The organism is Methylococcales bacterium, assembly GCA_030949405.1.
In the GTDB taxonomy this organism is placed as follows: Bacteria; Pseudomonadota; Gammaproteobacteria; order Methylococcales; family Methylomonadaceae; genus WTBX01.
In genome coordinates this window covers 2,016,391-2,074,061 of the sequence record JAUZSN010000002.1, presented here as the reverse complement: position 1 = coordinate 2,074,061, position 57,671 = coordinate 2,016,391, and the positions used below count along the sequence as shown (strand labels likewise).

The 57,671-nt window shown below is 37.9% G+C and carries 50 protein-coding genes and 1 other RNA gene (2 of these 51 only partly in view); 22 read left to right on the top strand and 29 right to left on the bottom strand.

Translation table 11 applies throughout. The annotated features are described in order from the left end of the window. Together Q9M50_10690 and Q9M50_10685 are read left to right on the top strand one after the other, a co-directional pair. Positions 1-257, top strand: partial view of a PilC/PilY family type IV pilus protein gene (locus tag Q9M50_10690; protein ID MDQ7091092.1) — the 3' end only. 3,517 nt of this gene lie to the left of the window's left edge; 257 of the gene's 3,774 nt are visible here — the last part of the coding sequence; its start codon lies beyond the left edge, outside the window; its stop codon occupies positions 255-257. 79 nt (positions 258-336) lie between these two features. After that, positions 337-807: a type IV pilin protein gene (locus Q9M50_10685; GenBank protein ID MDQ7091091.1), complete on the top strand. Its 471-nt coding sequence runs from the start codon at positions 337-339 to the stop codon at positions 805-807. A gap of 45 nt (positions 808-852) precedes the next feature. Here Q9M50_10685 and Q9M50_10680 read toward each other — a convergent pair whose 3' ends face one another. The 4 genes from Q9M50_10680 to Q9M50_10665 form a co-directional block, all read right to left on the bottom strand. Then, positions 853-1,632, bottom strand: a complete 780-nt coding sequence (locus Q9M50_10680; protein ID MDQ7091090.1) for a hypothetical protein — start codon at positions 1,630-1,632, stop codon at positions 853-855. A gap of 2 nt (positions 1,633-1,634) precedes the next feature. Next, positions 1,635-2,060: a M67 family metallopeptidase gene (locus tag Q9M50_10675; protein MDQ7091089.1), complete on the bottom strand. Its 426-nt coding sequence runs from the start codon at positions 2,058-2,060 to the stop codon at positions 1,635-1,637. Positions 2,061-2,189: 129 nt separating this feature from the next. Then, positions 2,190-3,239, bottom strand: a complete 1,050-nt coding sequence (locus tag Q9M50_10670; protein MDQ7091088.1) for an FAD-binding oxidoreductase — start codon at positions 3,237-3,239, stop codon at positions 2,190-2,192. Between the two features lie 10 nt (positions 3,240-3,249). Beyond that, a complete protein-coding gene (locus tag Q9M50_10665; GenBank protein MDQ7091087.1) occupies positions 3,250-3,744 on the bottom strand; it encodes a TlpA disulfide reductase family protein in 495 nt (164 codons plus the stop codon). Positions 3,745-3,839: 95 nt separating this feature from the next. Here Q9M50_10665 and waaC point away from each other — a divergent pair, with 95 nt between their 5' ends. The 4 genes from waaC (at position 3,840) to Q9M50_10645 (ending at position 10,696) form a co-directional block, all read left to right on the top strand. Then, on the top strand, positions 3,840-4,850 hold the full coding sequence (gene waaC / locus Q9M50_10660; GenBank protein MDQ7091086.1) for a lipopolysaccharide heptosyltransferase I: 1,011 nt from the start codon (positions 3,840-3,842) through the stop codon (positions 4,848-4,850). 59 nt (positions 4,851-4,909) lie between these two features. Beyond that, on the top strand, positions 4,910-6,517 hold the full coding sequence (locus Q9M50_10655) for an AAA-like domain-containing protein (GenBank protein ID MDQ7091085.1): 1,608 nt from the start codon (positions 4,910-4,912) through the stop codon (positions 6,515-6,517). Beyond that, complete coding sequence (locus Q9M50_10650; GenBank protein MDQ7091084.1) at positions 6,514-10,146, top strand: AAA-like domain-containing protein; 3,633 nt, start codon at positions 6,514-6,516, stop codon at positions 10,144-10,146. Before Q9M50_10655 ends, Q9M50_10650 begins: the two co-directional genes overlap by 4 nt. Positions 10,147-10,291: 145 nt before the next feature. Next, entirely contained in the window at positions 10,292-10,696 is a 405-nt protein-coding gene (locus Q9M50_10645) for a hypothetical protein (GenBank protein ID MDQ7091083.1), read from the top strand. A gap of 52 nt (positions 10,697-10,748) precedes the next feature. Here the strand turns inward: Q9M50_10645 and Q9M50_10640 are convergent, their stop codons facing one another. After that, the gene (locus Q9M50_10640; protein MDQ7091082.1) at positions 10,749-12,140 is read right to left on the bottom strand and encodes a DUF6513 domain-containing protein; all 1,392 of its coding nucleotides are present in this window, start codon (positions 12,138-12,140) and stop codon (positions 10,749-10,751) included. Further along, positions 12,137-12,673 (bottom strand): flavoprotein, encoded by a 537-nt coding sequence (locus Q9M50_10635; GenBank protein ID MDQ7091081.1) that lies wholly within the window; start codon positions 12,671-12,673, stop codon positions 12,137-12,139. Before Q9M50_10635 ends, Q9M50_10640 begins: the two co-directional genes overlap by 4 nt. An 83-nt stretch (positions 12,674-12,756) precedes the next feature. On the opposite strand from Q9M50_10635, the gene folP reads away from it, so the two are divergent. Both folP and Q9M50_10625 read left to right on the top strand, forming a co-directional pair. After that, complete coding sequence (gene folP / locus Q9M50_10630) at positions 12,757-13,620, top strand: dihydropteroate synthase (protein ID MDQ7091080.1); 864 nt, start codon at positions 12,757-12,759, stop codon at positions 13,618-13,620. A gap of 31 nt (positions 13,621-13,651) precedes the next feature. Next, the gene (locus tag Q9M50_10625; GenBank protein ID MDQ7091079.1) at positions 13,652-14,884 is read left to right on the top strand and encodes an asparaginase domain-containing protein; all 1,233 of its coding nucleotides are present in this window, start codon (positions 13,652-13,654) and stop codon (positions 14,882-14,884) included. A gap of 161 nt (positions 14,885-15,045) precedes the next feature. Here Q9M50_10625 and Q9M50_10620 read toward each other — a convergent pair whose 3' ends face one another. The 7 genes from Q9M50_10620 to Q9M50_10590 form a co-directional block, all read right to left on the bottom strand. Then, positions 15,046-16,203, bottom strand: coding sequence for an MFS transporter (locus Q9M50_10620; protein ID MDQ7091078.1), 1,158 nt, complete (start codon positions 16,201-16,203; stop codon positions 15,046-15,048). A gap of 113 nt (positions 16,204-16,316) precedes the next feature. Beyond that, a complete protein-coding gene (gene narI / locus Q9M50_10615; GenBank protein ID MDQ7091077.1) occupies positions 16,317-17,006 on the bottom strand; it encodes a respiratory nitrate reductase subunit gamma in 690 nt (229 codons plus the stop codon). A gap of 8 nt (positions 17,007-17,014) precedes the next feature. Further along, the gene (gene narJ / locus Q9M50_10610; protein MDQ7091076.1) at positions 17,015-17,539 is read right to left on the bottom strand and encodes a nitrate reductase molybdenum cofactor assembly chaperone; all 525 of its coding nucleotides are present in this window, start codon (positions 17,537-17,539) and stop codon (positions 17,015-17,017) included. After that, the gene (gene narH, locus Q9M50_10605; protein ID MDQ7091075.1) at positions 17,539-19,110 is read right to left on the bottom strand and encodes a nitrate reductase subunit beta; all 1,572 of its coding nucleotides are present in this window, start codon (positions 19,108-19,110) and stop codon (positions 17,539-17,541) included. The genes narJ and narH overlap by 1 nt, the downstream gene beginning before the upstream one ends. A gap of 228 nt (positions 19,111-19,338) precedes the next feature. Beyond that, on the bottom strand, positions 19,339-20,715 hold the full coding sequence (locus Q9M50_10600) for a TolC family protein (GenBank protein MDQ7091074.1): 1,377 nt from the start codon (positions 20,713-20,715) through the stop codon (positions 19,339-19,341). Between the two features lie 75 nt (positions 20,716-20,790). Then, positions 20,791-21,149, bottom strand: an RNA gene (gene rnpB / locus Q9M50_10595) — RNase P RNA component class A. Between the two features lie 53 nt (positions 21,150-21,202). Next, positions 21,203-21,589, bottom strand: a complete 387-nt coding sequence (locus Q9M50_10590) for a cyclic nucleotide-binding domain-containing protein (protein MDQ7091073.1) — start codon at positions 21,587-21,589, stop codon at positions 21,203-21,205. A gap of 226 nt (positions 21,590-21,815) precedes the next feature. Here Q9M50_10590 and Q9M50_10585 point away from each other — a divergent pair, with 226 nt between their 5' ends. The 4 genes from Q9M50_10585 to Q9M50_10570 are packed head-to-tail and all read left to right on the top strand — an operon-like array spanning position 21,816 to position 23,315. Continuing rightward, entirely contained in the window at positions 21,816-22,094 is a 279-nt protein-coding gene (locus tag Q9M50_10585) for a hypothetical protein (protein ID MDQ7091072.1), read from the top strand. Next, on the top strand, positions 22,091-22,255 hold the full coding sequence (locus Q9M50_10580) for a hypothetical protein (protein MDQ7091071.1): 165 nt from the start codon (positions 22,091-22,093) through the stop codon (positions 22,253-22,255). Before Q9M50_10585 ends, Q9M50_10580 begins: the two co-directional genes overlap by 4 nt. A 59-nt stretch (positions 22,256-22,314) precedes the next feature. Then, positions 22,315-22,656 carry a hypothetical protein gene (locus Q9M50_10575; GenBank protein MDQ7091070.1) on the top strand — a complete coding sequence of 114 codons (342 nt, stop codon included), beginning with the start codon at positions 22,315-22,317 and terminating at the stop codon, positions 22,654-22,656. Then, entirely contained in the window at positions 22,650-23,315 is a 666-nt protein-coding gene (locus Q9M50_10570; GenBank protein MDQ7091069.1) for a DUF6399 domain-containing protein, read from the top strand. Before Q9M50_10575 ends, Q9M50_10570 begins: the two co-directional genes overlap by 7 nt. A 77-nt stretch (positions 23,316-23,392) precedes the next feature. On the opposite strand, the gene Q9M50_10565 is transcribed toward Q9M50_10570, so the two are convergent. From Q9M50_10565 to Q9M50_10555, 3 genes are all read right to left on the bottom strand, one after another. Next, positions 23,393-23,833 carry a transposase family protein gene (locus Q9M50_10565; protein ID MDQ7091068.1) on the bottom strand — a complete coding sequence of 147 codons (441 nt, stop codon included), beginning with the start codon at positions 23,831-23,833 and terminating at the stop codon, positions 23,393-23,395. Further along, positions 23,805-24,299 (bottom strand): transposase family protein, encoded by a 495-nt coding sequence (locus tag Q9M50_10560; GenBank protein ID MDQ7091067.1) that lies wholly within the window; start codon positions 24,297-24,299, stop codon positions 23,805-23,807. Before Q9M50_10560 ends, Q9M50_10565 begins: the two co-directional genes overlap by 29 nt. A gap of 166 nt (positions 24,300-24,465) precedes the next feature. After that, entirely contained in the window at positions 24,466-24,915 is a 450-nt protein-coding gene (locus tag Q9M50_10555; protein ID MDQ7091066.1) for a hypothetical protein, read from the bottom strand. A 438-nt stretch (positions 24,916-25,353) separates the two neighbouring features. On the opposite strand from Q9M50_10555, the gene Q9M50_10550 reads away from it, so the two are divergent. Beyond that, the gene (locus Q9M50_10550; GenBank protein MDQ7091065.1) at positions 25,354-25,848 is read left to right on the top strand and encodes a transposase family protein; all 495 of its coding nucleotides are present in this window, start codon (positions 25,354-25,356) and stop codon (positions 25,846-25,848) included. Between the two features lie 78 nt (positions 25,849-25,926). Continuing rightward, positions 25,927-26,271, top strand: a complete 345-nt coding sequence (locus Q9M50_10545; protein ID MDQ7091064.1) for a transposase family protein — start codon at positions 25,927-25,929, stop codon at positions 26,269-26,271. Positions 26,272-26,278: 7 nt separating this feature from the next. On the opposite strand, the gene Q9M50_10540 is transcribed toward Q9M50_10545, so the two are convergent. Further along, the gene (locus tag Q9M50_10540) at positions 26,279-27,583 is read right to left on the bottom strand and encodes a cation:proton antiporter (GenBank protein ID MDQ7091063.1); all 1,305 of its coding nucleotides are present in this window, start codon (positions 27,581-27,583) and stop codon (positions 26,279-26,281) included. 256 nt (positions 27,584-27,839) lie between these two features. Here Q9M50_10540 and Q9M50_10535 point away from each other — a divergent pair, with 256 nt between their 5' ends. The 3 genes from Q9M50_10535 (at position 27,840) to Q9M50_10525 (ending at position 33,971) form a co-directional block, all read left to right on the top strand. Further along, complete coding sequence (locus Q9M50_10535; GenBank protein ID MDQ7091062.1) at positions 27,840-29,696, top strand: methanol/ethanol family PQQ-dependent dehydrogenase; 1,857 nt, start codon at positions 27,840-27,842, stop codon at positions 29,694-29,696. A gap of 282 nt (positions 29,697-29,978) precedes the next feature. Beyond that, positions 29,979-31,556, top strand: a complete 1,578-nt coding sequence (locus tag Q9M50_10530; protein ID MDQ7091061.1) for a hypothetical protein — start codon at positions 29,979-29,981, stop codon at positions 31,554-31,556. Between the two features lie 3 nt (positions 31,557-31,559). Further along, complete coding sequence (locus tag Q9M50_10525; protein ID MDQ7091060.1) at positions 31,560-33,971, top strand: PEP/pyruvate-binding domain-containing protein; 2,412 nt, start codon at positions 31,560-31,562, stop codon at positions 33,969-33,971. A gap of 532 nt (positions 33,972-34,503) precedes the next feature. Here Q9M50_10525 and Q9M50_10520 read toward each other — a convergent pair. After that, positions 34,504-34,785, bottom strand: coding sequence for a hypothetical protein (locus tag Q9M50_10520; protein MDQ7091059.1), 282 nt, complete (start codon positions 34,783-34,785; stop codon positions 34,504-34,506). A 214-nt stretch (positions 34,786-34,999) separates the two neighbouring features. Between Q9M50_10520 and Q9M50_10515 the strand changes: the two genes are divergently transcribed. Together Q9M50_10515 and Q9M50_10510 are read left to right on the top strand one after the other, a co-directional pair. Continuing rightward, positions 35,000-35,653 (top strand): CDP-alcohol phosphatidyltransferase family protein, encoded by a 654-nt coding sequence (locus tag Q9M50_10515; GenBank protein MDQ7091058.1) that lies wholly within the window; start codon positions 35,000-35,002, stop codon positions 35,651-35,653. A 65-nt stretch (positions 35,654-35,718) separates the two neighbouring features. After that, positions 35,719-36,138, top strand: coding sequence for an adenylyltransferase/cytidyltransferase family protein (locus tag Q9M50_10510; GenBank protein ID MDQ7091057.1), 420 nt, complete (start codon positions 35,719-35,721; stop codon positions 36,136-36,138). Between the two features lie 579 nt (positions 36,139-36,717). Here Q9M50_10510 and Q9M50_10505 read toward each other — a convergent pair. The 11 genes from Q9M50_10505 to norR all read right to left on the bottom strand — a co-directional run bounded on the left by Q9M50_10505 (position 36,718) and on the right by norR (position 53,495). Beyond that, on the bottom strand, positions 36,718-38,430 hold the full coding sequence (locus Q9M50_10505; protein MDQ7091056.1) for a proline--tRNA ligase: 1,713 nt from the start codon (positions 38,428-38,430) through the stop codon (positions 36,718-36,720). A gap of 226 nt (positions 38,431-38,656) precedes the next feature. Beyond that, on the bottom strand, positions 38,657-39,568 hold the full coding sequence (locus tag Q9M50_10500) for a DMT family transporter (GenBank protein MDQ7091055.1): 912 nt from the start codon (positions 39,566-39,568) through the stop codon (positions 38,657-38,659). A gap of 221 nt (positions 39,569-39,789) precedes the next feature. Beyond that, positions 39,790-40,809 (bottom strand): Gfo/Idh/MocA family oxidoreductase, encoded by a 1,020-nt coding sequence (locus Q9M50_10495; GenBank protein ID MDQ7091054.1) that lies wholly within the window; start codon positions 40,807-40,809, stop codon positions 39,790-39,792. 34 nt (positions 40,810-40,843) lie between these two features. After that, on the bottom strand, positions 40,844-41,185 hold the full coding sequence (locus tag Q9M50_10490) for a hypothetical protein (GenBank protein ID MDQ7091053.1): 342 nt from the start codon (positions 41,183-41,185) through the stop codon (positions 40,844-40,846). 297 nt (positions 41,186-41,482) lie between these two features. Further along, positions 41,483-42,199 carry a V4R domain-containing protein gene (locus tag Q9M50_10485; GenBank protein ID MDQ7091052.1) on the bottom strand — a complete coding sequence of 239 codons (717 nt, stop codon included), beginning with the start codon at positions 42,197-42,199 and terminating at the stop codon, positions 41,483-41,485. After that, positions 42,196-43,956 carry a DUF3616 domain-containing protein gene (locus Q9M50_10480; GenBank protein ID MDQ7091051.1) on the bottom strand — a complete coding sequence of 587 codons (1,761 nt, stop codon included), beginning with the start codon at positions 43,954-43,956 and terminating at the stop codon, positions 42,196-42,198. The genes Q9M50_10485 and Q9M50_10480 overlap by 4 nt, the downstream gene beginning before the upstream one ends. 330 nt (positions 43,957-44,286) lie before the next feature. Continuing rightward, positions 44,287-45,378, bottom strand: a complete 1,092-nt coding sequence (locus tag Q9M50_10475) for an AI-2E family transporter (GenBank protein ID MDQ7091050.1) — start codon at positions 45,376-45,378, stop codon at positions 44,287-44,289. Between the two features lie 167 nt (positions 45,379-45,545). Then, positions 45,546-46,520, bottom strand: a complete 975-nt coding sequence (locus Q9M50_10470) for a pseudouridine synthase (GenBank protein MDQ7091049.1) — start codon at positions 46,518-46,520, stop codon at positions 45,546-45,548. 434 nt (positions 46,521-46,954) lie between these two features. Then, a complete protein-coding gene (locus Q9M50_10465) occupies positions 46,955-47,578 on the bottom strand; it encodes a hypothetical protein (GenBank protein ID MDQ7091048.1) in 624 nt (207 codons plus the stop codon). Between the two features lie 117 nt (positions 47,579-47,695). Beyond that, positions 47,696-51,841 carry a hypothetical protein gene (locus Q9M50_10460; GenBank protein ID MDQ7091047.1) on the bottom strand — a complete coding sequence of 1,382 codons (4,146 nt, stop codon included), beginning with the start codon at positions 51,839-51,841 and terminating at the stop codon, positions 47,696-47,698. Positions 51,842-51,950: 109 nt separating this feature from the next. Then, positions 51,951-53,495: a nitric oxide reductase transcriptional regulator NorR gene (gene norR, locus Q9M50_10455; protein ID MDQ7091046.1), complete on the bottom strand. Its 1,545-nt coding sequence runs from the start codon at positions 53,493-53,495 to the stop codon at positions 51,951-51,953. A 201-nt stretch (positions 53,496-53,696) separates the two neighbouring features. Here norR and hcp point away from each other — a divergent pair, with 201 nt between their 5' ends. From hcp to Q9M50_10440, 3 genes are all read left to right on the top strand, one after another. Continuing rightward, positions 53,697-55,361: a hydroxylamine reductase gene (hcp, locus tag Q9M50_10450; protein MDQ7091045.1), complete on the top strand. Its 1,665-nt coding sequence runs from the start codon at positions 53,697-53,699 to the stop codon at positions 55,359-55,361. 69 nt (positions 55,362-55,430) lie between these two features. Continuing rightward, complete coding sequence (locus Q9M50_10445; protein MDQ7091044.1) at positions 55,431-56,456, top strand: 2Fe-2S iron-sulfur cluster binding domain-containing protein; 1,026 nt, start codon at positions 55,431-55,433, stop codon at positions 56,454-56,456. Between the two features lie 130 nt (positions 56,457-56,586). Further along, positions 56,587-57,671: the 5' portion of a Na/Pi symporter gene (locus Q9M50_10440; protein MDQ7091043.1), read on the top strand. The gene runs 727 nt beyond the window's last position; 1,085 of the gene's 1,812 nt are visible here — the first part of the coding sequence; its start codon is at positions 56,587-56,589; the stop codon falls past the right edge of the window.

The following is a 57,671-nucleotide window of genomic DNA, read 5'->3' as shown; positions in this document are numbered from 1 at the left end:
AGCTACTGAATGGTGGAAATCCAGAAGGGGTCTTATTTGATGTTAATAATGACGGGAAGGTTGATAGTGTTGATAAAATTGGGGTTTCAGGGGGCGATGCGTCCTTTGCCAGTGGAATAGTTTATTCTGTAGGTTTCCCTGCTTCCTCGGTTTATTTTAATAAAAAACGCTATATTGATATTGACAACCCGACAGCGGTTACCAACTTCAGTAAGGGTTATACAGGACGCTTATCATGGCAAGAATTACGGCGCTAACGCTTTAATTTAATAGTCAATAAGTTTATTAACTTATTGACTAAACTCTATTTGCAAACACTGACTAAAACAACTAACCATGCAAAATACAATTATAAATTTAAGAAAAAAAAAGGGCTTTACCCTAATTGAATTATTAATAGCCGTCGCTATTGTCGGCATTCTTGCCTCTATTGCTTATCCAAATTATTCAGATTATATTATCCGTTCACGCAGAGAAGATGCTAAAGGGGCGTTAATGGGCTTATCTAATGCGATGGAGCGGCATTTTACCGAAACAAATAGCTATATGAAGGCCGCCGCAAATAATGCTGATACAGGAAGACCCGGTATCTTTGCTCAAACAAGCCCAGTCGATGGTGGAAAAGCGTATTATAATTTGAATATCACAGCGGCCACTCAAACAAGTTATACCCTAAGAGCCACCCCCATTACAGGAAGCGGACAAGATACCAATGGATTTTTAGAAATTCAAAACACGGATGCTAAAGGTCGATGGGATCAGAACAATAATAATCGGCTAGATACCAGCGAAACAAGTTGGGATTAAAAAAATTCAAGCAAACACCTAAGACGCTATTAGAAAAATAGTGTCTTAATTTCGTAGCCAATTAATCTCTTTAGCCGTTTCAGAATTAATCACACACTGGTTTAAATTCCTTGCCATGACCGCCTTTGTCATTGATAAAGGAATCCGTGCCGTCATAATTTCAGCTTTCTTTTGTGGATAAAGCGGACGCTTATCAGGATTAGCATAACCGTGTGGAAATAAGGGTTGATTACGCGCCCCATATTTATCCGTTGCTCCCACAGTATGCAATAGTTCATGAGCAATAATAATATTATTTTGAGCTTGCTGTCTTTTATCCGCAAAGGCATGAACAATCGCTAAAAGCCCCTTATCTAGCCCCAAAGAATGCGCTAAGACTTGTTCATCATCAATTCGATGATAATACACAAAAATGCGGACTCGATGATGATTTGAAACCGAATCAGGAGTGTGTAACCAAGCCCAATAACGAAACGATAATCCCCACCAAATAACCGTTAACGGATTAGAAAAAGACATCGGGGTTTCAGGTGGAAATTCGGTTAAAACCGAGCCTAGCGTTATAGTAATTGGTTGTGCCACCGTCAACGAATATTTTTTACTTTCACGCTTAAAAAACAATTCAATTTCGGTAAAATCCTTATCACTTAAATGCTGGATATAGTCCCGACTCGTAAGACTGTGATCAATATTCATAGGATAGATAATAACGGGTAACGGTTCCACCCATGATTGGGATTTTAATTTTTGGGACTTACTGTAAAAAGCGACAAAGGCTAAAATAAATAATAAAATTAAAACTCTAATTGCTTTAAAAAGTTTCATAATTACGAATAAGGCGTTAAAGAAACTTCTTCTATCTGCGTATTCTTAAGATTAAATCCACGCAATTCTAAAACACCCTTAGTATTTAAAGAAATTATAAGATAGAGCGCGTCAGGATAATTACTTAAGGCCAAATCCGTTTTGGAAGGATACGCGGGTGAATGAGGATGAGAATGGTAAATCGCAAATAATTTCTCCCCATGTTCCCGCAGTTCTTTAAACGTGGCAATTTGTTCAATCGTATTTAAGGTAAACTTATTTCTAGGTTGAGAGTGAACGTTAGTAATCGGATAACAACGGGTTACAACCCCTTCAATCGCTCCAATCACCCCACAGACCTCCGTTTCTTTTGAGGAGAGTGCGTGAGATAATAATTGCTGAATTATTTTTAGAGGAAGATTAAATTCTTTCTGATTTATCGAAGTCATAGAGAGTAGTGAAAAAAACAAAGATTAAAATAAAACATAAAGCCCTGATAGTTTAGCTAGATAATGCCATCGGCTACCCACTTAAGATGGGGCAAATTGAGGTTAAGCCTCGCTCTACAGTGTCCCGTCTTAAATTGGTAACCACGCCATCGAATAACGCTTAATATCAATAGTTTCAGATAACGGAACTTTTTTTAATAAATTAGTTGCAAACTGCTGACAATAATAAGGAATTTGCAAGCTCCCTTTGGCTCCAAAACCATTAAAAATAGCCAATTGTGGGTACTTAGGATGGAATCCTATGAAGGGCTGTTTATCGAGCGTACACGGGCGAATATTAGCTTGTTGTTTCGTTACTGTTGCCATTTTTGTTTCAGGTAAGACCGTATGCAAACACGTTAATAAATCATGCCGACCCTTTGAGGTGAGTTGAGTATTAATACGCTCACGATCAAAGGTCGCCCCCGTACGAAAACTAGAGCCATCCAAAGGAATCATCCATTGCCCATAATTCAATAAATAATCGGCTAAAGGCTGTGGACTCTTTAAGGTTAAAATTTCCCCTTTAGCGAGTTGAAAGGGTAACTTAGAAAACCACGGATTTTTATAGGCTAAATAGCCTTCACAAAAGATTATTTTTTGAGCGGTTATTGAATCATAGCTCACCGTTTCTCTGAACTCAATGGCCTCGTAATCAAAGGTACTTTGTTGATAGCTGTCGTGTTCAATAAAAAACTGTTTTAGCGTGTTAAGCAAAATTTGAGTTTGTAAGTACCCTGTTTGTTTTTGTTCTAAAATGGGGACATTAAAACGTGTTGTTTCAATAATATCACCTAAATAATCAGCGTAATCCGAATTTTTTAAGCGTTTAATCGCGTGTTGATGTGCTTTTGATGAGGTTAACAGCCGTAACATAGGTTTTTCAATATAAAATTTTTGCTGAAAAAAATACGCTAAATAATTATAATACTGTTGAGCAGCGGGCAATAAAAAATCGACCTCAGCTGATTTAACAAAACGCATCCCTGTGACGGGATTAATTAACCCTGCGGCAATTTGTGAGGCATTTTCAACGCCCTTATCAAGGATAACCACCTTAAATCCCCGTTGAATTAATTCAAAGCCCAATAAGCTACCCGCCAAACCTTGACCTATTATTAAAAAATCAACTTTTTTCACCCTTAGCCCCTTAGTGTTGAATCAGCGTTTCAATCCGTTTTTTCATTGCGTTCACATCAAACACCCCTGTTTTTTTAAAGCTAATCTGACCTTGCGGATTAATTAAAAAAGTCGTTGGCGTTAATTGAACCTGCCCAAAGGCGTTGGCATGAGCTGAACGTAAATCTAAAGCAACATCATAAGGAATTTTTTTCGCCTTTGTCATCGCAACCACATGGCTGGGTATATCATAATATAGAGTAACCGCAACCATCTCTAACCCTTGGGAATGATACTTATTATACAACGCAATTAAATCGGGGACTTCTTCAATACAACTTTTGCAATCAGTCGCCCAAAAATTAACCAGTACCGCTTTCCCACGCCAGTCTTTTAAAGTAATTTTTTTTCCTGTAATCGTGGTAAAGGTGATGTCAGGCGAGTTCTCTAAGATTGAGTGATACCCAACCCAGATCCCCGAGATAACAAGGATTAAAAAACAAATAATAAAAAAGCGGTATTTCATTGATTTTTTTACTTAGAAAGGGGGTGAATGAGCCATGATACAATGGATCGTCTTAATTTCAATATTTAATCCATTTTAAAAAGAGCGTATTAATCATGAAAATAGCCATTGTTAAATTATCCGCCTTAGGTGATATTGTTCATGCAATGGTCGCGTTACAATTTATTAAACACCATGATCCTACGATTAAAATTGATTGGATTGTTGAAGAACGTTTTGCCCCTATTTTGCAGGATAACCCCGATATTAATCAAATTTTAACGGTTAATTTAAAAGCATTAAAGCATCACAAAGGGGCTATTTGGCAAGAAATTAAAAAAGTTAAACGTTACGCTCGTCATCATTACGACCTTGTGATTGATGCGCAGGGGTTATTAAAATCCGCTATTACAGCAATGTTTTTAGGAAAAAAATTAGCAGGCTTTGATCAAAATTCTATTCGAGAAACCTTAGCCAGTTATTGTTATCACATCAAAGTTCATAGCCCTTATGAGACGAATACCATTGATCGCAATGCTCATATACTCTCCGAGCCTCTTGGTTTTTCAATTACGTCCCAACAAATTCATCAAAAAAAAGCATTTTTATATTTTAAAGAACCTAAAGACATATTTGCTCATTATCTGAAAAAACAAGGTAAAAATATACTCTTCGTGATTGGTTCAACGTGGGAAAGTCGTAATTACCCGAAAGAAAAATTTCTACAAGTAGCAAATCAATTACAACATAATGTCTTGATTACATGGGGAAATGAACTTGAAAAAGAAAAAGCCGAATGGATTGCCGCCCGTTCTGATTATGCACAGGTTTTACCTCGATTAAATCTTAATGATTTAAAAGCCTTAATCGCTCAGATGGATTTAACCTTGGGCAATGATACAGGACCTGCCCATTTAGCCTGGGCTTTAAATAAGCCCTCCATTATATTATTCGGTTGTACGCCCGTCAGTCGGGTTTATCAAACGGAGATTAATAAAGTGATTAAATCCGACTCCATTGTTAATCCGTATAAACTTAATAAGCACGATTATTCTATTCAAACGATTAACGTGAATGACATTGTAACCCTCTGTCATCGCCTTATAAAAATAAAACTTTCCTCCTAAAAGTAGACTAAACTTTAAACAAAATTTCACCCCCTATAAAATTCAAATCACAACAACTTATGATAGATAACAAAACGCGTATTGTTTTTTTTGCGGCCAATCCTAATGATACCAGTCGATTAGCCATTGATACCGAGTTTAATGAAATCAAACAGTTGCACTTGAAGGCATTACAACGTGAAAATTTTATACTTAATTACAGTCCTGCGACCGGTGATGATGATTTACAACAGCAATTGCTGAGTTTTACCCCTGATATTGTCCATTTTAGTGGGCATGGTGAATTAAATGGGTTGTATTTTCAAAATAATAATAATGAATCTCTTTTTATTCATCAAGATTCGTTAGCGGATTTTTTTAAACTTTTTGAAGGACGTATTCGTTGTTTGTTATTAAATGCCTGTGATAGCGAGCCGCAAGCGGAGGCTATTGGTCAGTATATTGATTTTGTGATTGGTATGAATGCGCCGATTGGGGATAAAGCGGCCATTGCCTTTGCAAAAGGATTTTATCGGGCTTTATTCAGTGGTGAAGACATTGAAAATGCCTATTTGTTTGGCTGCAGTGCCATTGATTTAGCAGGAATTGATGAATATCAAACCCCTATTTTAATCCAAAAATCAAATCATGTCGAGGACGCTAACCTCACCGCCATTGATATGACTCAGATTGAAGAACCCGAAGGACAAGTTCCTCTTTGCTCTTCTTTTTATATTAACCGTCCGCCTATCGAAAAAGATTGCTATAGTGCCGTTGAAAAACCTTACGCCTTAATTCGTATTAAAGCCCCACGGCAGATGGGGAAAACCTCCTTATTATCACGGGTTTTAAATCATGCTGAAAAAGCAGGGCAACGGACGGCCATTTTGTCATTTCAAGAAGCCGACAGTGAAATTTTTTCAAGTCTTGAGTCCTTATTACAATGGTTTTGTGCGGCAACAGCCGAACAATTAGGCTTAGATGAGAATCTTGAAACCTACTGGAAAGGGGTTTTAGGGGCAAAAAGTAAAACAGGTAATTATTTTCAAAAATATTTATTAAAAGAGGGCTTATTAACCCTTGGACTGGATGAAGTTGATGAAGTTTTTAAACACCCCGATATTGCAGGGGATTTTTTAGGATTATTGCGTGCGTGGCATGAAAAAAGTAAAAATAATGCCATTTGGAAAAACTTACGCTTAGTCATTACCCATTCTAAAGAAGTTTATATTCCCTTACACCTCAATCAATCGCCTTTTAACGTCGGCTTGCCCATTGAATTATCTGAATTTACGCGGGAACAAACGGTTAAATTAATGCAAGGGCATGGCTTAGAATGGTCCACCTCGCAACTCGACCAATTTATAAAAATGGTGGATGGTCACCCTTATTTAGTCCGTCAAGGGCTTTATCAAATTGCCAAAAAAAGTTTAACCTTAGCGACTTTTTTACAACTAGCTCCCACCGAAGAAGGGTTATATCGCAATCATTTGCGTCGACACCTATTAAATATTCAACAAGCGGAGTTAGAAGCCGTCACCTCAGAAGTTATGAATGCCGATTCCCCCGTGTTAATTGATAGTAGCGATGCGTTTAAATTAAAAAGTTTAGGCGTTGTTCGTCATCGTGGTAATGACGTTGAACCTTTGTGTGATTTATACCGATTTTATTTTCAAGATCGTCTATGAGTAACTACCATGTGGGCGGGACTTTACCGCCTGACTCGCCTTCCTATGTCTATCGACCTGCCGATGATGAACTCTATCAAGGATTAAAATCAGGCGAATTTTGTTATATTTTAAATTCTCGGCAAATGGGAAAATCCAGTCTCCGTATTAAAACCATGCAACGAATGCAAGCGGAAGGAATTATTTGTTTAGGGGTTGATATTACTGAAATTGGCAGTGTTAATATTACCGATGAAGAATGGTATGCAGGCTTAGTAGATACTCTGGTTAATGGATTGGAAGCGACTAATCTATTTTTACAACACGGTAATTTTGATTTAAATGACTGGTGGGAAACCCATCACTTATTATCCCCGCTTCAACGTTTTGGAAAATTCATTGAAACCTTGTTATTACCGCTCAACCAACCGCTTATTATTTTTATTGACGAAATTGATAGCATCCTCCCCTTACCATTCAAAGAAGATTTTTTTGCACTCATTCGGGCCTGTTTTAATAATCGCCAAGAGAAAGCCGCTTATAAACGGATTACATTTGCTATTTTTGGCGTAGCAACCCCCTCTGATTTAATTGGCGATAAAGGACGAACGCCGTTTAATATCGGTAAAGCGGTTGAATTAACAGGCTTTGAATTACCTGCTGCGTTTGCACTCGGTAAAGATTTTGATGCCAATGACGTGATTACCCACGCGTTATTAACGGAAATATTAATTTGGACAGGCGGCCAACCTTTTTTAACCCAAAAAGTCTGTAAATTAGTGGCTGATTCAAAACTCACGACCGGTCATGATCTTCAAAAACTCATTCAAAAAAATATTATTGAGAATTGGGAGTCTCAAGATATACCGCAACATTTTAAAACCATTAGTGACCGTATAAAAGCGAATGAGCGTGTTTCAGCCGAGTTACTCGGTATTTATCAGCAAATTGTAATGCAAGGCCAGATAAAAGCCGATGATAGTTATCCACAAATGATTTTGCGTTTAACAGGCATTGTGGTTAAACAACAAGCCCAGTTAAAAATTTACAATCGTTTATACGCAGATATTTTTAATCTTGAATGGGTTGAAACGGAATTAGCCGCCTTACGTCCTTATTCACAAGCCTTAATGATTTGGGAGTCCACGGATCGTAACGATAATTCACGCCTCTTAGTGGGTCAAGCCTTAGATGATGCGCTCGCCTGGGCGCAAAATAAAAATCTGACTCCGTCTGATTATCAATTTTTAGATACATGTCGAGAAGCGGTGATTCAGGAACAAAAAAAACAGACACAACGCTTTAAAGTTTTTTCAACCATTAGTTCATTACTTTTTATTACCGCGTTATTAAGTACAGGCTTTGGCTTCATGCAATGGCAACAAGCTAAAAAAAGTACGCAAAAAGGCTTAAGAACACAATCTTTATTTTTAGCGGATTTAGCGGTTCAACAAATTCAAAAAGGCGATGAAGTAACTGCCATGTTATTAGCATTAGAAGCATTACCCAAAAATAAAGATAATAATGAACGTCCTTATGTTCATCAAGCCTATAGCGCACTTTATAATGCCATGGTTCGTAAAAAAGAACGCTTGCATTGGCACTATGATGAAATAATCACCGCCGCCGCGTATGCGCCTAATAGCCCTATTTTAGCGATTGCACTCGCGAATGGCTGGATTTATTTGGTTGATAAAGAATCAGGCAACTTGCTGAATCGGTTTGAAGCGCATAAAAATTCAATTAGTAGTCTACGCTTTAACCCGACAGGGGATAGGATTCTCACTTCATCCGATGATAATAGTGCAAAAATGTGGGATTTAGCGGGTCAGAAACTAAGTATTTTTGAAGGCCATCAAGCGGTTGTTATCAGCGCAATTTTTAATCCTATGGGCGATAAAGTATTAACCGCCTCGGATGATAATACCGCTAAACTTTGGGATTTAACGGGTCAAGAAATTGCTAATTTTAAAGGCCATTACGGCTGGGTCAAAAGTGCGGTTTTTAACCCCGCAGGCGATCGTGTTTTAACCGCATCAAGCGATGGTACGGCAAAATCATGGGATTTGACAGGCCAATTATTAGTGACTTTTTCAGGACACCAAGGAACGGTTTCAAACGCCTTATTTAATCACGCAGGCGATCGCATATTAACGGCCTCTTGGGATAAAACCGCTATTTTATGGAACTTGAACGGAGAACAATTAACCCATTTTAAAGGCCATAAAAATAAAGTTAGAAAAGCAATATTTAGTCCCTTTGATGACAAAATATTAACGGCCTCAGATGATAAAACAGCAAAATTATGGACCCCTAAAGGGCAAGAGCTAGCCAGTTTTATAGGACATCATGGACGAATTATAGACATTACGTTCAATCCTCAGGGAACTAAAGTTTTAACGGCCTCCAATGATAGCATCGCTAAATTATGGGATTTAACGGGACATGAATTAAACAGTTTTAAAAGTCATCAAGATGTCATTTCAAGTGCTATGTTTAATCCACAAGGCAATAAAATTTTTACGACCTCGATTGATAATACCGCAAAATTATGGGATTTAAGTAATCCGCAATTAATTAGTTTTAACGATCATAATCATACCGTTTTTGATGCGGTATTTAGCCCGTTAAGTGATAAAATCTTAACGGCATCCGCCGATTATTCGGCCAAATTATGGAATTTATCAGGTCAACAATTAGTCAGTTTTGAAGGCCATCAATACGATGTCGTTAGTGCTGTCTTTAATAAGGCAGGTGACCGAGTGTTAACCGCCTCTAAAGATAAAACGGCTAAATTATGGGATTTAAACGGTCATGAATTAACCCAGTTTAAAGGTCATCAGGGCTGGTTAAGAAAAGCAATTTTTAATACGATAGGGGATAGAGTTTTAACAATCTCAGATGATAACACAGCAAAATTATGGACGATAGAAGGTGACAACATGGTGACGTTTAAAGGCCATCAAGGGGCTATTATTGATGCCAACTTTAATCACACAGGCGATCGAATTGTCACCACGTCCAGTGATAATACCGCTAAACTTTGGGATTTAACAGGCCGTGAACTCGCTACCTTTAAAGGACATTCCGCCCCTGTTGTTTCCGCTGAATTTAATTCGACAGACGATAGGGTTTTAACTGCATCCGATGATACAACGGCAAAAATATGGGCTTTATCAGGGCAAGAATTAGTCTCGTTTGAAGGTCATCAAGATTGGGTTTTTACCGCTGTATTTAATCCCGACAGTGATCTAGTTCTCACCGCCTCAAAAGATAAAACGATTAAATTATGGAATTTATCAGGTCAAGAACTGGCCAATTTCAAAGGTCATCAGGGGGGCGTTAGATCCGCTTTATTCAATCATAAGGGCGATAAAATATTATCCGCATCGGCTGACAACAGTGCAAAATTATGGAATTTACAAGGTCAAGAACTGGTGAGTCTTGAAGGTCATAAACGCCCCATTTTTTCTGCGGTCTTTAATCGTTCGGATGATAAAATTCTTACCGCCTCAGAAGATACGACCGTTAAATTATGGACTTACCCGGCTACCCCGCAGGCATTAATTAATTCGGCAAAAAAAATAGTTCCTCGTCAATTAACGGAAACACAAAAAAGACAGTTTTTTCTGGATACGGAGAATAGGTAAATGAAAATACTCAAATTAGTTTACCGATCATTAGAGCATCTGGTATATTCACCCCTAAAAGTAATTGAAATGGTAAATGTAAAAAAGTACACTATTTACTTGTCTTTAAATCAAAATAATAAAAATTATTAACTAGGAACCCTTTATGTCAGAAGTATTTTTTATTTTAACCACGGTTTTTGTGGCTTATGTTGTTTTTTCTGTTGTTAACGATGAAAAGAAAAAAGTACAAAAAGAGAGTCCACCTAAAGAGCCGGTACCCGTGGCTACATCTAAGGTAGACGACATTAAACCCGTCACTAAAGCCGCAACTAACTCGCCTATTTCACATTCTGACGTAGAATCGGGTAGTATTCGTAACCCTGAAACAGGTGACATTGCTAAAATTCCTAATAATTATCGATTTAGTAAACGTTGGATAAAAGAAGTTTTAGTTAAAGAAGGTTTACTTGAAAAAATTTATAAAAATAATGAGTTAAACGATGATATTAATGCCAAAATAAAACAAGCTCTTGCTGATTTACAAGCCATAGAAAAGTATCAGCCTTAACGCTCACTATTTATTTGGAGACGCAATTATTTGCGTCTCATAGTGATCCTTTTTAGCCTTTAGCATCGAATGTTGAGCCAACAGGTTTAAACTGATGTAAATCAATCGTTGCTTCCTGATTATCCACCGCACATCCCCATAATAACGCCTCATCTTGATTAAAACGCTTCCCTAATTGATAGGCAATTTGTGCGCGTGCAAGTTCCACCCCCAAATAAAAACTATGCCCCCCATCATTTTTAAGCGTTAGTTTAGGGTATAAATCAAATGGGTCGGTTGCGGTATTTAAACCATCACGATTATAAATATGAATCCCTTGATTACTCACTTGAATTCTAAAACTAGGGTCTTTCACGTTAGCTGCAAACGCTTTAATTTCATCAAGTTCATAAGGAAAGGGGGCGGGTTCATGAAGACTGATGAGACCTGAATCAATATGTTTAGGCAGCATTTTATTTTTGTGCGCTGCAAACATTATCCGCCGTGCTAAATCAGCTTCTCTAATGGCACATCGCGCGTGTTGGCTTACTTCGGTGGCTAAAATATGATTAATATTTAATTCGGAACAAATGCCCATTAAAATCGCATTCATGCCGCCTGTATCCGCATGGGTTAATTCGGTAATATTACCCACGCCAAGCATCATTTCTATCTCAGGGTGTTGTTGTCTAAACTGATGATAACGTACAATTGACTCCGTAAATCCAAAATGAATAGGATCTAAAATAGGATCAACAATAAAATCTTTGTTTTGTGTTTGTAAGTAACTAATCGCGTGATTAAGCGAGGTTAAATCACCATGTTGAGCTGGAATCAAAATAGGCGTACTGGCGACTTCATCCGCTATCCAAACACTATCATTAGTAAGACTCAGCATATAATCAGCCCCTGCTTTACCCCCTCTGATTAAATCATCACTTTCCACTGAATCAATACTGACCTTAAAACCTTCGGTCTTTAAGGTTTGAATCATTTCCTCAAGTTGTGGAAAGGGCGTTTCAGGTAAACAACCAATATCAATAACATTCGCCCCCTGCCGTTGATAGTAATACGCCCGTTCAACCACCGCTTCAACACTCATATTAGGCGCATCCACGATTTCTGCAAAAATTTTAACTTTATATGTATTTATATCAATTTTATGCGCCTGTTTACCAAAAAATTGAGGTAAATCTTTGAGTTCATTCGGGCCTCGTTCGACAGGTAATCCTAATTTTTTAGATAAACGATCTAAATCGCCCCGACATCGCCCAGGTACTAAAATCCTATCGGCATTAAAGGTTTCTTTTAAGCGGCGTTCGATCATTTCAGCGGTCATTAAGGCAGCCACTTTTAAACCCAGTTGATGAACTTGATAATCAAATTCAGGCTGCATTTTTTCTAAACTATGCTGTAATTGTGTTTCGGCTAAACGACCGGTTAAAAAAAGAATTTTTTCACTCATACAACACAGTCTAAACGATGATTAACAGCGATTATCAATTCATCCACGCTTTCGACCACTTGAGTGTACTCAAATTCACGAATTTTTGCGGTGCCTTCCAAATCAATTTTACGCGGATAAACCATTACTTTTCCACCCGGTGCGGTGGTTTCCATCACAGGCGCAATATCACAGGGATAAACCAGACTGGTTACGCGACATTTTCCTGCCTGAGCATATAAATTCGTCACCAATGAATCCGCAATCCCTAAAACACATTTAGCAATGGTATTCGAGGTGGTCGGAGCCATAACGAAGGTATGATAATGATTTTTATAAAATAACCCCACAGGTGGAGCGGATGCCGCTTTATCACGATAAACAGGCATGGTTTGTTTTAATTCATTAATATCAAGACCGTACATTTTTAAGACTTCTTCACCCGCCTGACTAATATAAAGATCAACATTATTTAAGGTTAAAATAAACTCTAAACACGCTTCAATATAGTGACCTGAGCCTGTTATTGCCCAAGCTAAACGAGGTTGATTCATAATTATCTCAATAAGTAATGATAGATCTGGTTTATTATACGCGAATCAATTTTTTATTTTAAAACGACAGGAGTTTTTTAACGATGTTTAAATGCTTTGATCACCCTTTAATTATGGGTATTTTAAATGTAACCCCTGATAGTTTTTCAGATGGCGGACACTATCATCAATGCGATAAAGCCTTGAAACACGTTGAAAAAATGATAACAGAAGGGGCCGATATTATTGATATTGGCGGTGAATCGACACGACCTAATTCTATTTCTGTCTCTTCAGGTGAACAAATTGCACGAGTTATTCCTGTCATTAAAGCGATTCGTCGCCAGTTATCCCAAACGATAACAATTAGCATTGATACCACCTTAAGTACCGTTGCAAAAGCCGCGTTAGACGCAGGGGCGACGATCATTAATGATATTTCAGGGGGGCGAGACGATAAAGAAATACTCACCGTTGCCGCTGAAGCCGCTTGCCCTATTATTCTAATGCACATACAAGGCACCCCACAGACTATGCAAGATAACCCCTATTATGATGAGGTTGTTAAGGATGTTTTAGCGAGCTTGCAAGCGAGTATAAACAACGCATTAGTCGCGGGTATCAAACAAGAGAATATTGTCATTGATCCAGGCATTGGGTTTGGAAAAAGAAAACAAGATAATATTGATTTACTTGGGCAGTTAGATCAATTTGTTGCCACGGGGTTTCCTGTTTTATTAGGAACCAGTCGTAAACGCTTTATGGGCAGTATTTGTAATGTTTCAGAGTCAAATGAGTTAGTGAGCGCAACCACCGCAACCACCGCACTAGGCGTGATGTCAGGGGTACAGTTATTTAGAGTTCATGATGTTAAAGAAAACCGTCATGCAGCAGATATTGCATGGGCTATCAAAAAATCAATGAATCAAGGAAACGAGTCAGCCTTTCCCAATTTAAAAACCAACTAAGCAATCATCTCTCAAAAGCGGGTGAAAAAAAATGAAAATAGCTGTTTTATATACGGGAGGAACGATTGGTTGCCTTCCTGATTTAACAGGGGCTTTAAGTCCCTTACCTTACGATTCATTTAAGGCCGCATTTACAACCTATATTACCCCCATTATTCAAGCACGATGGCCACATACATGGGTTGATGTCATTGGATTTAAGACTATGACAGGACCGCTTACGTCACTAGACAGTACCAATTTACAACCCCATGACTGGTGCTTAATCGCTACACAGTTATTGGATATTTACCTCAACTATGATGGTTTCATTGTGTTACACGGAACGGACACCATGGCTTGGACGGCTTCGGCCCTGTCTTTTTTATTCACCGCGCTGGACTGTAATGGAAACCCTATTGCTGTTTTGGATAAACCTATTATTGTTACAGGGTCGCAATTGCCCTTATTTGAAGGGGTCAATGAGACGGTAAACGGCTTTAACTATAATACGGATGCCTATCAATCTATTTTTGGTTCAGTTTCATCCATTTTTAGCGGGATAACCGAATCCTGCCTATTTTTTAATCGAAAATTATTACGCGGAAATCGAAGTATTAAAACCAATGCCAGCCTGTTTGATGCGTTTTCATCGCCTAACTACCCACCTCTAGCAGAAATAGGGATTGATTTTTCATTAAACACACATCCTTACCCCCTATTATTCCCTCCTGAGATTGGATTAAGCCATTCAAATGGCATTCCTTTGACGCACTTACGCAACCAACTGACTTATATTTCAAATAACCTTAATAATGCCCTAATACTCCCCTTTTCCGCCTTTCCTGCTTATTACAATACCACCGCTACGCTCAATAATAACTACCTTGCGGAGGTTTTAAATAAAATTTTGGAAATTCCACAGTTAAAAGGTTTAATTCTCGAATCTTATGGCGCGGGTAACTTTCCCTCAGGGAATCCTGATAAGGCCAGTGACGGGGCTATTTATCAAGCGTTGGCACAGGCAAATGCGTCTGGAATTACGATTATAAACTGCACTCAAGTACTTGCAGGCACGGTTAATGCCAATGCTTATGCTGCGGGGGCGTGGATGAACGAGGTCGGATCAGTGGATAGTTATGACATGATTTCGGTTGCCGCTTTGTGTAAACTAATTTACCTCAATACATTACGTCATTATAATGACAATAACTGGAATCAAACCCTTATTAAAACACTCATGCAGACAAATATGGTCGGTGAAATCATGCCCTTACCCGTTTAAATAGTTAGGCTACTAATTTAAGACAGAACAAGTTGAGGTTAAGCCATTCGAGCTAAGTTTGTCGAAGTATGAATGGCTTAACCGTCCGCCCTTCGACTGGATTCAGGACGAACGGTTAAGCCTTACTCCGTCGTATCTCATCTTAAGTTGGTAGCCAATCGTTAAGAGTGGGGCGCTTTAGACCTCTGTTTTCCAATGGCCGCATAACTAATTAGAAACGCTAATAAACAACACCCTGCGGCAACGCTGTAAACAATCGTCGCACCGAACACTTCCCAATAATAACCACTTAAAAAACTACCCATCATTCCCCCCAGTCCAAAACTGGTACTGCTATAAAGAGCTTGTCCTTTGCCTTGATGCTGATTACCAAAATAGTGATGCACGAGATGAATAGCCGCGACATGAGAGGAACCAAATGTCGCCGCATGTAGACATTGTGCGCCAATGAGCCAATAAATAGACTCGGCTTCTAAACCAATAATCAGCCAACGGGTCATACTTAAAAAAGCACTCCATAATAAAATACGGCGTAATGAAAATAAGGCCAATAATTTTTGCATAAAAATAAACAAAATCACTTCGGCAACAACCCCTAACGCCCACAACCCGCCAATAATACGACTGCTATAACCGAGTTCTTTTAAATAAACCGAATAAAAAACATAATAAGCCCCATGCGCTGCTTGCAAAAGTAGATAGGTCATAAAAAAGGCAATCACTTCTGGTTTTTTGATAATTTGCCAAATACTTTTGCCATCTGCATGATGGGTGATTATTTTGGCTTCTGGGGTTATCAGTGCGGCCAGCCAAATAGCGATCAGAAACCCGCCTGTAATTAAAGGTAATAACGTTAATGAGTAATTATCTAATAATTCGCCAATAACAATTACCGCAATAATAAAACCAATGGATCCCCATAAACGAATTTGACTATACCGATGAGGCTGATTTTTTAGATGAAATAAAGTAACCGCTTCAAATTGAGGTAACGCCGCATTCCAAAAAAAACTAAAGCCCAAGGTCATAACAGCAAACCATAAATAGCCCGTTTTAAATAAAAACCCCGAAAATAAAAAAGCCGCTAAAAAAGAGGCCAGTCGAATAATTTTAAGACTTTTTCCTGTCCGATCTGCAATAGCCCCCCAAAGATTAGGCGCAATGATTTTTGTTGCCATCATTAAGGCGGAAAGTTCGCCAATCTCTAACGCATTAAAGCCTGCGTTTTGTAAATATAAACTCCAATAAGGTAAAAAGGCACCCAGTGCTGCAAAATAAAAAAAATAAAAGCTAGAAAGTCGCCAGTAAGGAACACGCATTACGAATAAATAATCAGTAGAAATTAAAAAGCCGTCTTACAGACGGCTTTCTTAACGGTTTAAAAATTGACATAAAAGAACTAAATTTTATCTATATCCTTTTCACAAATAGATTAACGATATTCAACATATTTGCGGCGTACAATTTGATATGGACGAATGATATAACCTAATGGCGCACTCCAAACATGAACTAAACGCGTAAAAGGAAAGAATAAAAAGACACTCATCCCTAAAAATAAATGAATTTTATATAAAAAACCAACCTCTGATAATAAGGTGGCATTCGCTTGAAAAGTCACTACACTTTGCGCCCAGTTAGCTAAGGAAACCATTGCCGAGGCATCACCACTTATCGCGTGATAAATAGATACAGGAATAGTTAACAGGCCAACTGCCAAGGTCACTAATAACCAATCCAGAATAAAAATATCCATAAAATGACTATTTGCTCTTACGCGGGGGTTATTCATTCGACGTTTCCACAAAATAACGCCACCCATCATACACAGTGAGCCAAAAACCGCCCCTGCCATAATAGCTACATATTGATGGGCCATATCTGAAATCCCCAAGCCTAAAAACCATGAGTGAGGCGTGAGGAGTCCTGCCGCGTGACCAAAAAATAACGCAAGTACGCCAATATGAAAAAGAATACTGCCTTTACGTAACTGTTCTTTTTCAAATAATTGGCTAGAATCCGCTTTCCACGTATATTGTTCTCGGTCAAAGCGTATCAGACTCCCTACTAAAAAGGTGGTCAAAGCAATATACGGATAAACACTAAAAAGTAAATTTTCCATGATAATTCCTAGGCTGCAATATCAACAAGACGACCGTGACGCTGTACGACTCTAAGTAATGGTGCGTACGGACTATTTATTTTTTCAAGATTTTTGGCAATGATGTCAGAGACATGTGAGCTTTGCTGTAAAAACAAGCGAACATCAATTTCAGTTGTTAAGGTCGAAACATATTCCAATACCAACGGTAAATAATCGGGTAATTCTCCCTCTGAAATTTCAAAGCCTTCCGCCTTGTAATAGTCAGATAAATCAACTAAAGCAGGGCCTCGTTCTCTGTCTTGCTCTTCAAATAAATGATGCGTTAGATAGAGTGCATTATCAGGGGTAAAATCAAAGGTATTGACATAATGCGCTTGGTATTCTGTGAGTGAAAGCGCACTCGCCCAACCCATAAAATCTAATAAGGCTTGTTGGTCCTCGTCACTGGTTAACGGAAGTTGGGGAATTAAGTTTTTAATTTCATCCCAATGCTCACGCAATTCTGCTTTAGGGTATTCCAATAATAACGACAATATTTTATAAACTTGCATTAAACGGGCTCACTTCCTGATGTTTTTGCCGCAGGTTGCCACGGTTTAAATTCCATCACATGTTCCATTTGTTTACGTTTTTCAGGAAATAACGAGGCATTTGGACTAATACTACAGCCTTCATTACCAAAACTAAATCCATTTTGACCTTGAAAAGCGTAAGGATCATCTTGACGTAGCTCTTCATTGCTCGTTGGAATGACAAAGCGATCTTCATAATTCGCAATCGCCATATAACGATACATTTCTTTGACTTGGGCTTCGCTTAAGCCAACTTCCTCTAACACCGCTAAGTCGGTTTTACCCTCAACATTTAATGAGCGGTAATAACTTCGCATTGCAATCATTCGTTTTAATGCCAATACCACAGGTTCTTCTTTTCCTGCTGTGAGCATATTCGCTAAATATTTAATCGGTAGCCGTAATTCTTCTAATTTTGGAATGGCTCCATCAGGCGATGTTTTAAGATTGCCTTGATCGATTTGTGATTGTACAGGGGATAACGGAGGGATATACCAAACCATCGGCATGGTACGAAATTCAGGGTGCAATGGAAAAGCAACCTTCCACTCAACAACCATTTTGTATACAGGTGAATTTCTCGCAGCTTCCATCCAAGACTCAGGAATACCATCTATTTTTGCCTGTTTAATCACTTCTGGATCATTAGGATCTAGGAAAATATCTAATTGGGCTTGGTATAAATCTTGAGTATCATCCATTGATGCTAATTCAGAAATACGATCCGCATCGTATAACATCACACTGTTATAACGAATTCGACCCACACAGGTTTCTGAACAGACGGTAGGTAAACCCGATTCAACACGAGGGTAACAACCTGTACATTTTTCAGCTTTACCGGATTCCCAGTTATAAAAAACTTTTTTATAGGGGCAGTTGCTAATACACATTCGCCAGCTACGACATTTGTCTTGATCCACTAAAACAATGCCGTCTTCTTCACGCTTGTACATCGCGCCAGAAGGGCAAGAGGCTACGCAGGATGGATTAATACAATGGTTACACATGCGAGGTAAAAACATGTGGAAAGAGTTTTCAAACTCACCATACATTTCTTTTTCCATGTCATTAAAGTTAGTATCTTTACTCCGCTTTGAAAATTCACCCGCTAGACCATCTTCCCAGTTAGGCCCCCAAGCAATTTTTTCTATTTGACTGCCATCTAACAATGAATAAGGTCGTGCGGTCGGCGCGGCTTCAACGAGAGGACTCGTTTGTAAATGGGCGTAATTATAGGTGAACGGTTCGTAATAATCATCAATCAAGGGCATATCAGGATTCATAAAAATATTACGCAAACGTTGGCGACGACTGCCTGATTTAAGCTCTAATGAACCATTATTAACTACCCAGCCGCCATTCCATTTTTCTTGATCTTCCCAGTTTTTAGGATAACCAATACCGGGTTTAGATTCTACATTATTAAACCAAGCGTATTCTACTCCTTTACGGTTCGTCCAAACATTTTTACAACTGACAGAACAGGTATGACATCCAATACATTTATCCAGATTAAATACCAACGAAAAATTTGCACTTACTTTCATATTTCTAACACCTCGTGTTTGAAGGGAGTATGGCTTTATTATATAACGGGTTTAATTATTGAGCTATCAATTTAAGCTAGGTTAAAAAACTAAAGTTTACAAAAAACACGGGGGGTACAAGCTATGTTTTGTACGTTGATCATTAATGCAAGAATAAGAGGGCGACATGAAGCACCGACTCGTTATCATTATAGGTGATAATTAGTTATAAACTATCGTTTTCACCCGTCATGACTTTAAGGGAAACGCTCCCGATAACGCTCGGTATAACGCAATATGATATTCAATTAACTGTCTTTGGGTATTTAATTGACTTCGCTCTAAACCTTGCTGACTTAAAGCACTAGAAAGTACACGTAAAAAACTTTCGGCCCCATTCATATAACGCAGTCTAATTTGCTGATTAGCTTGTTGAGAAAGATGAACTTGTCGCGCTAAACTTTCAACTAATTTTTGCTGTTGTTGCTGTTGAATTAATGCGTTCTCAATTTCTTGTACAGCAACTAATAAAGTCGTCGCATAATTATTTAAAGTCGCTTTAGCCCGTGCTTGATTATATTCTACTTCGGCAACACGCCGATGCCCATCAATAATAGGTAAGATTAAATTTCCAGCTAAGGTCGCTAACCAGTTGTTAAATAAGGATTGTAAATTAGGATCCGAAGTATCAATCCCCGCTGAAAGACTCAGTTTTGGGAAGCGATCGGCAATAGCTGCTGCAATGCGCTGATCTGCCGCTTGAACTTCAAAATAAGCTTTGCGTAAATCAGGACGACGTTGAATTAAATCCGAAATCAAGCCTGTTTGGGGAAGCGGTGGAATGACAGGAAACTGGCTTGCCTTTGGAATATTAAGGGTTGTCGGCGTTTTACCTAATAGAACCGCTAGTTGATGTTCTAATACGTGAATCGTTGCCACAACCGATGTTTTGTCGCCTTTAATACTTTCTAACAATTGTTGTTGTTGAAAAACATCCGCCGCCGTTGCTTGCGACACTCTAAAGCGTAACATTAATATTTCAGTATGTTTTTGATTCGTTTCAATTTGTTGCCCTAATAACGCTAACTGTTGGCGTTGCTCAATTAAACGATACCAATTATTAGCAATTTCGGCGGATAATGAAATCGCTATGGTCTGTAAATCTTCTTTTGCGGCATGAAAATCCAGTTCTGAGGCATGTAAACTCGCACGAATACGTCCCCATAAATCCACTTCATAACTTGCAATTAAACCTAAACTAAAATTATCCGTACTCAAACCATCGGTGATACTATGTGAACTGGTGAATGTCGCATCAAGCGTAGGGACTAAAGACGCGCCGCTTTTTTTAGCAATCGCTCTTGCTTGTTCTACACGATCATAAGCTGATTGTAGTGAAAAGTTATTACTTAATGCTTGATCAACCAGATAATCAAGTTCTTTATCGTTAAAAACTTGCCACCATTTTTCGGTCAGTGCTATTGACCCAGTTGTAGAAAAAGTTTCAGGAAGACTTACGGGAGGAGGAACTTTTTTAACATCAACCGAACAAGAAACGGTTAACACTAAAAAAAAGAAATTTATAAAAAAAAGATAATAGCGCATTCTAATCGTGTGGATGATCATTGCAAATCTTTGATGATTCATTTTAAAATCATCAATCACTAGGACAGCGATTTGAAAGGATGATTTAAAGAAATAAAAAAGAGTCAGCCTATAAGCCGGGTTTTGTTAAAAACAGTCATTCATCTAGGCGACAAGTCACCTTGTCGCTCAAGCAATCTACCCAGAAACGATGCGGGTAACACCTCTGTTTCTCTATTTGATCTTGCTTCGAGTGGGGTTTACCTTGCCACGCCTGTTACCAATTGTGCGGTGCGCTCTTACCGCACCTTCTCACCCTTACCGAATCTTAACTAATTAAGATCAGGCGGTTTAATTTCTTCAGCACTTTCCGTAGGCTCACGCCTCCCAGTCATTATCTGGCACTCTACCCTATGAAGCCCGGACTTTCCTCTCTTCTATCATTACAATAAAACAGCGACTGCTCAGCCGACTCTCAAATGTTATTGTACAGGATTTATTTTAATTATTTAAATCTAAATTCTTTGAATTAGCTTTTTATAGATTGACGTTGAAAATCGGCCTCACGTAATCGGGTTTTTAATTCAGGGGCAATTTTGGATATTTTCAAAACCTCAGAGGCGGTTAGTCTTAAAAAAGTGACATAAGTTGTCGCTTTTATGGTGGCCGAACGCCTAGAATTCATTAATAAGGCGTGTTCACCAATAAAAGAACCTTCATGCAATTCATCAATATAACTCGTTTCACCTTGTTTATTAATTTTATAAACCCCGACCGTTCCGTTGACCAGTATGTACAGCGAATGACCTTTATCCCCTTCATTAAATACAATATCATCGGGTAAAAAATTAACGTATTCTGTTTTTTGACCCAGTGCTTTTAACATTTCTTGAGGCAAGCCAACGAATAAAGGCACGTTAGCAATCCATTTATGTTTATGATCTTGCGAAAGGCTACCAACTTAAGACGGGACAAAATAAAGAACTAACTGCGATATTCTTGTATCATAGGTTAATGACTAAAAAAACAGAACAACACAGAAAATACGCGCAGCTAGTCACGCAATTATCGCTGAAATTACAACAACAGGCAAGCAAACTGTTCGTAACTTAGCTTCAATTGTTGGTCGCTCAAAAAGCAGTGTGCATCGTCATCGTCAAGCGCAAACAAAGCGAAATCGACATCCTGAATCATCATTATGGGAAACCGAGGCAGGTAGTTCTTGGCAAAGATTAATGGTGTTTTCCGCCTTGTATGTCTTTGGATTAAAGGCAGGCGTAGGTGCAGAGACTTTATCGCTGTTTTTTAAAATGATACGGATTGACACCCATGTGGGCGTATCACCCGACGCACTGCGGACTCAAATCAATAAAATGGAAGTCTTATTGCCGCAGTTTCAGCAAGAATGCGAAAAAGTGTGAAAAAACAAACACGTAAAGTTGTTGCTGGGCTGGATGAGACTTTTTTCGGCAACTTTATGATTTTAGTTTTAATGGACTTACGTTCTGGCTATCTTTTGTTGGAAGATATTAGCGATGATAGGTGCTACGATACTTGGTATAAAAGGTTTCGCCACGATTAGAATCATTAGGCATTGAGGTTAATCATGCGATTAGTGATCGCGCTAAGGCGTTGATAAAAATGGCAGTGACGGGGTTTAAGTGCGAATCGGGGGCAGATATTTTTCATGCTCAACAAGATATGAGTCGCTGGTTAGGCGCGAAAATCGGCAGGCGTGCAGCAAGGGCTGAAAAACAGCGGCAAGCAGCGCAAACCGCAGAGTCTACTGTTTCTAAAACGGCAACGATGCAGAAAATTATTGGACTTAAAACAACACGGATAACGGCTGAAAAAGAGCTTGAAGAAGCCAAAAAATACAAACAGATTATCACGAAAACTTACAAGGGATTGCGGATGAAGTTCATCCTTTTTCACTCAATGATAGTCGTAGAAACGATGCGGAACAGGTTGAGAAGTTGCTAGAGTTAAGAGCGCGAGCCTTTGAAAAAATAGCGGAAAAACAAGGGATTAACGATCATAAAGGCGTGATGAAAAAGTTTCGTAATCAAATAAAACCGTTAGCGGTATCCATCAGTTTTTGGTGGCTTTGGGTACGCGAAACCTTGCAAAATTTGGGGCTTGATGCGGATACCGAATATTGGTTGACCACAACATTATTACCCGTTGTTTATTGGCATCAGAAAATGGAACAAACTAAAAGCCGCAGGTCAAAGGAAAACTATCGAAAAGCTTGGGAAACCGCGTCTGATAAGCTCAAATCAGACCCATTTAGTGCAAAGTTATCAATCAGTGAAATGCAGCGATGGCTAACATTGGCGGAGCATATGGCAAGGCAGTTTCAACGCAGTTCATCTGCGGTGGAAGGGCGAAATGGCTGTTTATCGCAAATGTATCGCAATGGGCGAGGTTTGAATAAAAAGCGATTAAACGCGTTGACGGTCATTCATAACTACGGAATCAAACGTGAGGATGGCACAACCGCCGCCATGCGTTTATTTGATACCGAGTTTCCAGACTTGTTTTCATGGCTACTGAATGAAATGGGCGAGTTACCGCTTCCTAGAAATAGTCGAAAGCGTGTGTTTTCTAACCCTTTGAAATTGCTGGATGTCCCGTCTTAAATTGGTAGCCTTGCGAAAGAACGGTTTTTACTTTAGGTAATTAGACTTGTTCTTTAAGAAGAAGTTAATATATCATGTTAAAATTCCATAGGATAGCCGCTAAAAAAAGAAAATAAATCTTTTACACCTTCTTTTTTATTTCTAAACTTGTCAACTAGGCATCTATATCTTTTCATTCCACCGATTACATGCTCAACAATGACTCTTTCACGACTCATATCTTTGTTTTCTTTTTTTTGATTTTCTGTTAATGTTGGGTTTGGATTATGCTTAGATTTATTTGGTTTTTTATGAGGAATATTTACCGAATTAGTTTTATATTCATTATTAAACCCCAAATAACCTAAATCAATAAATATATTAAAATTACTAAACCAATTTAATTCTGGATTAAATTCTTTTTTAAACATTCCATAATCATGATTTTTACCTGGAAAACTAACCCCAATATATAAAATTAAATGACCTAAAGAAGCTATAGTGGTATTTTTAATTGTATGCTGTTTTGTAAAATTCATTTTGTTCTTCATAGTCACTAGGGCGTTGTACAGCACGCTCTGTAGCATCTATTATCAATGTTTGAACTCCGCCAAAAGCCTGCTGCATTTCTTCAGGGGTTGAAAAACTTGTTGCAGGTAAAACATTAAATATATCTAACGTCTTTATTAAAATTGGAAATAATTTGTATACATGAGTATGGGCGCATGATTTATTCATATTAAAAGAAAACCCTAAGTGATCGAAAGTAGAATAACACTTCATATAATTTAATATAAATAATAATTTGTCTGCGGGTGTTTTTAATGTGCTATCTAAACCACTACCGTATTTTCTTTCTTTATTTTCATGTTTTTCTTTTTGATCTTCAATAAGGGTCTTTTCAAATAGAGATAATAGTAAAATAAAATGTTCTGTTTTTAATCCTGTTAAAGCTCTTAACTGTCTATCATCATAAATTCTTGGTAAAATTTCTTTTATTTTCATGTTATACTTTGATTTTTATTTTTTATAGAAATTTATTATAAAGCTTATTTATTATTTTTAATAATTTAATTTAAAGTTTATTTATTAGGCTGTATCAACTGATTGTGAGTGTTATCAAGTATATATAAGCAATTGATTTTAATATATTTTATTTAGAAGAACAAGTCTATTGTTTTAGAGCATGATGCAATCGATCGTGTAATTTGTTGTAAACCTTGCTGCTCATTTTAGCCGCTTCAAAATCTATTTGAAGTTGCTTTAAAGCACAAATTAACCCGACTTGTTGAAATAATAAATATTGATAGTTTTGATAAAATTCAGGATAAAGATCGCTAAAATCCTTTAAACGTTTTTGTCGTCGTGATAGTCGACCTTCATAAAGATTTTTAACCCGATTTAAATTTTTTTTATTTAACGTTAAGTCCGTTAATGCGATCACTTTTAAGGCATTACGCGCCATTAAAATGCCTGCGATATCATATTGAATATGATTAGAAAACCGTAAGTTTTGATATTTCATCAGCCATGTTAATGACCAATCATAATGACTTAAAAAATGAATAACCCATAATTCACCTCGAACAAACAAATTCTTTTTCAGGGGGACAAACTTCATATTAAACGCCGTATTAGCATCACGTTCTCGGTCATTTTTTAAAACTTCCGTAAAACTGATAAACGTATAATAATTAATTAAAGTGATTTCATGTAAGAAATCCAGTTGCTCTTTTTCAGCCTGTAAAGCGTGTGCATGAAGTTGTTCTAACCGTTGAGTTTGTGAAAATTTAACGGGTTTTACATTTAAACTTTCGGCAATCGCTAAATCAACCGCTGCGTGTAAGTGTTCGTTTAATATTTTTTGCTTAGAAAAATCATCCAGTACATTAGACTTGTTCTTCTAAATAAAATATATTAAAATCAATTGCTTATATATACTTGATAACACTCACAATCAGTTGATACAGCCTAATAAATAAACTTTAAATTAAATTATTAAAAATAATAAATAAGCTTTATAATAAATTTCTATAAAAAATAAAAATCAAAGTATAACATGAAAATAAAAGAAATTTTACCAAGAATTTATGATGATAGACAGTTAAGAGCTTTAACAGGATTAAAAACAGAACATTTTATTTTACTATTATCTCTATTTGAAAAGACCCTTATTGAAGATCAAAAAGAAAAACATGAAAATAAAGAAAGAAAATACGGTAGTGGTTTAGATAGCACATTAAAAACACCCGCAGACAAATTATTATTTATATTAAATTATATGAAGTGTTATTCTACTTTCGATCACTTAGGGTTTTCTTTTAATATGAATAAATCATGCGCCCATACTCATGTATACAAATTATTTCCAATTTTAATAAAGACGTTAGATATATTTAATGTTTTACCTGCAACAAGTTTTTCAACCCCTGAAGAAATGCAGCAGGCTTTTGGCGGAGTTCAAACATTGATAATAGATACTACAGAGCGTGCTGTACAACGCCCTAGTGACTATGAAGAACAAAATGAATTTTACAAAACAGCATACAATTAAAAATACCACTATAGCTTCTTTAGGTCATTTAATTTTATATATTGGGGTTAGTTTTCAGGTAAAAATCATGATTATGGAATGTTTAAAAAAGAATTTAATCCAGAATTAAATTGGTTTAGTAATTTTAATATATTTATTGATTTAGGTTATTTGGGGTTTAATAATGAATATAAAACTAATTCGGTAAATATTCCTCATAAAAAACCAAATAAATCTAAGCATAATCCAAACCCAACATTAACAGAAAATCAAAAAAAAGAAAACAAAGATATGAGTCGTGAAAGAGTCATTGTTGAGCATGTAATCGGTGGAATGAAAAGATATAGATGCCTAGTTGACAAGTTTAGAAATAAAAAAGAAGGTGTAAAAGATTTATTTTCTTTTTTAGCGGCTATCCTATGGAATTTTAACATGATATATTAACTTCTTCTTAAAGAACAAGTCTATTATCTACGGCCACTTTAATTTGTTGGGTATTATGTTCTAATTCAGCATTTTCCTCAGAGGATAACTGATCCAGTTTAAGCCAATGAATTAGCATTTTAATCGTGGTTGCATTGAGCAATAAACTGACTAACACAACCCCTAGCGTTAATTCTATGAGCATTTTTTTTTCGGGCAAACTATCAGGAATAGACAGAACAACCGCAATAGCTAAGCCCCCTTTCAGTCCTCCCCACCACATAATATGGCGTTCATGTAAGCTAATTTTAGGTAATTTAAAAATATACGTGGTTAAAGGGGTGAGTAAATAAATGCTAAAGGCTCTAGCAATAGCGACTGCCGCGGCCGCTAATAAAATTAAATTCCAATGACTTAATAACGTAAAAACATTAACAGAAAGCCCAATCAAAATAAATAATAACGAGTTACACGTTAAAATAATAATTTCCCAGCTTTCACGCACCATACGCATGGTATCATGAGACAATCGAATTAAACCGGTTGCATTTAGACAGATGGCGGCGGTTAACACGGACATCACGCCCGAAACATGAAAATAATGCTCCGCAAGAATAAAACTAAAATAAGCCATAGCCATTGATAAAATGACAGGAATACCATGACTGCCATGATACAAGCGAACCATTAATTCGCTCATCATTAAACCAATCACGATGCCAACAACAATTCCCCCAAAAAAGACCGTCAAAAACTGACTAATCGCGGGTAAAATATCACTGGTTAACATTTCATTGGTCGCCACAAAGCCCAACATAATATTGAATAAGACAATCGCGGTGGCATCATTGAGTAATGACTCCCCTTCCACTAAAATTAATAAACGCTTAGGAACCCCTAACTCTTTAAAAATAGCGACGACGGCAACAGGATCTGTAGCTGAAATTAACGCGCCAAAAATTAAAGCGACGATTAAATTAAGGTGCATCGACCAGGCAAGCCCTAATCCCACTAAAAGAGCAGAAATAAGCATTCCAGGAATGGCTAAAACAGCCACGGCAATTAAATTTTTTAGTAACGCACGGGCATCAAGACTTAGAGCCGATTCAAAAATAAGGGCGGGTAAAAAAACAAATAAAACGATGTCCGGGGTTAAATGAAATTGTTGTAAATTATTTGCAAACGGTAAAAAATGTTCCGCTAAATTTATACTTATACCCAAAATAACCAAAACAACCGTATAGGGAATAGCAATATGTCGACATAAGTTGGCCGCAATCATCGCTACTAATAGTAAGGCGAAGGTAACTAACAAAATTTCTGAAATAGGCATAAAAATCATTTTTTTATAGAAATAACATCACAATAGCTTAATATTTCTGCTTAAATTAACAAAGCCTTTAATCACAAAGCGGTTTAAAAGTTGACTTTTAAGCAAAAATCATTCAATTTACCCCACTTGAAACAAAAATTTTAGCATTATCCAATAAGAAAAATTGTTTCAAAACAAAAGATTTAAAACTAATATTAGTCTTAAAAAAAATAAATTGTAGTCTGCCTAATTAACAGAATACTAGGAGAAAAATATAATGAAGAAGCCTTTAAAAAGCTTACTGATTGCTTCAACAGTCGCAGCTGCCCTCGCAGTACCTGCTATTTCATCTGCAAATAGTGGTGTTGAAAAATTAACCTCAAACCCTGCAAACTGGGCAACCTGGGGTGGCGATTATGCAGGAACGCGTTATAGTAAACTGAATGAAATTAACACAAGTAACGTTAAAAGTTTACAACCTGCTTGGTCATTTTCAACAGGGGTTTTACGAGGACATGAAGGCGGGCCTTTAGTCATCGATGATATTATTTATATCCATACCCCTTTTCCTAATACGGTTTACGCACTCGACCAAAAAACGCAAGCTGTTATTTGGGAATTTACCCCAACTCAAGATGCGGATGTAACTATTCCTGTTATGTGTTGTGATACGGTTAACCGTGGTCTTGCTTATGGCGATGGAAAAATCTTTTTACAACAATCAGATACTGTCTTAACCGCTTTAGATGCTAAAACAGGTAAACGTATTTGGAGTGTTCAAAACGGTGACCCTAAATTAGGGATGACGAATACACAGGCCCCTATTGTTGTTAAAGATAAAGTTATCACTGGTATTTCAGGCGGTGAATTTGGTGTTCGTGGCTTCTTAGCCGCTTACAACATCAAAACAGGTCAGTTGGACTGGAAGGGTTACAGTATGGGCCCTGATGGCGATACGTTAATTGATCCTAAGAAAACGACTGCTTGGAAAGACGGTAAAGTTCAACCTGTTGGCGAAAACTCAAGTACTGGTACTTGGGAAGGCGATCAATGGAAAATTGGTGGCGGAACAACATGGGGTTGGTATTCTTACGATCCTAAATTAAACTTGATTTATTATGGATCAGGTAACCCATCAACATGGAATCCTACCCAACGTCCTGGCGACAACAAATGGTCGATGTCTTTATGGGCGCGTGATGCCGATACAGGTGAAGTTAAATGGGTTTATCAAATGACACCGCATGATGAGTGGGATTTTGATGGCATTAACGAAACCGTATTAGTTGACCAAAAAGTTAAAGGTAAAATGCATAAAACACTGGTGCATTTCGACCGTAATGGCTTTGGCTATACGTTAGATCGTGAAACGGGTGAATTATTAGTTGCTGAAAAATTTGATAAATCAGTTAACTGGGCAACGCACGTTGATATGAAATCAGGTCGTCCACAAGTTGTTTCTGAATACAGTACAGAGCAAAATGGGGAAGATGAAAATACAGTGGGTGTTTGTCCTGCTGCATTAGGGTCTAAAAACCAACAACCTGTTTCTTACTCACCGCAAACAGGTCTATTCTATATCTCAGGTAACCACTTGTGTATGGATTATGAACCGTTTGAAGTGTCTTATACCGCAGGTCAGCCTTATGTCGGTGCAACCTTAACCATGATGCCAGCAGGCGCTGACGTGATGACAGGTAAAAAAGACGGTACAACTAACTTAGGTCAGTTTACCGCTTATGATGCTAAAACAGGTGAAATCAAATGGTCTAACAAAGAAACATTCTCTGTTTGGTCTGGTTCGCTTGCAACGGCAGGGGGCGTTGTTTTTTACGGCACATTAGAAGGTTATCTAAAAGCCGTTGATGCTAAAACAGGTAAAGAATTGTATAAATTCAAAACCCCTTCTGGCATTATTGGTAACGTAAATACATGGTCTTATGAAGGCAAACAATATGTTGGCGTGTTGTCAGGTATTGGTGGCTGGGCAGGTATTGGTATTGCAGCAGGTATTGATGATGGTACCGATGCGTCTAATACAGAAGGTTTAGGTGCCGTAGGTGCTTACAGAAGTTTAAGTTCTTACACTAAACTAGGCGGTGTTTTTACCGTATTCGCATTACCGAGTAAATAAGTTGTAATCTTTTCATAAGATGAATAAAACCCCAGTCAATTTTATTGGCTGGGGTTTTTTTATATCCAATAATCGAAACAAAACCCTATTAAATAGGTCTATCCATTGAAAATAACGTAATTCCCTCTATTTTGGCTACCAACTTAAGACGGGACACGTTGAGATTAAGCCGTTCGTACTGAGCTTGCCGAAGTATGAACGGTTAAGCCTCGCTCTATCTCTATAGCGTCCCATCTTAAGTTGGTAGCCTCTATTTTTAAGCTTACCCAAGGTAACGTTCTAATGACTTTAGCCCGATTTATTTTTTGTTTTCTCTTCTGTTTATCCAATACAACACAGGCAATCAACCTCCCCCTCACGCATCGACAAGAAATTCAATTAGTCAAACCTGCCACATTAGCCGATAAAACATTAGGCTCCGCACTTAGCGTTTTTGGATCCACAGCCGCTGTCGCAGCCACCTACCCTGAAAGTAATCGTACAGGAACGGTTTATCTTTATGATGCTTTGGAAAACTGGCAACTGACTACGGAATTAACCAGCCCCGTGATGGATGATAATTTTGGTCGAAACATTGCGTTAAAGGGCAATATTTTACTGGTAAGTGCGGACCGCGATGATAATCAACGAGGAGCGGTTTATGTTTTTGAGCGAGATTCAACCAATCGTCATCAATGGCAACAACAGGCTAAATTAACAGCCCCCGATACTCAAGACGGTCATCAATTTGGTCGTGCCATTATGATTTCTGAGGATAAACTTTATATCGGCGCACCGTTACATCAGCAGGGCAAGGTTTATATTTTTAGCCGTAATGAACGTGGGCAATGGCAATTTGACGCGAGTATTATTCCAGAAGATCCTCAAGCATTAAGGTTTGGTGACGCGATTGCTAAAGAAGGGAATACCCTTATTATCGGCGCACCTTATACCAATGCGAGTAATTCAACCGCTAAAAACCGACCAAGACAACCCCGTTTTACCTTTAGTAAAGAAGCGGTTTTAGACCTAGGAATAGAAAATGGAGCGATTTTTATTTATGAAAATAATGATAATCACTGGCGTTATCATTCACGCCTTAGTGCGAATAATGGCGAATCAGGGGATCACTTTGGTGAACAAATTCTCATTGAAGAAAACACAATTCTTAGCAGTGTTAAACAAAAAGATATTTTTGATGACTTACGTTCTGGGGCCGTTTATATTTATACAAAACAAACCGATCAATGGCTAGAAGAACAGTTATTACTTGCCACTAAACCTAAAGTAGGTGGTTTTTTTGGTCAAAGTATCGCCATGTTAAAAAACGCCATTTTAGTCGGGGCCAGTAAATCCGATCTATCAGGATTTAATAGCGGTGAAGTGGAAATTTTTTCCAAAAATAAGACGCCAGCTTGGGAAACAACGCCTTGGCAACATCCTCAACACTTACCAGGTCATGAACAATTTGGTTTAAGTCTTGCGGTTGCTGAAAATTATTTTTTAGTGGCTTCCATAAACAGTGTCCGTGTTTTTCAAGACCCGTTAACTCACAGCTCATCGGCTAATTTTTATCCACAAACCAATGAGTTGCAACTTGATGATGCTTATATCGCAGACTCAGGGGTTTTTAAAGCCCATTTTAAATTAACTCAAAAGGCCGATGATTTATTACTCACCTTAGCTCACGTAGAAATACAACCTGATAAAAAAATGAGTGACATTCATTACTCGAAACAAACAGGACAATTAACCATTCCACGATTAGCCATACAAAATAGCAACCAAGAAACCGTATTTTATGCATTAACCTTGCAACATATTGAAAATTCATCCCCTCTACAATTTCGGGTTTCTTCTTTTAACGCAATCACCCCTTAAATTATGAAACGTCTTCAGACCCTAAGCCTTACTTTATTACTTGCTAGTGTTTCTACCTCAAGTTTTGCTTTGAACTGTCCTGCGGATAAAGCAACGTATTCGATACAAACGGGGAAACTTGATTTGCCTCGTGTTTATATTGAGCAGGATAACGTTTTATTTCAATCCCAACTCAATTTATTAGCCGTTGACAATCCCTTTCATTTTCAACTGGGTCATTTACAACGAGTCAATGACGTAGTCAATACGGGGGAAGTAACCTATCAACCGATTACGCAACAGGTAACTCTTCCCTCACTGTGTATTTCATCAAGTGAAGGCGATCAGCTTATTTATAATGTTGAAATGCAACAAATTCCCGCTGTTAAACCGATGCAGTTTTTACTTAAAACCGCTAAGGACATCACAGGAAAAAGTATTTTTAATTGGCCATTAGCGAATAATAAAGCCGCCTTATTTTTAACGGATCGAACTGCTTTTGAAAATTTAGCCACAACCTCGAATGTCTCAGGGGTTTTAGGGGTTCGAGAACTTAAATTTATCATCACCGATATTGACACCGATCATCCTGTTTTATTTTTCATCAATTCAGAAATAAACCCCTTACATTATGATTTTTTACGCAATGTTCTTAATCATTACCAACCCTTTGGTTATAACACAGGCAATACACAATTTATCGCCGAAACGTATTTTAAAGACGACCGTCATCATTTAGCAGGCTCCGTTGTTGCTTACGATCATTACACCGAAACGGGCTTATATGCGTTAGAGTTTTGGCCAACAGACCCCGTATCGGCCCCCTTAATTGAAAAAGCCTATCAAACCATTACGGCAGCGATGCCTTTTTTAACCACGCCCTTAGCCTATCATCCTGTCGGAAATACCCATGAGTTAAATTACAGTGGAATGGCCGAGGCATTTGATAAAAAAAATATTCGTAGTATCGCGACCGAAGAATTATTTGCTCAACTGGATTCCGCTATTTTGAATAAAGGAGAAGCTTATGGACGTTTAAAAATTGTCAACGCAGGGGATCGTAATCCTAATGAAACTGACATTGCTATTTATAGCTTTATCCCCAATGATTTAGGTCATGTCGGCGGCATTATTACCGAGGCCCCTCAAACGCCCCTGTCACATATTAATTTGAAAGCCCGTCAAAATAATACCCCCAATGCTTACATGAAAAATGTACGCACCGATCCCGAAATTAGTCCCTTAATTAATCAATGGGTGCATTATACCGTCAGTGATGCGGGGGTTGAATTGACATTAGCCAGCGAAGAAAAATCCTTACAATGGTTGGCTGATAAAATTCCTGATACCGTCACGATCCCTAAAAGTGATTTAACCGTAACGGAACCTCAAGCCTTAGCCAATTTACACCATCGTGACTGGGTACGTGTTGGGGTTAAAGCCGCTAATGTAGCCGAATTAGATAAAATATTAGTGGATGGGGTTGCTCCTAAAGGCTATGCGTTACCCTTTGCGATGTATGATGAATTTATGCGTTTACCGCGTTGTGTCGATGATTTAACCCAGCTTTGCAATGATTCGACCAGTCTGTCTTTGTATCAGTTTATTCAGCAACTTGATCTTGAAAATAAGCCTGATAATAAAATTCAATTATTAACCGAATTACGCGCGACTATTGAACAGGCAGAAGCTCCCCAAACGTTAATTGATCGTATAGAAAGCGTGCGTTTATTTTGGCAACCTGCGGGGGAACCTTTTACCCAAAAATTGCGCGTTCGTTCCAGCACTAATAATGAAGATTTAGAAGGTTTCAATGGCGCAGGTTTGTATGATTCTGTGACACACAAACCTAAAGAAGGGAAATTAATTAACAGTGTTAAACAGGTTTGGGCAAGTTTATGGACAGAACGTGCTTTTGATGAACGCCGTTTGCATCGAATTGAGCATTTTAAAACTTACATGGGGGTCTTAATTCATCCTAATTATGGTGATGAACACGTTAATGGGGTTGCGATTACCAAGAATATTTATAATCCTAGTTGGGAAGGTTTTTATGTGAATGCTCAATATGGTGAGCTATCCATTACGAATCCAGAGCCTATTGAGACTGATAAGGGTTTAATTACGCCCATTCCTGATGAGTTTGTGATGACGCGTTTAGCGGCCTCGATTAATGATTATGCGTGGGAAACTCAATTTATTAGGCACTCTAATGTTGAAACTATTTATGATGCGCCTGTGCCGACGGAAAATGTATTAACTGAGGTTGAAATGAATCTGTTACGGGATAATTTACGCATTATTCACGCACATTTTAAAGCTCTTTATCAAGGGGATGATAATTTTGCGATAGATATTGAGTTTAAGATCACTGAAACGGGTGATGGTAGTCGCGGAAAGCTTGCGATTAAACAAGCACGTCCGTGGGTTGATTAAAATTTTGGTGTGTCATTTAAGATAAGGTTAGGCGTTCTAATATTTATTTGTAATCAAACCTAAGCTGAATAGCAAGTAGACCGTATGAAATACGAGAAATACCACTTAAAAATTTGATGTGTAGCCCGTATGAAGCTTGCGTAATACGGAAAAACCCACGTTAACGTTTCATATAAAGCTATAATATTGATGGACACGATGAAAACACCGTGCCGAAAATCCCGTATTACGCAAGCTTCATACGGGCTACTTGCTAAACTATTTTTTTAAAAAAAACTGAAAAATTGCTATGGGAAGGGTTTTCCTACAGCCTCGTTATGCTCCTCAAGAATAATCACTTTACTCTAAAATAATCACTGTATAATTCTACCTATTGCCCATAAAATAAGTGAATATAAAATTTATGTCCGTGAAAGAAGAGTTTGAAGCACAATTAAAGGATTTTGTTACTGAACTTGAGGCTACCAACTTAAGGCGGGACAGCAGTAAATTCAACTACTGCATGGTTATTAACTTTCATTCAACCTTGAAGTTAAAAGTGTCCCGCTTTAAGTTGGTAGCCAAGAATATTACTATCATATAAAGCTGTTCCAACGGTATTAGACATTAACTCTTCAACTAACAATCGCATTATTTTATTTAAACGATTTCCAGCTAACCTTTCCCAAAAAGCACCTCTGCTTATAGAGATAGCCGTCGAGTCCATTATAGAACGACGTATGCCTGCAAGAGAGCATTGTTTAGCATCACCTAAAAAAATTAAAGACAATGAGAACAACAAATTGAAGGTGAGGTATTTCAATTCTTTTATCACTTTCTGATACCACTGATGAAAATGAATCTGTTAACTTTTTAATTATTTTTTTTCGGACATTTTATTGTAAGGATATTTAACTGTTATTTATTTTCTATATTGAGTGCTATTATACACACTATTTCCATGTATTCAAGTCATTGATATTTAAGGAAAATATTCACTATTACCTATGTGTAACCTAGATATGTTATAATTATCAGTTTTGGTTACTATGACTATAGATAAAGTAGAATCTCAAGAATTACAGCCTACCATTCTTTCTTACGTGAAAGATATTCCTAACCTGTGTTCACTTTCAGGATTAGCCTGCACGATATTAGCCATTTACTTCAGTATCTTAGGCGTTTACTACGCTGCAATGATTGGCATGATTTGGGCTGTTTCCTTTGACTGGGCTGATGGTCTCATAGCCCGAAGAATGAAAGGACGGACGGGTAACGACCGTGCTTTTGGCGGACAACTGGATGTATTAATAGATATTGTAAGCTATGGTGTTACTCCAGCCATTCTTTTACTAAGCTATGGAGAATTTAAACCTATATTTTTATTAGGTGCTTTTTTAATGCTTGCGGCTAGTGCAATAAGATTGAGTTATTTTAGTGTGTTTGGTCTTGCTGGTGGGTCAAAATACACAGGACTAGCTCTTGATAACAACAATATAATACTTGTTTTCATATTCTTATTTGAAGGTGCTTTTAGTCAGGGAGTCTTTTCTATCATTCTTTATATGAGTGGTTTAGGACTTGCCGCTTTGAATGTATCGCAAATTAAAACACCAAAACTTTCTGGTAACCCAATCAATGTTTATCTTCTTGCTTTTTATACGCTTGGAATAACGAGCATCTATGGCTGGAAACTTTTATAGGAAATAACAGAAATTTAAGAAACATAATAATGGAAATCCCTTCAATTTAGGAGTTAAATAGCATAATGGTTGTATATACGGTAGGCACTTTTGATTTATTGCATGTTGGTCATCTTGCTTTGTTGGAGTATTGCGCCACATTGGGTGATACGGTCGCTGTTGGTGTTGCTTCTGATGAAGTAGTTAAGCTGTATAAACCTAATATTCCTATTATTCCGCTTGAACAACGCATTGAAATGCTTCAAGCACTTGGTTGTGTGGATATTGTACTTCCCTACCATGAACTAGATTACTTGTCTATTTGTGAGAAAGTTAAAGCAGATATTTTTGTTATTGGAGAGGACTGGGGTAGAAAACCTCATAATCATGATGTGGAAAAATATTTTGACACACAGGGAAAAAAGGTAGTTCAAATTAAATATAACCCACGAAATTCGTCTACTAAAATAAAACAAAATGTCATCGCTCAATTTCAAAGAAAATGAAGAGAATAAGAAATCGCATGAAATTGATTGTAATTATGTCAAAATAAGCATAATCGGGTAGCCAAGGGTATCTCACCCTCAGCCCCCCACAACACCCTGCGTTTGCGGATCCGCACAGGGCGTTTCACTAACCGTAGTGACACTTAATCCAGCCATCTCGTAATGAAAATAATCCTTGTTGTTTCAGGTAATCTTTCCCCAATCCCTTATTAATGCAAGGGGTTTTCGCGTTTCTCCAGCTCGTAGATACCATCTCTCCAAATTAACCCTTGCAGATGGTACCTACCTACTGAGGATAAGGGAGATATTGCTGCCAGTTGTATGATATTAATGGGGTAGGTAAAATAAAACCTAACAAGAGCGACAAGTTTTCTAGTTCCTACTCTCAGAGTGGGAATTCATAGGGTATTTGAAAAACAGGGTTGTTATCAATCAAAATGAAGTGGAATTCTCAGCGTTTGGTGCATGACGCTTCGCTTAAAACGGGACACTATGGAGCGAGGCTTAACCTCAACTTGTCCCGTCTTAAGTTAGTAGTCTATTGAGGATAAAGATTCGTTTATTTAAAACAGATTAAATTTATATTTTTAATTCATTTTTTAAAAAATCAACAATATCACTTAAAGGAATATCTTGATTCTCAGAGGCGGTTCTAGCACGGTATTCAACCATTTCAGCATCTAATCCACGATCGCCTAGCACTAAACGATGTGGAATTCCGATTAACTCCATATCTGAAAACATAAACCCAGCTCGTACCTTACGGTCATCAAAGAGAACATCAATTCCCGCCTCTAAAAGTTGCTGATATAATTTTTCAGCGGCTTCTTTTAAACGAACTGATTTATGCATATTCATCGGGCATAAGGCCACTTGAAAGGGAGCCAGCGCATTAGACCATAATATCCCTTTTTCATCATGACTTTGCTCAATCGCCGCTGCCACAATCCGTGAAACCCCAATACCATAACAGCCCATCATGAGGGTTTGATTTTTACCCGATTCATTAATAACCGCTGCATTCATGGCCTCACTGTATTTACTGCCTAACTGAAAAATATGTCCGACTTCAATGCCACGCGCAATCGTTAATTTTCCTTGATGATCTGGACTTAAATCCCCTGCAACCACTTGGCGCAAATCCTGAACCTGTTCAGGTAATTTTATATCGCGTTCCCAATTCACGTTTTTATAATGCTTGCCTTCCTGATTAGCCCCACAAACAAAGTTTGCCATTAAAGTCACACTACGATCTGCAATCATTGGCATGGCTAAATCAAAAATACCAAGGGAACCCGGTTTACAGCCACACGCCGCTATAATTTCTGCATCGGTCGCAAATTCTAATGGCGAAGCAACCCCTTTAATTTTTTCAGCTTTGAGGGTATTAAGCTCATGATCGCCACGCAACAATAAAGCAATTAACTGATTATCATCGGCTTTTACAATTAATGTTTTTAAACACTGTTGAGGAGAAATATTAAAAAATTGACTCACCTCATCAATCGTATGCTGGTTTGGGGTTACTATTAATTCTTTTTCTGCACTCGGTTCTGCTCGCTGACCTTCGGGTAATAAGGCTTCGGCTTTTTCAATATTGGCCGCATAATCACTTTCAGTTGAGAATGCAATCGCATCTTCTCCTGAATCCGCTAACACATGAAATTCATGTGAAATCGCCCCTCCAATTGAACCTGAATCCGCTATCACAGCACGAAATTTTAATCCCAGTCGATTAAAAATAGTACGGTAAGTTTGGTGCATAATATCATAAGTTTCTTGTAATGATTCTTGCGTTAAATGAAAGGAATACGCATCTTTCATAATAAATTCACGCGAACGCATAATTCCAAAACGTGGGCGAATTTCATCTCGAAATTTCGTTTGAATTTGGTAATAATTAACGGGAAGTTGTTTATAACTTCTTAATTCATGACGAGCAAAATCCGTAATAATTTCTTCGTGGGTCGGCCCTAAACAAAAATCACGTTGATGCCGATCTTTTAATCGAGCCAACTCAGGGCCGTAATGTTCCCAACGTCCTGTTTCTTGCCATAATTCAGCGGGTTGTAACGCGGGCATTAAAACTTCTAAAGCCCCTGCTTTTTCCATTTCTTCGCGGGTTATTTTTTCAACTTTGCGTAAAACTCGCAATCCTAGCGGTAGCCAGGTATAAAGTCCTGCGGCAAGTTTACGCACTAACCCTGCTCGAATCATCAGTTTATGGCTCGCGATTTCAGCATCGGCGGGGGTTTCTTTTACGGTACTTAGGGGGAACTGTGAGGTACGCATGATATTTTTTTAAGACGAAAGGTAAAAGTCAATAAATTGACTAAAGTTATAAGGAAACATAATAACGCATTTAAAATACGGATAATTAAATTTTATTGCCATCCTTCATTTAGCTCAAAAGTAGTTTACACTTTATTTTTACAAAATAATGTGGCGTAAAATAGCTTTAGCTATTGGACTCCAATTTAAACTGTAATCTGAAAAATGAAAGATGCCATTTTATTCGCTAATGACTTTCTTGAGCCATGACGATATAGGTTGAAATTCCAACCCCTATAAAAATGGGAATAAGTATTAACGGCGGAATTTTACTGTAAATCACATAGTCAATACCTGCAACCATCAGGGGTTGTAAATAAATAAACACCATTGATTGGCTAGGCGGTAAGTAGCTTAGAGCCTTAAAGCTCAGTAAATAGGTAAATGCCGTAGAAATTACAATCTCAAATATAATTTTAGCTAAATTAATATCTGAGGCCAGTGAATAATCCACCAGTGTCCAAAGTTTATCTATTTCTAAACACGATAGACCTAATCCACCCAAAAATAACATGCTAGCGGAAATAATGGGCGAGGGAAAGCCTGTTTTAACTAACATACGGGTGAGCATCGTGCCTGTACATAAGGTGATAACACTGGAAAAAATTAATAAATCGCCTGTTTTGGCCACGTCTAAATCATGTTTTGAGGTATAAAGCGTTAAGAAAAATAGGGTTGCAAACCCTATAATACTGCCCCCAATTTTTTTCCATGAGAAGGATTCAACCTTAAATGCCATTGCAATCAGTGCAGCAACAATAGGGATCATGTTCATAATAATTGAGGTGTTTAACGGCGTAGACCGCTTTAACCCATTGAGAAATAGGATTTGATTAATGAAATAACCAAAAAAAGCAATGGCGATCAGTAGGGTTAAACTACGAGGATTAAGATGGCCTTTAATTTGGCGAAAATAAATGGCATAAAGTAATAATCCTCCGAATACCCCGCGCATTCCACCTAAAACAATCGGTGAAATCGTTTGCAAAACATCTTTGGCAACAAAAAAATGGAGACAAAAAGTAAATGACACCGTAAAACTATATAAACTACCTAATAGTTTTTTATTATTGCTAATTTGAGTTAAGGTTATAGCCATCATTAAATCCTTGCTACAGTAAAGAATTAAGTTTTAATAGCCTCCAAAATTTACACTGCGGGGAGTTGACTCAATCCACTCTACGCAGGCTGGGCTACCAACTTAAGACAGGGCAAGTTACGATTAAGCCTCGCTCCGTAGTGTCCCATCTTAAGTTGGTAGCCGCAAACCGCCATAAAATATGACAACAAAAATTTCGGGGGGTATTAAATTCATATTCTTTAGGTTATTAAATTAATTCTTTTTCCATCTTTTGCCGATTGCAATGCCGCCGTAATAATTTGACAATTTATTTTCGCATCGGCCAAGGATAATGCGGGCGATTTTTTATTCAAAATACAGTCCACAAAATGCTCAACTTCTAATTGAAAATGATTCGCTTGGGGAAGTTGCTCTTCTTCAAGGTCACCGTGTTCTGTCCACCATGAAATCGTTGGAATTTCATTCGCTTTTGCCCACACGTTATGACATTTAATCCCACCTTTGGTCCCAATAATTTCATATTCTGCTCGCCGTGCGCGTTCAAAACTAAAATCAAAGTGAGCATATCGCCCATCACCATAATCAATGAGACCACTGCTGCTCATATCTGCCCCACTCTCGGCATATTTCGCAAGGGCGGTAACGGCTAAGGGTTTATGATTAGCAAAGGGCTGACGCGCGGTATGAATGGCATAACAGCCTATATCCCACATGGCTCCCCCACCATTATTAATAGTTTCAGCCAGACGATATAACCGCGCGGGCTGCATCATGAATGAAAAACAGCCACGAACGGAGCGAACATCACCGATAACGCCCGAATCAATCAGTTCCTTGACTTTTAAATGTTGTGGATGGAAACGATACATAAAGCCTTCCATAACCGTAACATTCTGTTTTTTAGCCGCACGCTCAATGGCCTCTATATCGGCTGTTTTAAGGGCGATGGGCTTTTCACAGAGTACATGCTTGCCTGCGTCAATAGCCCGTAATGTCCATTCCGCATGAGATTTATTATCTAAAGGAATATAAACCGCATCGATTGTTTCATCGTTCAATAACGCGTCACGTTGTGGGTAAATACGCACCTCTTTTTGTTCAGGCGCGTAGTTTTCTAAGGTTTTCGCCGCAGCCCCAGGTCGTTGACTCGCTATCGCAACTAATTGACTTTGATTCGCGGCAACGATCGCAGGCATGAGTTGTTGATTAATGCGTGCCGCCCCTAAAATACCCCAACGAATGTGTTTTTTTTCAGTCATAAGATTTTATTTTAATTACGTTATTTTTCAGAACCTAAGTACGGTTAATACCTAAAAATCGACCGACAAAGGCAAACCACTTATTAAAACCAATCGTAACCAGAACAAAGCCCAGCATTAATATCCCCTCTTCTATGATGGTTTCGATAAGGTCAACCATTTCCATGACCCCATAATTAATGATTTCATCACTTAAATCCAACAACAATCCTGTTGCAATACAAATAAAACCAAATAAAATTAAGTTCCAACTGCCTCCTGAAAGTTCGGGGTATTTTTTCCCTGATCGCCATAAAATAAAAACCAAGCTAAAAACTAAAGTCATTTTTATACTTTCAAAAATCAAATCAACAAGATCTATATCTTCTAAGAACATAGATTCCTCCTTAAGAATTAAAATAATAAATAATGTTAGAAAAATCGTTAGACTTAATTTTTTTCTTTAAAACGAAATAACCGTCATTCTAAAAATTAAGTGTTTGCAAAATGTAGCGAGCTAAATAAGTGGCTATCAACGTAAGACAGGACACGTTGAGGTTAAGCCGTTCGTGCTGAGCGTGTCGAAGTATGAACGGCTTAACCGTCTGCCCTTCGACTAGGCTCAGGACGAACGATTAAGCCTCGCTCCACAGTGTCCCATCTTAAGTTGGTAGCCCATAAGTTAAGCTTGAGATTAATACTGCTTACTCACTAAAAAAATACAGGCCGCATGATTTTGAGATCTGCATTTTATTTCTTTAACATGTACATTTTGCTTTGTTTTGATTAATCCTAAAATAAGACCTGTTAGAAAATCACATTGGGGCGTAGTAACGGTTGAACTATCAATCCCCATACAGAACGGACAGACAGACACATGCAATTCATTATCAATAATTTTAGCTAAAGCAAACGGTGAAATAACGGGAAGAACTATTTTTTTAAGTGCTTTTGTAATTGAACCGTCAATTCTAACTAATTTGTAATGATTTAGGGCTATTTTTTTACCAACCATTTCACCAACTTCATGAAGAATTTCCGCTTTATTTTCTTCACCATTTTCATCCAGTTTTTTTGCATAATCATTCAAATATCCGATAACATTCGGGTATTTTTGAACAATATTATTACCAATACTAAGTAAAAGATCCTTATTTTTTAAGTCTGTTTTTAAAACTTCATGAACTTGCTCAATCATCCGTAATTCTTGAATTAAATCATTCGTTATTTTATCCGTTAATTCGTCTCTGTTATAGGACAAAGACAAAATAAGGTGATAATGCTTATCGGATTTAGAGTTTTCTTTTGAACGTTCAACAATGGTAAAATCTTTTTCCATAACCAGTAACGTAATTCTTGCTAGAATCCCTACGGCATCCGTGTCTATTAAAAAATTTAAAGTTATTTTCATGAAGTTTCAATATGCAGTTGCTCATATTTTAAAATAATATAACGCGCACTTTTCGAGCCTGTTAAATGTCCATCCGTCATAATCAAAAGTCGGGGCTGTCCGTTCCAAATAATTTCTGTGAGACCTTCAGCCTCTTCAAACCCTGTTAACCCTTTAACGGTAACGCGTTGTGTGGTATTTTTTTCTGGTTTCCATAACCATAAATTAAATTCAATACCCTGACTTTTACCCACAGGACCACTAATAACTAGATAGCCGTTTAAACGGGCAATATAGTTAAGGCTACGTACCGTTTCCCCGTCTAGGTTTAAAAGATGAATTTGCGGTGAAACCTGTGGCTTCATTTGTGAATTAAAGGTTTCATTAATATTATCTAGCGTTAGCACAATCGCCTTATTATCCTTTAAGGGCGCGCGTAATCCTAACAGTAATTTATCTTGTGTTGGGTTTAAGCTTAAGCCTTCGATATTAAACCCCTGTTTTGACTTGCTATTTTTTTCTTCTAAGGCCGCGACTAAAAATTCATGTTGGTCTGCAATGGCTTCTTTCAAGGTTTTAATAACAAGGGGAGCCACAATAGTTTGCCCTTCAATTTTAAATCGAACCAATTTTTCCCGACTTTTCTTTCGTTCACCGCTCCCTGTAAAAGAATGTGACGTGATCGCGTATAAATAGCCCTGAGCATCGCGATCAATCCCTTCAAGATCGGCTAGTTTTCTAAAATCCTCATGTTCACTTCCTGTTAGAAATTGTTTATGGGGATAAAGTGGGGTCGCTGTGAATTCCCCTTGATCATCTAAAGTTAAAAGATCAAAGGGATGTTCTTTTTCATCATTGACGGTTAAAAAACGGCCATCCGCTAATTGCTGCACACCTGAGGCTTCTTTAACCGCATTTAATGATCTAAATGCGTTGAAAGTTGGGTAGGCTGTTTCTGGTTGAATGACTTCAACCGCCTCAGCAACGTCAACCCCCTTAATTTCTTTCATAATTGAGTTCATGTTTAAGGAAATATAAACAACAAAAAATAAACTGATGCTTGCGGCTAATCCGCTTATAAAAATATTATAGGAAAGACGTAATAGTTTAAATTTTCTGACTAAGCCGATGCCTAAACCATGAGTATGTTGGGCAATATGGAGATAGGTTAATTTTCTATCTTTCATAATTTTACTCACAACTTTAAGGTAACTTTTTTCAGATAAAGAAATAAAATGCCCAAAAAATAAAATATTGGCTTTGCCTGTAAAAAAATCTTTTTTAGAGACATCAAGGCTACTGCTAATCGTTGGTCGGGCGGCTCGAATCGCTAAAAACATCGCAATCAAACTGGTAATCAGCAAAATACCCACGGGTAATAATAGGTAAGGATTAGAATTAAAAATAATCCCCCCACTTGCAATAACAACAGATAAAATAAGCCCATTGATTGAAATCATAATATTAGCTTTATTATCCGCCAATGCGGTGAGTGCTAATTGAGTTCGGCAAGAACTCCTAAACATCGTTTCAACACCACGGACACTGCCTTTTTCTTTAAATTTAGAGCTTTTTTCTTTCGCTTTTTTTTCTTTGTTTTTTTTGCTGTCTTTTTTAATTTTTTTCTTTTTCTTTTTCTTTTTCTTTTTCTTTTTCTTTTTCTTTTTTTTAGGTTCTTCTATCTCGTTATCAACCTTAGGTTCACACGAATCTAGGTCAAGTTCCTCTTCTGGTGTAATAACAGGCGTTTGTTTTTTAATAAGTGATGATTCGATCATGAGCTAAAAACCTAGTAAAGTAATTTTTTTGATTTTAGCATATTTTTTATGAGACAAAAGTTGAGGAATTCTCTTTTTGTGATACGAATTTTAACTTTAAAGCCGCATCCTGCATCTCATGTAAAAATATCGACATTTTTTTAAGGGTTAATCGGCGAAAAAAACGTGTTTATAACGCCTAATAAACGCTTTCTATTTTCAATACTTCGGACAGTTTTAAAAAAGATAGCGTTCTTAATTCTATAAGGCATTCATTTTAAAGGGTTTTATATTTACGAGATGTGTTGGTAAATTCTTTTTTAAATCAATGGGTTACAAAAACTGTCCGAACTATTGTATTTTGCTACGATGGTTTTTAGGCCACGCATTAAGAACTGATTTAACGACTGTGGCAAGGGGAATTGCAAAAAATACGCCCCAAAAACCCCAAAGCCCCCCAAAAAATAAAATGGCAATAATGATTGATACAGGATGCAAATTAACCGCCTCTGAGAATAATAAGGGAACTAAAACAACGCCGTCTATGGCCTGAATAATGGAGTAGGCAATAATAATATAAATAAAGGCATCATTCGTTATTCCCCACTGAGCATACGCGACCCCCAAAACGGGAAAGGTCACCAGTGTCGCCCCGACATAGGGAATAATAACGGAAAGCCCCATTAAGACAGCAAGTAGCATTGCATAATTCAAATTCATTGCTGAAAAAGTAGCATAGCTTGCAGCCCATAAAAGAAAAACCTCTACAAACTTCCCACGAACATAGTTAGCAATTTGGATGTCAACTTCTTTCCATACTTTGGTCGTTAAATAGCGATCTTTGGGAGTAAACTGTAAGAACCATTCCACTAATATCGTTTTATCTTTTAGAAAGAAAAAAACCATCAAAGGAACTAGAAATAAATAAACCATCGCGGAGACAAGGCTAACGACTGAAGCCGCCGATCCTGAAATAATTTCTTGTCCATATTGAAGCAATTCATTTTGTATTGAGACCATTATCTTTTTAACGCTTTCTTCGGTCATTAGTTGCGGGTATATTTGGGGCAAGCGCATAATTTCAGCTTGCATACTCTTCAGCATATCAGGAATACGCTGAACTAATTGAATGGTCTGGGAAAAAACCATAGGCATTAGAACAAATATAAAAAAACCTAGAATGGTTAAAAAGGATGAAAAAATGGTGTAAACCGCCAGTAAACGAGATATTTTTTTCTTCTCGGCTTTTACCACTAAGCCATTTAATAAATAAGCAATAACAACAGATGCAAAAACAGGCATCAGTAAATCGGCTAAACAGTAAATTAATAAAAAGCCAGAAAGCAAAATAACCGCTAAAGCGGCTATTTGTGAATTTGGTAAAAATCGCTGCACGCGTTGACTAATAAAATGAAAACTTGAGGTATACGATGGCGTTGTCATAAGTATAAAGGATGTTTCCAAATGAATGAGCGAACGTTAATGACTCTACAAATAACGGCTTAATTTGCTTATTATATCGACCCTCATACGTTAAGGACGATAGATAAAAAATATTTAGGGCTAAGTGACCTTTAACGTTGGGTATTTATCTATCTTAAGCGTTAGGGCTATTTACTAAATTTTCGTTTTTGAATCGGTTTAGTCGATTTAGTTTGTTTACCTGTTTGTTTACCTATTTGTTTACCCGTTTGTTTTTTTGAATGTTTAGAACTAGGTTCAGACCTATCTTTAACAGGGACGCGCTGACTTTTAGGTTGCCATTGCGGTCTTTGTTGTTTTTCAGGTTCCATCGCAACAAATTCCATTAATACCGCTAATTCCTTTGCATTTAATTCATAATGCGAATGCGCTCTAACTCGTTCAGGTAAAATAGCCGGCCCATACCGCACGCGCATTAAACGACTCACGGTCACGTCTTGAGACTCCCATAAACGTCGCACTAAACGGTTACGCCCTTCTTTAACAACAACGTGATACCATTTATTAGCCCCTTCGCCCGCAAAGAATTTTATATCTTCAAAATGAGCCTCACCATCCTCTAATTCAACGCCTAATTTCAGACGATTCATCATCTCATCATTCACATTTCCTAAAATTCTAACGGCATATTCACGTTCAATTTCGGTCGAGGGGTGCATTAAACGATTGGCTAATTCACCGTTATTGGTGACTAAAATCAGCCCCGAGGTATTAATGTCTAAACGCCCAACCGCAATCCAGCGACCCATTTGTAATTTAGGCAGTTGCGTAAAAATAACGGGGCGACCTTCAGGATCACGACGTGTTACTACCTCGCCTGTTGGCTTATGATAAACCAATACACGAGTAGGCTGTTGTGCAAATTTTTCCCAATGAACAATGCGCCCTTTGATATGTAAAACGTCCCCTTCCGTTAATGATTGCCCTAAAGTGGCCTTTACATGATTAATGGCTATCAGCCCCTCTTTTATCCAACGTTCAACTTCACGTCGTGATCCCAATCCTCCCCGTGCTAAAACTTTTTGAACACGCTCCCCTGCTTTAATGGCTTCGGAAGAATTTACTTTTAATTCGGGTGACTTATTTTTATGTGTTTGGGGCATTTTTTTAGGATGGCTACTCACTGTTATCCTTTAAGGTTGTTTCAGAGGCGATCATCGCGTTATCCCTTTCTTATCATTTTTCAAGGAAAGGGTCATTATCTAAGCGATGAACTATTAAAATAATTTTTGTTGTCTAAAGTGCAGGACGACTATGAACATCGTTACGTCCTATCATATCAATCCATTCTCGTTCCAGCAAAGTATTGATGATTTGCAAGGAAGCACGCGTCCTTGTATAACTTGGCTACCCACTTAAGACGAGACACGTTAAGGTTAAGCCTCACTTCATCGTGTCCCGTCTTAGTTGGTAACCTATAACGTCAATTTCACTACAGTCAACCCATTGTGACTATTGAATCGGTACTAAAAACGATAACCTATGGCCCATTGTTTTAATTCCATTCGTGGGAAGGCGTTATAATTTCATTTTTATTTTATGGGAAAACATAGCCAACGTTGGGTGTTTTTTTAGACGTTCGAGTTTGTTTCGGTCGCTGATTCGCCTTCGCTTTATATCGTTTATTAATCAATGGCTGGCAGTTTAAAGAACGGCCTATACAGGGTTTTATCGGTGAATAGGGTTGATAAGGATAATAATATTTATTTTTAGGGGTTGCCAACGCTTTATCGATGTTTAGTTGCTGTTTTTGCTGCTCTAATTGTTGTTTCTGTAATTCTAAAGCCTGTTGCTGAATTAATAGTTGTTGGTGTCTAATCCTTTCTGCCTTCTTTTCAGTGGCTAATTGCTGTTGTTTTAGTTTTCGACTTAACGATTGATTATACGCATCCACTTCTTCTTTATATACATTTTCCAATTGATGTTTTTTTGCATAGCGTCGGGCTAACGTCGTATCTCCTAAATAAATTAGGCGGTTCAGAGCGGCTCTTTTTCGTTTTAACGCACTGACTTTCAGCTCTTTTTTGGTTGCTTGATGAATTAATTTCCCTTTCATTTTTCCACACGGCTTATCCGTAAAAATAACCTTTTCTTTGTTATTAATGCATTTATAGATAGAGCCAGCCCCCGTTGTTTCGGCTGAAATCAAGAGGGCTATCATTATTAATGTCTGATATTTCATCCTAATATCCCCCATTAAAAACAGGATAGTTATCAATTCAAGTCAGCGTAAACACGATGCGTTACCTTTTAGGAAACCGTTAAGCCCCTTATTGGTCTATTTTTTTGAATCAGTAGGCGGGGTTTTAACCACCAAAGACTTTTTACTCAGATGATTTTTTTTCCATAATCCTGCGGTCGAAAAACATTCCCAGCCCCATTTCAACCAGTTAAGCAAGGAAACAGCAAGCCATAACGACCATATTAACATTAATAACCGATAAACCATGAGAGGAACACTAATTACTCGACTGGTCGGTAATATTTCGGCGCTTCGGTCTTGATACCATTTTAACGTGTAAGTACTGGAATGATTCCCCACAATTTGCATATCAGGCGATCCCAATAAACCCTGTTTAACCGCCATAAATAATAAAATCAATGAAATTAAGGTTAATCCCGCTAATCCTACTTGTACGCCATTAAAAAAAGCATCACTTTTAAACTCATGTTTTTTTGCCCTAATGCCTAATGCAATCAGCCAACCCACAACAACTAAGGCTGCCGCAACAGGAATTTGACTCAAGCCAATTAACAATAAAAACCATTGCCAATGTTTTAGGGGAGTCCATTCAATTTTACCCAATCCAAATGAGATGGCCACAATAACAAATAAAACCCCCCAAAATAAAATAGCGGGTCCAAAATGAGGCCCTGTTGTTAATAAGACCCAGCGATCGGACCCTAAATAAATTTCAATATGATTATTAACACTGTCTAGGCCAATATTTATTTTAGGAGAACTAAAAATAGTTTTTAGCCCTGTATTTTGTTGCCAATTTATTTGGATGCGTTGCTTTCCAGGTTTGATCGGTAACGTCAGTTTCTGCCCTTTTTGACGTATGGGTTGACTCACATTATTAATTAATACCGACTGTAAAACCACTTTTTTAGGTAACGTAAGCGTATGTTGAGTTCCTTTAGAACTCCGCAGGTTTAACGTTAAACTGGTTTCTTGTGTTCGTTGACCGGGTTTCAAAACAAGCCGACTACTATCGATTGTTAACGTTCGCCCCTTAATAGATTCAGGTCGAATAACGCTAAAACTAACACGTTCACCAGGCCAAGGTCGCCATTCAGGTAACCAATGCCCCTGTTGGTCTTGATGATGAACAACCGCAATTCCTTCTGTTTTTAAATGCCAAATGGGACTCACATCTAGTTGCCAAACTTCCGTCCATTTTGAAGTATTTGTAGCGTTTAGCTCAATAGTCGCTGATTTATCCAAAATAGATTCCCATGTAAAAGACGAGGCGTTAACCGACATATTGACTTGTACGTTATCATCTTTAACCCGAATATCAGGCGTTATTACCGACTCCCCTTTCAATAACGGGAAGGCTAAAACCACTGCCACATCACTTTTGACGACACGAGTAATATGGGTTTTTAATCGCCAATCTAATCCCAACTCCAAAGTTCGTTCAACACGAATAAAAGGCGGTAATACGCCTTGCTCAAGAGCTTGTATTTCAGTGGGCTTCAGTGTATTTTTAATCTGGTTAAATTGTAATTGATCTTCTGCAATCCCATGTTCATGGACACCACTCACGGTCCAGCCATCAGTCATCAAGGTAACATGATGGGGCTTTAAAGGCAGCGGTAAGGTAAATTTTGAGTGCAGTGGAACGACCCCTGAAAGCTCAACTTGATGAATCCCTTTTGTTAAATTTAACCATAACGCGCCATTGTTATCACGTAATAAAGCCGTTGCTATTTCCTTATTAACGGTGACTTGATTGGGAAACCATTGTTTATAATTTGCAGGAAGTGGAATGGCGACTGTTTCTAAAACATGAACCTCTAATTGAATAATAATTTTTTCATTATTAATCGTCAGTTTCATTACCGCAATTTCTGCACAATCAGGCACACAATCGGCGGCTTCCATAAGTCGCTCTTTTAATTCATCTAACAACGTTTGTTCAGGGTAATCGGGTTGATTAGCCGCGATCACCTCATTAGTTGGAAAGGCGGTTAAGACAAACAAGCACAGCAATAAAGTTGTCGATGAGTCTCTAAATTTAAAACTAAATTTTTTAATTAAACCAAACATTAAAAGGCTTAAAATAGAGACGACAATCGCACGAATAAAGTTTAAGACTAAGGTTAAAGATGGAGGCAATAACCAAAGATTAAGTTGCTGCTCACTATCGACCGAGCCATTCCATGATAATTCGATTTTATTCCAATGCCATTGCGGAGCCCCTAATCCTGTTTGTACACTTGCATTGGGGTCAATGCGATTAAAATTAACCGATTTTTTAGCATAGCTGTAATTATTTTGATGACGACTCGCACTTGATAATAACCGTTCTTTCTTCGACTTTACTTTTTGTTCGAGCTTGGGTGCTGAGGCGATTAAATTATCATCTGCTTCATAAATACCCCTAGCCCTTGATTCTTCAACTGCTTCATTTTGATCCATTGAGCTAAGTTGCGGCATTTTTTGATGACTTTGTTCGGTAATTTGTTTCCACGGTTTTTCCAGTTGTGGGTAAATAGCCGTCCTTACTTGAGCGATTAAAAAAGGAATCGTAATAATGATCAATACAACCCAGCACCCGTTACGATAAAGTCGAACAAACGATAGAAAAATACCCGTGGGTAATACTTTAATTAAGGCAATGGCCGTAATAATATTAAGCCATATATATTGGGGAGCCTCTGTTTCATGCCAAATTAACACTAAGGTTAATAACGCAAAAATTCCCCACGGTAAACTCCATAAACGGCTAATGGCAAGCGAGGCGATTAAGACTAAAAATAAATCCAACAACGTCCAGCGAGAAATCCAACTATTAGGTACATTATCAACCCCAGTCGCTGCTAATAAACGCCAACCGGGCGGGAGATTTAATTCAGTACTGACATGATGAAACGTTTGCTGCCAACCCACCGCACTAAGATGATTAATATCCCCTGTGAACCGACTGTCCGCCTTTAACTTTAAACTGCCTTTTCTAACCTCAACCCCTTGTTGTTTTGAGCCTTTTAGTTGCGTAATTAATTGGTTTTGACTATTTAACTTGACTTGCCCTAATTGAGTTTCCGCTAAGGCTTCTAATCGCCAACCATTGGTCATTTTTCCATTAATTTTATCTTGAATGGTATAGCCTTGGCCGTTAAAATCAAGCCATAACTCGCGTCTTAATTGGAGTTTATTGGGTTCAGGTTCAGGATCACCACGCTGGATAACATTAAATTTCATCACCTCGCCTTGATTTATCTGATAAGCAGGGAGTTTTTTCCAGGCAGCGGGTAAGTTTGTTTGGCTAGGATCAATCGGTACTACGTTTTGAACTTCAACAACCCGTTGATAAGGTTGTGCGTTAAATACCCAAATTTCACTCGCAGGCCAACTTTTATCTTCAATCGCTAACGCTAATTCCTTTAAGGGTTTAGGGTAACGCGAATGGAGTTCAATATGCCAACGACCCGGCCGAACTTGTACCGATAACTGGCCATCCGCTTCAATTCTAGCGGGTAAACCACTTTTTAAATCGGTCGGAATAAAATCAGCTAATAACGCATAAGGTAATTTAATTTCACGCTCTACACCCGAAACATCTAATTCCATATACGTAATTAATTGCAAAGGAACCTCATCATTCACTTGCCTAAAAATTTGCACATCTAATTTATTTTGAATATTTTTAGTTTTTTTTTGTCCTCGATCACTTTCTTTCAACCAAACTGAATTTTTTTTAATCGCAGGGTAAGCAATCCGTTTATCATTAATGGTTAAGGTGATTAAGCCACTGTTAGCGGGGATATTTAAATTTTCAGGAATAGCATCCCATAATAACTCACCTTTAAGGGTATAAGCACCCGAAGAAAGTTTAATCATAGGTTTGCCGTCGTGCTTTATCACCTGCACTTTCTTATCATTAGCCGTCACATTTACGGGCCAATGCTTATCACTCCCAGGAAGAGTCACCCAACTTTCTTTGTAAACTTTCCAATCGCTTGAAAATTTTCCTTGATGCGAGCCTAAGACTAACGCTAATTCCGTTGGCCAAGCACACCGTTTTTCTTGATAGCGGTCGTTTAAAAAAGGACACTTATAATCTACTTCATCTAACAGCACCCAGTCAACCCAAGGCTTTAAGGGGGCTGGAACTTTATCAATGGTTAAGATAGTAGCTTGTGTAAGGGGAGAAAATAATAGTAATAATAAAAATAAATGATTAATTAGTTTCATAACTAATTCCTGACAAAAAAAGTGATGTGATTTTTTTCAAGTGTAACCTTAATCTAAAGATTTATCATCTATTTAAAGTGATATAGATCAAGTTTGATTAATCCACTTTTTAAAATGACTCAATTTGTAAGCGTTTTAATAATCGGTGAAAATTTCCTCGATCTAAACCAAGCATTTGCGCGGTTTTAGCACAATTACCTTGATTTTCATTTAATTTTTGGCTAATTAAGTGCTTTTTAAATTCATCGACTTGCCTTTTAAGATTTTTTTGAGTCGAGGGTAGCTGAAAAGCAGGCTCATCAAAGGATGGGGGCGAGCTACTTACCTCATCAATAATATCTAAATGTTGGCAATAAATTGTCAAAACACGTTTTTGACCGCCCTCTTCTGCGACGGCTTTTAATGCCGCACGACTTAAAAGATGCTCTAACTCTCGAATATTACCAGGCCATTGATACGTCAATAGCATTTGTTTGGCGGTTTCATCAAGCCTTAACCCTTGTACACCTAAGCGTTGTTTATTTTTTTCTAAAAAAAGTCCTGAAATTAATAACACATCCTTCCCCCGCTCTCTCAATGGAGGAACCGAAATCGGATAAACGGCGAGTCTATGATATAAATCAGGACGAAAATGCCCCTCGACCACCCCTTTTTGTAAATTACGATTAGTTGCCGCGATGACCCGAATATTCACTTTAATATAACGATCACTGCCCACGCGTTGAATTTCACCATTTTGTAACGTACGCAATATTTTACCCTGTAAGGCTAATGGTAAGTCCCCAATTTCATCTAAAAAAATAGTTCCTTCATTGGCTAGTTCAAATTTTCCTGTTCTATCCGCTGTCGCCCCTGAAAAAGCCCCTTTAGAATGTCCAAATAATTCACTTTCAGCAATATTTTCAGGTAACGCGGCACAATTGACATAAATCATCGCCTGCTCGGCACGTTTAGAAAGCGCGTGTATTTGATGAGCCACTAACTCTTTTCCCACCCCCGTTTCACCTAAAATTAAGACCGATAAATCCGAGGGAGCCACGACCGATATTTCATGATTAAGTGCTTGCATTTGTACGCTATTGCCAATCATATCTAAACGATGGGTTTCTTCTAATAAAGATTGTTCTGCTTGTTTGACCCGTGATTCCAAAGAAACAATTAAATTGGCAACTTTAACCGTTGCCTCGGTTAAGCCAATAAATGTTTGTAACATTTGTTGGTTAATCGAATCAAATGTTCCTGGAATGAGCGCGTCAAAGGTTAAAACCCCCCAGGCTTGGTCATCAATATAAAGCGTTACGCCCATACAATCATGCACATTAAGTTGAGCCTCACTTTTATCAATAAGACCGTCGTAAGGATCAGGTAAAGGCGAATCGGCAGGAAACCGTATTGAACCGTGGGCTTCTAAAATCATCGCTAAACGGGGTTGTTCGGAAATTAAAAAACGCCGCCCCAAGGTATCTTCGCTTAAGCCATTGATCGCTAAAGGCACCAGATAATTCTGTTCACGTCGGAGTAACGCACAGGCATCACAAGGAAATAAAGCCCGTAACGTTTCCAATAAATGTTGATAACGTTGTTGAGAGGGTAATTGGCATGATAAATCATTAACCAAACTCATTAAAGTATTAAATAATAAATTCGTTGTCATTTTTACAACTTCGTTGTTAAAAAAATAACATTTTACTCGTTGTTATTAACACAACGCCACTAATAACACATTGAAAGTAAAATATTTTATTGTTGGCATAAGAAATGCTTTATTATATAAATAATGCATAGGGTGGTATGACCTACCCTACGCATTTGATATTTTAAGCAAACTATTTCAAATAATTTAAGAGGTTTTACTATGTTTTGTTATCAATGCGACCAAACGACCCGTACAGACAGTGGTAATGGTTGCTCAACTGAAAAAGGCGTGTGTGGTAAAGATTCAACGACATCCGATTTACAAGACTTATTGGTCTATGCGATTAAAGGCATTGCTCAATATGGAAAGCGTGCGCGTGATTTAGGTAAAACCGATAAAAAAGCCGATGAGTTTATTTTATATGGTTTGTTCACAACCTTAACCAATGTTAATTTTAACGCCAATCGCTTTGTTGAATTAATCCATGAAGCGGTGGATACGCGTGATCGTGTTAAAGCCCTTTATGAGTCAGCCGCTAAAGAACAAGAACAACAAATTGAGGAATTAAAAGGGTCGGCTAGTTTTATTCCCGCAACGAGTCAGGATGACTTATTAATGCAAGCTAAATGGGGCGCAATCACCGCTGACCGTGATGCTATCGGCGATGATATTGTGGGTTTAAGAGCAATGATGCTCTATGGTTTAAAAGGCGTTGCCGCTTATGCGTATCATGCCTATGTTTTAGGGTACGAAGAAGATGAAGTTTATGCGGGTATTGAAAAAACGTTAGATTTTCTCGCCAGTGAACCCACCGATGCAAATGCACTATTAGCGGGTAACATGGAAGTAGGCTCTATTAATTTAACCGTAATGGAAATGTTAGATGGGGCAAACACCGGTAATTTTGGCGCTCAAGAACCTGCACAAGCTCGAGTAACTGCGGTAAAAGGCAAAGCTATTTTAGTGAGTGGGCATGATTTAAAAGATTTACACGAATTATTAGAACAAACGAAAGATAAAGGGATTAATATTTATACCCACGGGGAAATGTTACCTGCCCATGCTTATCCTGTTTTACGTTCTTATCCACATTTAGTGGGTAATTATGGCGGCGCGTGGCAAAATCAAAATGAAGAATTTGCAGCCTTTCCAGGGCCTATTTTGATGACTTCAAATTGTTTAATTGAACCCACAGCGGCGTATAAACAGCGGATATTTACAGCAGGCCCTGTCGGTTGGCAAGGCGTTCGTCATTTAGATAATCATAATTTCGCGCCCTTAATTCAAATTGCCTCAGCAATGCCAGGGTTTAAAGAAGATATGCCTGAAAAATCAGTCACCGTTGGTTTTGGTCATCATGCGGTTTTAGGCATGGCCGATCAAGTGGTTGATGCCGTTAAAAGTGGTGCTATCAAACATTTCTTTTTAATTGGCGGTTGTGATGGCGCGGCACCAGGTCGTAACTATTACACCGAATTAGCAGAAAAAACACCTGATGACAGCGTTATTTTAACCCTAGGTTGTGGTAAATATCGTTTTCATGAGCAAGATTTTGGGAACATTGGCGGTATTCCTCGCTTATTAGATATAGGTCAATGTAATGACTCTTATTCTGCGATTCAGATAGCCAGTGCCTTAGCGGATGCGTTTGAGTGTAACGTGAATGAATTACCGTTATCCTTTATGGTGTCATGGTTTGAGCAAAAAGCGGTTGCGGTCTTATTAACCTTATTATCATTAGGTATACGCGGCATTCATTTAGGCCCATCACTGCCTGCTTTTGTAACCCCAAGTGTTTTAGCGATCTTAGTGGATAAATTTGATCTTAAAGCTAATGGAGACCCTGCAGAAGATTTAGCAGCGGCATTAGGCCAAGCGGCTTAAAAAAAGTGTAGAAAGCCGACATCTCGTCGGCTTTTTTATTTTCTCTGATCCTTTAACTAACAATTTATTATGAGTCATTCGATTACCTTAGCCACGTTAGATGGTGAAAAAATTCAATTTAATTGTGAACCTTCACAAACGATACAAGATGCGGCTGAAGCGGTCGGTTTTTTCCCCCCTGCTATTTGTAAAATGGGGAGCTGTGGATCTTGTCTCGCAGTCTGTGACAGCGGTGATTATGAATTAAAAAACTACAGTGAAGGCTTATTACCTGAAAATGCAGCGGAAACTAAGGATCTTCTATTATGCCGTACTTACCCACGCAGTGATTTAGTGATTCACACACCTTATAATGCGGATAGAATTCAAAACCGACAAGCATTACCCCGTAAGGCAACGATTACAGCGATAAAACCGTTAGCCGAACGCACAGTATTATTGGTTTTAAACTTATTGGATGATGAAGAAAAGGGCTTAACTTTTGATTTTGAAGCGGGGCAATTTATTGAATTAGACGTGCCTGACTTAGCGTTAAAACGGGCTTATTCGATTGCGAATACCACTAATTGGGAAGGACGATTAGAGTTTTTAATTCGTTTGCAAGATCAAGGACAGTTTTCTCAATTTCTACAAAATCAAGCCGAAGTTGGGCAAGTGCTAAACGTACATGGGCCGAGCGGAACGTTTGGGCTTCAAGGTCAGTGTTTAAATCCACGTTGTTTTATTGCAGGGGGAACGGGACTTGCTCCTTTCTTATCTATTTTACGACGAATGGCCGACTGGGGTGAAGATCATCCTACGCAATTATTTTTAGGGGTCAATAATGAGGCAGAAATTTTTTGTCGTGAAGAATTAGCGGATTTACAACGAAGTTTACCTAAATTAGTAGTGACACTTTGTGTTTGGAAGCCTTCGGATGAATGGGATGGATTTCGAGGAACACCAGCGGATGCGTTGGTTGAACATTTGAAGCAAACGGATATTTTACCTGATATTTATTTGTGTGGCCCCCCACGGTTGGTTGAGATTACCACTGAAATTGCGCTGGAACAGGGAATTAGTGCGGAAAATATTTATTGTGAGCGGTTTGGATGAAGTGAGTTGCTTATTAAAATTTGACATACTATAAACCGTATATACACTCCATTTTCAAACACCCTAAAAGAACCAATCAAACTAAATCAGTCCAATTAATTTAACACTAAAAGCTAGGATGGGTGATTTTATGATACGAAATTTTTTATTAGCCCTTGTCGTCCTAGTTTTAAGCTATTTACTCTGGCTAAGTCCCGACTTTAAAGGCATAGCCGCAGGCATCTCAATATTCTTATTCGGAATGCTATCACTAGAGCAAGGCTTTAGACATTTCACAGGGGGCGTATTAGAACGCATCTTACAAAAAACCACCAATAAAACATGGAAAAGCCTCAGCTTTGGCTTTATTTCCACTACCTTGATGCAATCCAGTTCACTGGTTTCAATCATCACCATTTCTTTTTTAAGCGCGGGTTTATTAGAACTTGCGGCGGGTATCGGCATTATTTTCGGAGCAAACCTAGGGACTTCAACAGGTGCGTGGTTAATTGCGGGGTTAGGATTAAAAGTTAAAATCTCCGCTTACGCCATGCCGATGCTAGTTTTCGGAGTGTTATTTGTTTTCCAAGAAAATAAAAAAATCAAAGGGTTCGGTTATATTTTGGCAGGCTTAGGTTTTTTATTTTTAGGGATTCATTACATGAAAGAAAGTTTTGAAGCCTTTAAAAGTACCCTCAATTTAGTTGATTACTCCTTAAGCGGAGTCAAAGGTTTACTGCTGTATACCTTAATAGGCATTATGGCTACGGTCATTATGCAGTCTAGTCATGCCACAATGGTATTGATTATTACCGCACTCTCAGTTCAGCAAATTACTTATGATAATGCCTTAGCCTTGGCAATTGGCTCTAATGTCGGTACAACCATCACTGCGATTATTGGTTCTTTAAGTGCGAATGTACAGGGAAAACGTTTAGCCGCCGCCCATTTAATTTTTAATATGGCTACGGGTTTAATTGCATTGCTGTTGATTAAACAATTAGTCATTGCCGTGGCCATAATTACCGATGCACTAGGTATTGATGCGAACGATTACACCTTAAAACTAGCGACTTTCCATAGCCTTTTTAATCTTATCGGTATTATTATCATGTTACCTTTTATTAATAGGATGGTGATATTTTTAGAAAGAGTTTTTAAACCAAAACGCCCTAATATTTTTAAAGTCAAGTATTTAACGGATTCCGCAATGGAGTTTCCCGAAACAGTATTGGA

Excerpts from the sequence above, each read along its gene's own strand:
- Q9M50_10620 (MDQ7091078.1), bottom strand. The coding sequence starts at position 16,203 with ATGCGTGTTCCTTACTGGCGACTTTCTAGCTTTTATTTTTTTTATTTT.
- Q9M50_10545 (MDQ7091064.1), top strand. The coding sequence starts at position 25,927 with ATGTTTAAAAAAGAATTTAATCCAGAATTAAATTGGTTTAGTAATTTT.
- Q9M50_10625 (MDQ7091079.1), top strand. The coding sequence starts at position 13,652 with ATGAAAATAGCTGTTTTATATACGGGAGGAACGATTGGTTGCCTTCCT.
- Q9M50_10600 (MDQ7091074.1), bottom strand. The coding sequence starts at position 20,715 with ATGATCATCCACACGATTAGAATGCGCTATTATCTTTTTTTTATAAAT.
- Q9M50_10575 (MDQ7091070.1), top strand. The coding sequence starts at position 22,315 with ATGGCAGTGACGGGGTTTAAGTGCGAATCGGGGGCAGATATTTTTCAT.
- Q9M50_10555 (MDQ7091066.1), bottom strand. The coding sequence starts at position 24,915 with ATGAAGTTTGTCCCCCTGAAAAAGAATTTGTTTGTTCGAGGTGAATTA.
- Q9M50_10500 (MDQ7091055.1), bottom strand. The coding sequence starts at position 39,568 with ATGGCTATAACCTTAACTCAAATTAGCAATAATAAAAAACTATTAGGT.
- Q9M50_10550 (MDQ7091065.1), top strand. The coding sequence starts at position 25,354 with ATGAAAATAAAAGAAATTTTACCAAGAATTTATGATGATAGACAGTTA.
- Q9M50_10565 (MDQ7091068.1), bottom strand. The coding sequence starts at position 23,833 with ATGAATTTTACAAAACAGCATACAATTAAAAATACCACTATAGCTTCT.
- Q9M50_10560 (MDQ7091067.1), bottom strand. The coding sequence starts at position 24,299 with ATGAAAATAAAAGAAATTTTACCAAGAATTTATGATGATAGACAGTTA.
- Q9M50_10645 (MDQ7091083.1), top strand. The coding sequence starts at position 10,292 with ATGTCAGAAGTATTTTTTATTTTAACCACGGTTTTTGTGGCTTATGTT.
- Q9M50_10535 (MDQ7091062.1), top strand. The coding sequence starts at position 27,840 with ATGAAGAAGCCTTTAAAAAGCTTACTGATTGCTTCAACAGTCGCAGCT.
- Q9M50_10480 (MDQ7091051.1), bottom strand. The coding sequence starts at position 43,956 with ATGATCGAATCATCACTTATTAAAAAACAAACGCCTGTTATTACACCA.
- Q9M50_10635 (MDQ7091081.1), bottom strand. The coding sequence starts at position 12,673 with ATGAATCAACCTCGTTTAGCTTGGGCAATAACAGGCTCAGGTCACTAT.
- narJ (MDQ7091076.1), bottom strand. The coding sequence starts at position 17,539 with ATGCAAGTTTATAAAATATTGTCGTTATTATTGGAATACCCTAAAGCA.
- Q9M50_10465 (MDQ7091048.1), bottom strand. The coding sequence starts at position 47,578 with ATGATAGCCCTCTTGATTTCAGCCGAAACAACGGGGGCTGGCTCTATC.
- Q9M50_10485 (MDQ7091052.1), bottom strand. The coding sequence starts at position 42,199 with ATGAAAATAACTTTAAATTTTTTAATAGACACGGATGCCGTAGGGATT.
- Q9M50_10460 (MDQ7091047.1), bottom strand. The coding sequence starts at position 51,841 with ATGAAACTAATTAATCATTTATTTTTATTATTACTATTATTTTCTCCC.
- Q9M50_10650 (MDQ7091084.1), top strand. The coding sequence starts at position 6,514 with ATGAGTAACTACCATGTGGGCGGGACTTTACCGCCTGACTCGCCTTCC.
- Q9M50_10495 (MDQ7091054.1), bottom strand. The coding sequence starts at position 40,809 with ATGACTGAAAAAAAACACATTCGTTGGGGTATTTTAGGGGCGGCACGC.
- Q9M50_10445 (MDQ7091044.1), top strand. The coding sequence starts at position 55,431 with ATGAGTCATTCGATTACCTTAGCCACGTTAGATGGTGAAAAAATTCAA.
- hcp (MDQ7091045.1), top strand. The coding sequence starts at position 53,697 with ATGTTTTGTTATCAATGCGACCAAACGACCCGTACAGACAGTGGTAAT.
- Q9M50_10680 (MDQ7091090.1), bottom strand. The coding sequence starts at position 1,632 with ATGAAACTTTTTAAAGCAATTAGAGTTTTAATTTTATTATTTATTTTA.
- narI (MDQ7091077.1), bottom strand. The coding sequence starts at position 17,006 with ATGGAAAATTTACTTTTTAGTGTTTATCCGTATATTGCTTTGACCACC.
- Q9M50_10525 (MDQ7091060.1), top strand. The coding sequence starts at position 31,560 with ATGAAACGTCTTCAGACCCTAAGCCTTACTTTATTACTTGCTAGTGTT.
- Q9M50_10665 (MDQ7091087.1), bottom strand. The coding sequence starts at position 3,744 with ATGAAATACCGCTTTTTTATTATTTGTTTTTTAATCCTTGTTATCTCG.
- folP (MDQ7091080.1), top strand. The coding sequence starts at position 12,757 with ATGTTTAAATGCTTTGATCACCCTTTAATTATGGGTATTTTAAATGTA.
- Q9M50_10685 (MDQ7091091.1), top strand. The coding sequence starts at position 337 with ATGCAAAATACAATTATAAATTTAAGAAAAAAAAAGGGCTTTACCCTA.
- norR (MDQ7091046.1), bottom strand. The coding sequence starts at position 53,495 with ATGACAACGAATTTATTATTTAATACTTTAATGAGTTTGGTTAATGAT.
- Q9M50_10510 (MDQ7091057.1), top strand. The coding sequence starts at position 35,719 with ATGGTTGTATATACGGTAGGCACTTTTGATTTATTGCATGTTGGTCAT.
- Q9M50_10505 (MDQ7091056.1), bottom strand. The coding sequence starts at position 38,430 with ATGCGTACCTCACAGTTCCCCCTAAGTACCGTAAAAGAAACCCCCGCC.
- Q9M50_10540 (MDQ7091063.1), bottom strand. The coding sequence starts at position 27,583 with ATGCCTATTTCAGAAATTTTGTTAGTTACCTTCGCCTTACTATTAGTA.
- Q9M50_10675 (MDQ7091089.1), bottom strand. The coding sequence starts at position 2,060 with ATGACTTCGATAAATCAGAAAGAATTTAATCTTCCTCTAAAAATAATT.
- Q9M50_10515 (MDQ7091058.1), top strand. The coding sequence starts at position 35,000 with ATGACTATAGATAAAGTAGAATCTCAAGAATTACAGCCTACCATTCTT.
- narH (MDQ7091075.1), bottom strand. The coding sequence starts at position 19,110 with ATGAAAGTAAGTGCAAATTTTTCGTTGGTATTTAATCTGGATAAATGT.
- Q9M50_10475 (MDQ7091050.1), bottom strand. The coding sequence starts at position 45,378 with ATGACAACGCCATCGTATACCTCAAGTTTTCATTTTATTAGTCAACGC.
- Q9M50_10490 (MDQ7091053.1), bottom strand. The coding sequence starts at position 41,185 with ATGTTCTTAGAAGATATAGATCTTGTTGATTTGATTTTTGAAAGTATA.
- waaC (MDQ7091086.1), top strand. The coding sequence starts at position 3,840 with ATGAAAATAGCCATTGTTAAATTATCCGCCTTAGGTGATATTGTTCAT.
- Q9M50_10470 (MDQ7091049.1), bottom strand. The coding sequence starts at position 46,520 with ATGCCCCAAACACATAAAAATAAGTCACCCGAATTAAAAGTAAATTCT.
- Q9M50_10640 (MDQ7091082.1), bottom strand. The coding sequence starts at position 12,140 with ATGAGTGAAAAAATTCTTTTTTTAACCGGTCGTTTAGCCGAAACACAA.
- Q9M50_10655 (MDQ7091085.1), top strand. The coding sequence starts at position 4,910 with ATGATAGATAACAAAACGCGTATTGTTTTTTTTGCGGCCAATCCTAAT.
- Q9M50_10530 (MDQ7091061.1), top strand. The coding sequence starts at position 29,979 with ATGACTTTAGCCCGATTTATTTTTTGTTTTCTCTTCTGTTTATCCAAT.